Origin of the sequence: Streptomyces sp. NPDC006261, from assembly GCF_040613515.1 — a bacterium.
Taxonomy (GTDB): domain Bacteria; phylum Actinomycetota; class Actinomycetes; order Streptomycetales; family Streptomycetaceae; genus Streptomyces.
Window position 1 is genome coordinate 57,672 of the sequence record NZ_JBEXSI010000025.1, and the last position, 47,774, is coordinate 105,445.

The following is a 47,774-nucleotide window of genomic DNA, read 5'->3' on the forward strand; positions in this document are numbered from 1 at the left end:
GCCGTGCGGGTGCCGTGAACCGGCCGGGGCGTCGTCTTGTCGCTCCGGCCGGTTGCCCGACCGCCGGTGGCTTGGGGCCGACGAGGCAGGCCCCCCGGGGGTCAGGCGCGGGGCAGCCCCAGCGACCGCTTGAGGAAGTCCACCTGGAGCAGCAGCAGGTTCTCCGCCACCTGCTCCTGAGGAGTCATGTGCGTGACCCCGCTCAGCGGGAGCACCTCGTGCGGCCGCCCGGCCGCCAGCAGCGCCGAGGAGAGCCGCAGCGCGTGCGCGACCACCACGTTGTCGTCCGCGAGCCCGTGGACGATCATCATGGGCCGCACCTGCTCGGCGGCGTGGGAGAGCCCGTCCTCGGTCATCAGGGCGTTGTACGCGTACACCTCGGGCTGCGCGGCCGGGTCGCCGAGATAGCGCTCGGTGTAGTGCGTGTCGTAGAGCCGCCAGTCCGTCACCGGGGCGCCCACCACAGCCGCGTGGAAGACGTCGGGGCGGCGCAGCACCGCTAGGCCGGAGAGGTAACCCCCGTACGACCAGCCCCGGATGGCGACCCGGTCCAGATCCAGCGGGAACCGCCCGGCGAGCGCGTGCAGGGCCTCGATCTGGTCGTCCAGGGTGAGGGCGAAGTCGTCCCGTACGGCCTTCTCCCAGGCGGGCGAGCGGCCCGGCGCGCCGCGCCCGTCCGCCACGATCACCGCGAAGCCCTGGTCCGCGAACCACTGCGAGGTGAGGTACGCGTTGTGGGCGGCGACCACCCGGCGGCCGTGCGGTCCACCGTACGGATCCATCAGTACCGGAAGCGGACCGTCCGACTCCTGGTAGTCCGACGGAAGCAGCACGGCGCACGGAATCCGCCGTGCGCCCCCCTCGGTGAGCTTGACCCGTGCCGAGAGCACCGGCTCCTGGGCGTGGTTCGCGATCCGGACCAGCTGCTTGCCGTCCCGGACGACCCAGGCGGCCGATCCGGGCTCGTCCGGAGTGGCCGAGACCAGCACCGTCAGATCGCCCGAGCGGACCGCGGAGTGCACACCCGCCCCTTCGGAAATCCGCTCGATTCCCAGCTCGTTGACCCGGTACACATGGCTCTCGCCGGTCTCCGGATCCGCCGCCTCCTCGCCCGCCACGGCCGAGACCAGGATGTCCGACTCGCCGATGTCCAGCACCGCCTGGATGTGCAACTGCGCTCCGGTCAGCGGCCGGTCACCGACGGCCAGCACCCGCGCGCCGCCCTCGTCCACGATCCGCACGAGCCGCCCGTCCGGCGCCCACGCGGGCACCCCGCCGAACAGATCCAGCCACACCGGGTCCTCGTCGACGTGGACGATCCGGGTCTCACCGTTCTCCGGATCCACCGCCAGATACCGCTGACTGCGCTGGTCACGGGCCTGCACGAGCAGCAGTGGGGCGCCCGCGGAGGACCAGTGCACCTGGGCCAGGTACGGGAACGCCGCCCGGTCCCACAGCACTTCCCGGCGGCCCCCCGCCAGGTCCATCACGAAGAGCCGCACCTCGGCGTTGGGCGTCCCCGCCGCCGGATAGGCCACCTCGGCCGGCTTGCGCTCCGGATGCGCGGGATCGGCGATGAACCACCGCTGTACGGGGCTGTCGTCGGCCCGGGCGACCAGCAGCCGGTCCGAATCCGGCGACCACCAGAAGCCCCGGAAGCGGTGCATCTCCTCGGCCGCGACGAACTCGGCCAGGCCGTAGGTGACATGGGCACCCTCCGGCTCCGCCAGCGCCCGGTCGTCCTCGCCCTCGGCGCCCACGACCCGCAGCGCGCCCTTGGAGACGTAGGCGATGCGGCGCCCGTCGGGGGAGGGCCGGGGGTCGATCACCGGGCCCGGAACCGGCAGCGCCCGCGCCGTACCGGCCCGCAGCTCGGCCACGTACACCTTTCCGGACAGGGCGAACGCTGCCAGCTCGGCCGCCGCGTCCACCGCGTAGGAGACGATGCCGGCCGACCCCTCCCGGGTCCGCTCGCGCCGGGCCCGCTCCTGCGGCGACAGCCGCTCCGCCGAACCGCCCAGCAGCGCCTCGGGGTCGGCGACCAACCGCTCCTCCCCGGAGGCCGGATCGAGCACCCACAGACGGTTGGTCCGGTCGGTGCCCGAGGTGGAGCGCAGGAAGATCACCCGCGTCTCATCCGGTGAGACGGTGAAGGCGCGCGGTGCGCCGAGAGTGAACCGCTGGGTCCGTGCGTGCTGGCGGGGAAAAGACAGCTTCGGTGAGGTCATGGCCCCGAACTTAGCCTCGCGCAGCGGTCCGTGCGCCCCTCGTGCTGCTGTGCCCCGATCAATGCGTTGGCACGGATAGTTATGATCCGTAGCGCTCGGTGGGTAAGAACCCATCGGCTCTGTGTCCCCGTGTCCCGTCCCGACCGTACTGATGGAGGTGAACCGCCGTGGCGCTCTCGATTTCGGCGGTGGTGCTGCTGGCGATCATCGTCTTCCTGCTGATCCGGAAATCCGGACTGAAGGGCGGACACGCGGTGGTCTGCATGCTGCTGGGGTTCTACATCGCGAGTTCGTCCGTAGCGCCGACCATCTCGGACCTGACGTCCAATGTGGCGGGGATGATCGGGAGCATCAAGTTCTGACCGTGCGCACTCGCTTTCCGACCGCGTGTACCCGCTTTCCGGCCGGGTACGCCCGCCGTTGACGCGGTCGGCGGGGAGCGGGGGACGCCGGGGGCCGCCGGGCTCGTAGGGTGGTCCCCATGAAGGACCTCCCCGCCCGCCGTCTGCTGCTGGTGCACGCGCACCCGGACGACGAGTCGATCAACAACGGCGCCACCATGGCCAGGTACGCGGCCGAGGGCGCCCACGTCACGCTGGTGACGTGCACGCTGGGCGAGGAGGGCGAGGTCATTCCGCCCGCCCTCGCCGGCCTCGCCGCCGACCGGGACGACGCCCTCGGCCCCCACCGCGTGGGCGAACTGGCAGCGGCGATGAAGGAGCTCGGCGTCACCGACCACCGCTTCCTCGGCGGCGCGGGCCGGTTCCGGGACTCCGGGATGATGGGCACCGAGCAGAACGAGCGCCCCGGCGCCTTCTGGTCCACCCCGGTGGACGAGGCGGCCGCCGCCCTCGTGGAGGTGATCCGGGAGGTCCGCCCCCAGGTGCTGGTCACCTACGACCCCGACGGCGGCTACGGCCACCCCGACCACATCCAGGCCCACCGGGTCGCGATGCGCGCCGCAGACCTGGCCGCCGACCCGGCGTACGGCACCGGCGCCCCGCACACCGTCGCCAAGATCTACTGGAACCGGGTGGAGCGGGCCGTCCTCGAGGCCGCCTTCGACCGCCTGCGCGCCACGGCGCCGGACGCCTTCCCGGGCATCGCGGCCGTGGACGACGTCCCGGGCGTGGTGGACGGCGACGAGATCACCGCCGAGATCGACGGCTCGGCGTACGCCGGGGCGAAGACTGCGGCGATGCGCGCCCACGCGACCCAGATCGTGGTGGACGGCCCCTTCTTCGCCCTCTCCAACGGCCTGGGCCAGCCGCTGCTGACGACCGAGTGCTACCAGCTGGTGCGGGGCGTTCCGGGGGCCGTGGGGGGAGCACGGGAGGACGACCTGTTCGCGGGGGTGCCGGAGGCTGGGGCGGCTGCGGCTGCGGCTGCGGGCGCAGGTGCTGCTGCTGGTGCTGGTGCTGGTGCGCCGAAGGGTGTCGTACGGGGCGGGGTCCCCGGTTCCGCTTCGGGTGCCGGGCCGGATTCCGGTTCGGGGGTGGGGGCATGAGCCGGAACCCCGGCAAGGGCCGCGACCGCGCCCGCGCACCGCACGACGAGGCGCCGCCGACCAAGGCGGTGCGGACCAAGGCGGCGTCCGGCACACCGGGCAGCAGCGCCCCGCGGACCAACGCGCCGCCCCAGGGGCCCGAAGGCTCGGGCTTCACCGCCCGGCCGAACCCGGTCCGGATCGCGGGCTACTTCGGGCTCGCCGTGATCGGCGCCCTCGTCGCGCTCGCCGGGACGCTCGTCCAAGCGGCGTGGTTCCCCGGCGGGTTGGTCATCGCCCTGGCCGGCTCCGCCGGCCTCTTCTACGGCGGCCGGGTCCTGACCGGCACCCAGATCGGCGCACTCGCGCCGGCGGTCGGCTGGTTCATCACCGTCTTCCTCCTGCTGTCCGGCCGGCCGGAAGGCGACTACGTCTTCGGCGACGAACTCGGCCTGGTGCTCTTCATGGTCGGCGGAACCGCCGTCGCTGTGATGTGCGCCACCACCTCCAAAGTGCCGCAATCAGCCACGCGCAACGGCCGGTCCGGTATCTGAAGTGCTAAGTCCGCGCCCGGAATGCCCCCCACAGGTGTGATGCCGAGGTGGAGGTTTCCCCCGGTCGCGGAGTGTCCGGCGGCGGCGGCCAGTATGGTGGTGCGCGCGCCGAGCCGTCCCCTGGCCTGCGGCATGGGGGAAGTACGGGCGGCGGAGCCAATCGGGAGAACCTGCTTTGAGTCGTGAAACTGACAGTTCGTCCTCCGGGCCCCAGGGGCGCGGTGGAGCCGCGTACCCGTCGGGTACGCCGCCGTACGGATCCCGCCAGTATTCGTCGCCGGCCGGCTCGGACGAGACCCCGGAATCCGTCGATCCGCCCCGGCCCGAAGAGCCCAAGACCGAGACGACGCTGACGACGCGCATCCGGATCAACATCCCCGGGTCGCGTCCCATCCCCCCGGTCGTGATGCGTACGCCGATGGCCGAGAGCGACATCGCCGCCGGCCGTTCCGACGCGGACCGCACCGGATCCACCCCGCGCCCCGGCACGCCACCGTCCGCGCCCTCGGGCCTGGCCGACGGCGCGTCGGGCGGAACCGGCGCGTCCGGTGGCCCGGCCTCCCCGTCGCCCGCACAGGCCAGGGACGGCGGCAGGTCCGCCGACCCGTCCCCGGCCGACGAGCCGCCCAAGGCGAAGAGCGGGAGCGACTGGTTCGCCCCGCGCAAGAGCCCGGCACCGTCGCCCGCACCGGCTTCCGGTACGGGCGGTGCGCCTGGTTCCGGTGGTGCCCCCGGTACGGGTCCCGGGGGTCCCGGTCCTCACGGTGCGGGTGGTCCCGGGCTTCTGGGTTCCGGTGGCCCCGGTTCCGGCGGCTCGGGTGCCTTGGGCGTTCCCGGCACCTCGGGCCCCGGTGGCGGGCCCGACGACGGTGGCCGGTCGCGCCCCGACCTGCCGTACTTCTCGGACGCCGCCCCGCGCCCCGGTGACGGCCCCGGCACCCCCGGCTCCGGCTTCCCCGGCGCCGGAGGCCCGGGCAGCGCCCTGGACGGCTACAGCACGGAGCCCTCCGGCGCGGGCCCGCGCTCCACGCCCGGTCCCGGGGGCCGTACGACTGGCCCGTCCGGCCCCACGACGGGCCCGGTCACCGGCACCTCGGCGCTGACCCCCGACCTCGACGGCGTCCCGGGCCTCGGCGGGCCCGGCCCGATGGCCCCGGGAGGCCCCGGTGGCGTACCGCCCCGGCTCTCCGACGACACCGCGATCCTGACACCGCAGTCCCCGGCGCCCGATTCCGGCCCCGGCGGCCATGTCTCGGGCGACACGCTGACGAGCGGCATCCCCGTGGTGCCGAGCGAGCCCGGCTCGGCGTTCCCGCCCAGGCCGGAGGGGACCGGCGGCCCGTTCCCCGGTGGCCCGGGCGGCCCGGGAGGCCCCGGCGGCCCGTTCCCGGGCGGTCCCGGCGGTCCCGGCAGCGCCTTCCCGGGCGGCCCGGGTGCCACCGGCGGCCCGGGTGATCCGTTCGCCGACGGCCCCGGTGGCCCGGGTGCGCCCGGGCCCGGTCTCACCACCCCGCGCCCGACGCCGACGCCTCCCGCACCCGCCCCTGCGAAGGAGGGCCGTTCCAAGCTGGTCCTGCTCGGCGTGGCCGCGGTCGTGCTGCTCGGCATCGCCTACGGCGCCGGGCTCCTGCTGAACCACTCCGATGTCCCCAAGGGCACCACGGTGCTCGGCGTCGACATCGGCGGCGGCACGAAGGAGGAGGCGGTCACCAAGCTGGAGGCCGCTCTCGGCGAGCGGGCCCAGGCACCGTTGACGCTGTCCGTGGACGGCAAGGAGCAGAAGCTGGACCCGGAGAAGGCCGGCCTCGTCCTGGACAGCCAGGAGACCGTGCGCGGTGCCGCGGGCAGCGACTACAACCCCGTCTCGGTGATCGGCTCGCTGTTCGGCGGGGCGCGCACCGCCGACCCGGTGATCCCGGTCGACGAGGAGAAGCTCGGAGTCGCGCTGACCGATCTGGCGGGTGTCGCCGGGTCGTCCCAGGACGCCACGATCCGGTTCGAGCCGAACAAGGCGGTCGCGGTGCCGGGCAAGCCCGGCAAGACGCTGGACGTCGGCCAGTCGCTGATCTCCGTCCGCGACGCCTACCGCGCCCAGGTGCAGACCGGGCAGGCCCGGGTGGTCGAACTGCCCGTCGCCACCAGGGAGCCCACCATCACCCAGGCCGAACTGACCCGGGCGATGAAGGAGTTCGCCGAGCCGGCGATGTCCGACCTGATCACCATCAAGGCGGGACCGAAGCAGATCCAGTTCGGCCCGGCGCGTTCGCTGCCGCAGATCCTGTCGATGAAGGCCGTCGACGGCCGGCTGGTCGACGTCTACGACAAGGACGCGATCACCACCCTCCTGGACGGCGTCTTCGACGGCATCGAGGCGGTCAAGGCCGACGGCACGAAGCACCCGGTCGGCGCGGACGACGTGGCACAGGCGATGAAGACGGCCCTGACCGGCAAGACCCCGGAGCAGCGCACGGTCACCATCAACCTGACCGGCGAGGGCTGAGCCTCCCGGCCGCACGCAAGCTCGACGGCCCCTGCCCGGACACTCCGGGCGGGGGCCGCGCGCGTACGTGATGTCCGTACCCGAACAGGCGGACAGGCCCCTGTCGCCGAACGGGCCCCGACTCCGCCGAGCACACCCCTGGGGGAGGCTGTCCGGGCGGCTGGGACCGCCATGATGGGCTGATCGCGTGTTCAGTCGGGACGCTCGTTGACTCCATGAACTGATGTCCGGCCTGTGTGCGGTGACCCCAGCCGGCGCGGGGCCGGACGAGCGGCGGTGCGGCGCAGGGGGGACCATGGGGCCATGAGCTCGCCCGACGCCGGTCCGCCGCGCCCGCACCGCGACGAGCGCCCGCCCGATGACGCCGGCCGGCGGATCAAGGTCTGGTTCCGCTTCGTCCCGCGTGAGGACCGGCTGTCGTACGACACCGAGGGGCTGTGGGCGACCCGGCTGAGCGCCGACACCGCCCGGGTCGACAACGTGCCCTTCCTCCAGGACGGGGTCGCCGAGGGCGAGACCGTACGGTTCACGACCGACGCGGACGGGGTGCACTGGTCCACCGGGCGGGTGGCCGACTCGGGGAACTGCACCGTACGGGTGCTGCCCCTGCCAAACGGTCCGCTCGGGCGGAACGCCCGCGCCGTGCACGAGCGGCTCGCCCCGTTCGGGCTGGGCGGCGAGGTCTTCAGCGCGGACTTCCCGCTGGTCGCGTTCACCGTGCCGGGCGGCGCGGACCTCCGGGCGATCAAGGAGCTGCTCGTCAGGGGCGAGGACGAGGGGTGGTGGCACTTCGAGGTCTCGTGCGCCACGGAGGCGTGGCGGGCGGCGTAGGGGCGGGGGTGGGGCCGCCAGGGGCCCCGGCCCGGCCCACGCCCCCGGTCCACCGTTACGGGGTCGGCGGCCCCGCCTCCTCCGCCTCGCCGATCTTCCGGATCACCCGGACCGGATTGCCCACCGCGACCACGTTCCCCGGCAGGTCCTTCGTGACAACGGCCCCGGCACCGACCACCGTGTTCTCCCCGATGCTCACCCCAGGGCAGACGACCGCCCCGCCGCCCAGCCACACGTTGTCCCCGATCGTGATCGGCTGCGCGGCCTCCCACTTGGCGCGGCGTGGTTCCGGGTCGATGGGGTGGGCCGGGGTGAGGAGCTGGACGTTCGGGCCCATCTGGACGTCGGCGCCGATCGTGATGCGGGCGACGTCCAGGAACACCGCCCCGAAGTTGACGAACGTGCGCGGGCCCACCGTCGTCCGGTGCCCGTAGTCCACCCGCAGCGGCGGGCGGATCTCGGCGCCCTCGCCCAGCTCGCCCAGCAGCTCGGCCAGCGCGGCGCGGCGGGCCTCGGGGTCGCCGGCCGACGTGGCGTTGAAGCGCTCGTTCAGGAGCGCCGAGCGCAGGGCGTCCGCCGCGATCTCCGGGTCGTCGGCGAGGTAGAGCTCGCCCGCGAGCATGGCCTCCCGCTGGCTGCCCGGCGCCTTCTTCACTTCGTTCTCGGGGGAGTTGGGGGTGTCCTTGCTGGTCACGAGGCCGTCGTCTCCTTCGCTTCCTTCGTACGAGGTGATCCGTCCCCCCGCAGTCTGCCTGCCGGTTCCTGCCCGCGTCCCGCCCGCAGACCCGGCGCCAGGGCCACCGTCACCACCAGTGCGAGCGCCGCGACCGCCGCCATCCCGGTCCCGGGCGAGGTCAGCTGGGCGACGGAGCCCGCGACGGCCGCGCCCACCCCTTGCATCGCCAGCATCCCCGACGAGCTCAGCCCCAGCGCGTGCCCGCTCAGCTTCTCGGGCGTCAGGGCCATCAGCCGTTCCTGGAGCAGCAGGCTCGCGCTGAAGCCGACGCTCGCCAGCACCACCGCCACCACCGCCACCGGCAGGCCGGGACCCAGGGCGAACAGCAGGTACGGGGCGGCCAGCACCAGTCGCAGCGGGGTGCTGAGCCGGGCCCGCCACCGCCCCGGCACGAACCGGCCGACCAGCATGTCCCCGGCCAGCATCCCCACGGCCCCGCAGGCGAAGAGGAGCCCCGCGTGCCCGGGCGCGTAGGCGATGTACAGGGACTCGCACCCCACGACCAGCCCGTTGGGCACCCACAGGGCGAGGTAGACGGAGCGGCGGGGTGCGGACGACCAGAGGAGCGCGTTGGTCCGCCAGGTCTCCCGGACCGAGCCCCGGCCGGTGGCGCGGGGCGGCCGGGCGGTGAGCCCGAAGCGGGCGAGGGCGGCCGCGACGACGTACAGGCCCGCCCCCACCAGCAGCGTGCCCCGCGCCGAGAGGGCGGTCACCAGCACTCCGCCCACCGCGAACCCGAGGATCTGCATGGTGCCCACCGACATGTTCAGCACGGAGCGGCCGAGCAGGAAGCCCCGCTGCGGAAGGATCTCGTTGAGCAGCCCGTACCGCACCCCGCCGCCCAGTGAGGAGGCCACCCCGAGCCCCAGCAGGACCGCGAAGGCGGCCCAGAGCGGCAGCCCGGGGATCGCCTGTACGCCGGTGCCGAGCGCGAACAGCAGCGCCAGGCCGGTCAGTGTGGTGCGCGGTGGCAGCCGGTCCGCCGCCGACAGCAGGGTGAGCGCCCCGGCGACCTGCGCCAGGGACGGCCCGAACATCGCCAGCGCCGACAGCAGCGGTGAGCCGGTCGAGGCGTACACGAGGGTGCCGAGGGCGAGGCCGGTCGCGGTCTGCGCCGCCACCTGAACGGAGACGGTCGCGAAGAAGGGGAGGAACTCCGGGGTGCGGAAGAGTTCGCGGTAGGTGCGCATCAGCGGAGTGTGCGGGGGCGCTCTGCGGGCTCGTTACTCTTTCGCTGAGGAACGAAACATCGAGGACCTCGGGGTGGCCCATGGGCTGGTGGCAGATCAGCACCGACACCCTCGCGAACAGCCGCTTCGTCGTCTCCGCGCTGGCCGAGACGGTGGCGAGCCTGCGCACCCTGGAGCTGGCCGTCGCCGCGCATCCGCGCGAGCGCGCCTGGCTGGAGCGGTGGCTGCCCGTCCACCGGCGGTGGCAGTCCGGGGACCCGCTCTCCGCCCGGATCGTCCGCGCCGCCTTCACGCCCCGCTGGAGCGCCGACTTCCTCACTCCCGCCCCCGTCCCCCCGCCTGCCGGGCAGGAGCCGGACACCTTCGCCCAGGAGCTGGCGCGGGTCCGGGCGACGCCGCCGGACGTGGCCCGCGCCGATCTCGTCGCGTGCCTGCGCGGACCGCTGCCCGCCGCGCTGGACCGGGACGACCTGGCGCGTCGGAGCGCCGACGTCCTGGAGTGGGTGTGGACGCGTGCCGTGGAGCCGGAGTGGCCCGCCCGGCGCCGGATCCTGGAGGCCGATGTGATCGCCCGGGCCGCCCAGCTGAGCCGGGGCGGCTGGGCCCAGGCGCTCGACGGGATGCGGCCGGGGATGCGGTGGCTGGGGGAGAGCCGGCTCCAGATCAACACGTACGACAACCCGCCGCGCGACCTGGGCGGCGCCCAGCTGGTGTTCACCCCCGTCACCGCCGACGTGGGCTGGGTCTGCTGGGACATCCCGCACCGCTACGGCGTCGTCTACCCGTGCTCGGGCGCGCTCGCCGACACCGGGCGTGCCCCCGTGCCGCAGGCGCTCGGCGCGCTGATCGGCCCGGCGCGGGCGGGAGTTCTCGTCCTGCTGGCCTCGCCGCTGAGCACGACCCAGCTCACCGCGCTGACCGGGCAGGGGCTGGGGTCCGTCGGGCGTCACCTGCGGGTCCTGCTGGACGCCAGGCTGGTGCGCCGCCGCAGGGACGGACGGTCCGTGCTCTATTTCCGCACGGCTGCGGGAGACGGGCTGGTGCGCGCTGCGGGCTGAACGCGCCCCGTGCGCGCCCCCGTCCGCAGCTGGGAAGTCACCGGAAGACGATGCGGTCCGCATGGCTCGCGCGCATGTATGAGTCGTGACATCGGTGACTGTTGGGGATGCTCATCTTTGTGACAATTTCTCTCTCGCCAGCAACGACCGAGCGAGGGGAATGTCGTGAATCCGGAGTACGCCGCGTACTGCCAGGCCGACCGACACTTCTACGACGTCCCCCACCGTTCCCTCGAAGAGGGCGACGACGACCGTTCGTTCTACGCTCCGGTCCGGGGCGCGGCACCCCAGGGGTGGACCCGCTCCCGGCGCGGCGACTGGCTCTCCTTCAGCCCGGACGGGCTCCGGCTGCCGCCCCAGGGCTGGAAGATCCACATATCGGCCGCCGCCGACAACGCCGCATCGGTGCTGGAGCGGGTCGCCGCACACTGTCTGGCCCACCGGCTGCCCTTCAAGTGCGTACCGTCGCCCGGCCTGTTGAACCTGCGTAACGCCAAGTACGCGGACCGGGCGGGGAGCGGCAAGTTCATCACCGTCTACCCGCACTCCGAGGACACGTTCCCCGAGGTGTGCACCGCCCTGATGAAGCTGCTGGAGGGCGAGCACGGCCCGTACATCCTCAGCGATCTGCGGTGCGGAAACGGTCCGGTGCACACGCGGTACGGAGCGTTCGCCGCCCGCTTCTGCACGGGGCCCGACGGGCGGCCCGTGCCCGCCGTCGCCGACCCGCAGGGCCGCCTGGTCCCCGACGACCGGGGCCCGGCCTTCCGGATACCCGCCTGGGTGACCCCGCCGGACTTCCTGCAGCCGCATCTCGAAGCCCGCGCCGCCGTCGGACTCGGCGATGTGCCGTACACCGTCGAGAAGGCGCTCCACTTCTCCAACGGCGGCGGGGTCTACCTCGGCCGGGACACCCGCACCGGCGAGCAGGTCGTCCTCAAGGAGGCCCGCCCGTACGCCGGGCTCGCCGCCGACGGGGCGGATGCCGTCGCCCGGCTGGAGCGGGAGCGGGCCGCGCTGGAGCAGCTGGCCGGACTGGACTGCGTACCGGCCGTGCACGACGCGTTCGAGGTCGGCGGCCACCACTTCCTCGTCCTCCAGTACCTGCCGGGGACCACCCTCAACACCGTCTTCGCCCGCCGCTTCCCGCTCGCCCGGCAGAATCCGGCCCCGGAACTGCTCGCGGAACACGCGGCGTGGGCCGAGGAGGTGTACGGGAAGGTCGAGCGCGCCGTCGAGGCCGTACACGCCCGGGGAATCGTCATCAGCGACCTGCACATGAGCAACGTCATGGTCGACGAGGAGACCTCCCGGATCACTCTGCTCGACTTCGAGGCCGCCTCACCGGCCGGTGACCGGCGCCGCCAGATCGTCGCCAACCCGGCCTTCGTGGCCCCGCCCGACCGGCGCGGCACCGAGATCGACCGGTACGCGCTGGCCTGTCTGCGGCTCGCCCTGTACCTGCCGCTCACCACGCTCTTCGGCATCGACCGCACGAAGGCCGCCGGTCTCGCCCGCGAGATCGCGGACGTCTTCCCGGTGGGGGAGGAGAGCCTGCTGCCGGCGGTGGAGGAGATCCTGCGGGGTACGCGGACTTCCGCCTCACCGCCGCCCGCCCCCGGTGACTGGCCGGAGAGCCGCGACTCGATGGCCCGCGCCATCGCCGCCTCCTGTACGCCGGACCGCGAGGACCGGTGTTTCCCCGGTGACATCGCCCAGTTCGCCACGGCGACCGGCGGCCAGTCCTTCGCCTACGGGGCGGCGGGCGTGCTCTACGCCCTGCACGCGACCGGCGCCCCGCGCTGCGAGCCGGCCGAGGAGTGGCTGCTGCGGCAGGCCAAGGACCCGGCCTCCGGCTCCCCCCTCGGCTTCTACGACGGCCTCACCGGCATCGCCTGGACCCTGAACCGGATCGGCCGAACCGCCGAGGCCGCCGAGCTCACCCGGATCATCCTCGACCAGCCCCTGGAAGGCCTGACACCGGGCCTGCACAGCGGGTACGCCGGTATCGGGCTCGCCCTCGACGACCTGGCCCGCGCCGCCTCCGCCGCCGAAGGCCCGGCGCTCGCCGCCGCGGCGGGCCGCTGCACCGCCCTCGCCGTACGCGCCCTCGTCGACGGCCCGCCCTCACCCCGGACAGGCCTCCTGCACGGCGCGAGCGGGGTCGCCCTGCTGCTGGTCCGCCGGTACGGGACCACCGGGGACACCGCCCTCCTCGACCTCGCGGCCGGCGCCCTGCGGCGCGACCTGGACCGGTGCAGGGCGGGCGACGACGGCGAACTCCTCGTCGTCGAGGGCAAGCGGCTGATGCCCTATCTCGGAGCGGGCAGCGCCGGCATCGCGGCCGTCATCGACGCCTACCTGGCCCACCGCCCCGACCCGGAGATGGAGGCCGCGGGCCGCGCCCTGCTCCCGGCGGCGCTCTCCGCCTTCTACGTCCAGCCCGGACTGCTGCGCGGCTCGGCCGGACTCCTCATGCACCTGGCGGCCACGCCCCTGTGCGACGAGGAGGCCCGGCAGCGGGCTGTCCGCCTCCACACCCGCCTCCTGGCCGGCCACGCACTCGCGTACGAGGGCGGACTCGCCTTCCCCGGCGAACAGCTGATGCGGATGTCGATGGACCTGGCCACCGGGACCGCCGGCTGCCTGCTCGCCCTGGGCAGCGCGCTGGACACCGCGCCGGGCCCGCCCACCACGCTTCCCTTCCTCGCCGCCGCTTCCCAGGCGGCACACCCCGGCCGCGCGAGCGGCCCCACGGACCGGCTCCTTCAGGGGTCGTAGCACCACAACCGCTCAACACCCGGCCGGAGCAACAGGTTCCGGTTACCGTCCCAGAAAGGAAACACCATCATGGCGCTTCTCGACCTTCAGGCGATGGAGACCCCGGCCGAGGACTCCTTCGGTGAGCTCGCGACGGGCAGCCAGGTCTCGCTGCTGGTCTGTGAGTACAGCTCGCTGAGCGTGGTCCTCTGCACCCCGTGACGCCTCGCCGCCCGCTCCGCCGGTGATCACACCGGCGGACCGGGTGGCCCGTCCGCCGGTCCCGCGCGGTTCGTCCGCCCGGGGCCGGCGGCGTCCGTACGTCCGTACGCGATCGACGCGGTTCCGGAAAGGGAGACACGTGCGGCTGAAACCCCGCCCCCCGGCGGAAAGCGGCACCCGACGGCTCGCCCGGCGCCATCCGGCCGCCCTCCTGGCCCTGTTCCTCTGCTCCACCGGCGGCGCGCTCGCCGCCCTCGGCCTGCCGGCCGCCCTCGGCCACACGGTCGACGGGCTCATCGACGGCGGGCCCGTGCCCTGGCCGGGGCTGCTGCTCTGCGTCGTACTGACCCTCGCCGAGACCGGGTTCGACGCGGGCGCGGCCGTGCTCGGCACCAGCACCACCGCCCGGCTCACCGCCCACCTGCGCACCCGCACCACGGCCCGCGTCCTGGCCGCCGAACCGCGCGACGCCCTCGCCGTACCGACCGGCGACCTCACCGCCCGGCTCACCGCCCGCACCGCCGACGCGGCGGCCGCACCGGTCACCGCCGCCGGAGCCGTCGCGGGCGTCCTGCTCCCTGTCGGCGCGGTCACCGGCCTCTTCCTCATCGACCCCTGGACGGCGGCCGCCTTCCTCCTCGGCGCACCCCTGCTCGTCGCCCTCCTGCACACCTTCACCCGCCGCACCGCCGACGCCGGGGCCGACTACCAGCGTGCTCAGTCCGCCATCGCCCACCGCCTCACCGAGGCGCTCGACGGCGCCGACACCATCCGCGCCGCCCGCACCGGCGCCCGCGAGTACCGCCGCATCCTCGAACCCCTGGGCGCCCTGGCCGGCCACGGCCGGCGTACCTGGACCGTGTACGGGCGGGCCGCCGGCCAGAGCGCCCTCCTGCTGCCCCTCCTCATGCTGCTGGTCCTCGCGGTCGGCGGGCTCCGGCTGGGCGCGGGCGCGATCGGCGTCGGCGACCTCGTCGCCGCCTCGCGGTACGCGGCCCTCGCCGTCGGCATCGGCGCCCTCACCGGAGCGCTCGGCGCCCTGGCCCGCAGCCGCGCCGCCGCCCGCACCCTGGACCCGCTGCTCACCCTGGACCCGCTGCCGCACGAGGGGCTGGGCCCCCTCCCCGGCGGCGCGGGGCACCTCGAACTCCGGGACGTCGGCGTCGTGCAGGACGGGCAGTCGCTGCTCACGGGCGTCCGCCTGACCGTTCCCGGCGGTACGTCGCTGGCCGTCGTCGGCCGCTCGGGCGCCGGCAAGTCGGTGTTCGCGGCGGTCGCCGGACGGCTCCTCGACCCGGACGCCGGAACCGTGCTGCTCGACGGCGTACCCCTGACCGCCATGGACCCCGCCCTCCTCCGGCCCGAGGTCGCCTACGCCTTCGCCCGCCCCGCCCTGCCCGGCACCACGGTCGGGGACACCATCGCCTTCGGGCCGCGGACCGCCGGGCCCCAGGCGGTACGGGCCGCCGCCCGGGCCGCCCGCGCCGAGGGGTTCATCGGGCTCCTCCCGTACGGCTACGCCACCCCGCTCACCGAAGCCCCGCTCTCCGGCGGTGAACGGCAACGCCTGGGCCTGGCACGCGCGTTCGCCCACCCCGGCCGCCTGCTGATCCTGGACGACGCCCTCTCCGGCCTCGACACCGTCACCGAGCACCACGTCCGGCGGGCGCTGGACGAGCGGGCCGGGCGCTGCACCCGCGTGATCGTGGCCCACCGGCTCTCCTCGGCCGCCCGCGCTGACCGGGTCCTCTGGCTGGAGGACGGCCGAGTCCGGGCGACGGGACCGCACGAGGAGCTCTGGGCGGATCCGGAGTACCGGGCGGTGTTCCGTACGGAGGTGGCGGGCGTACCGGACACGCCGGACCCATCCGAGAGGCCGGCACGACCGCGCTCCGAAGCGATGCAGGGAGCGGAGACCCGGTGAAGGCACCCCGACCGGCCCGTCGCGACGGCGCCCTCGCCAGAGTCACGCGCGACGCCCGCCCTTTCCTCCGCGCCCGCACCAAAGCCGTCCTGCGCCTGGCCGGCTGGTCCCTGCTGGAGTTCGTCCAGACCTTCCTCGGCGGATTCGGCGTCGCCAGGGCCCTCGACCAGGGCTTCCTCGCCGGGCGCCCGCTCACCGGCCTCCTGTGGCTGGCCGTCGCCGCCGCGGCCGTGCTCCCCGCCCAGCTCGCCACCCGCGGGGTCTTCGGGCGCCTCGCGGACCTGGTGGAGCCGCTGCGCGACGGGCTGGTGCGGCGCGCGGTCTCCCGGGCGCTGTCCGGCGCCCTCGCGCATCCCGCCGACACCACGGCCCGCTCCCTCTCCCAGGTCACCCATCAGAGTGAGATCGCCCGGGACGGCTGGGCCGGACTCGTCCTGACGCTGCGGTCGTTCGTCTTCACGGTGGCCGGAGCCGTGGCGGGCCTGCTGGCCCTGGAGCCGAGGCTCCTGCTGATCGTGGCGCCCCCGCTGGTCCTGGGCGCCGCCCTCTTCCTGGCCACCCTGCTGCCGATGGCCGCCCGCCAGCGCGACTACCTCACCGCCGACGAGGCGTACGCGGCCCACGCGGGCCGGACCGCCGCCGACCTGCGGGACATCGCCGCCGCCGGGGCCGCCGACCGGACGGTGGCGGAGTCCGGGAGCCTGGCCGACGACCAGGTCCGCGCGGCCCGTTCGCTGGCCCGCTGGTCCGGCGTACGGGTGGTGGCGCTCGCGGTCTGCGGCCGGTTCCCGCCGCTCCTGCTGCTGCTCGGCGCCCCCTGGCTTCTGCGCAACGGCCTCACGCCCGGCGCACTGGTGGGCGCGCTCACCTACCTCACCCAGGCGCTGGCCCCGGCGGTCCAGGCGCTGATGACCATGCTCTCCACGGTCGGCGGCCGCCTGCTGGTGGTCCTGGACCGCTTCACGGACGCGCCGCCGCCGCCGGCCGACGACGAGGCCGACGACCGCGCGCCGCTCCCGGGGGGCGACGCCCCCGTGGCCGAACTCCACGCCGTCACCTTCGCGTACGGACCGGCCGCGCACCCCGTGCTGGACCGGCTCTCCCTCACCGTCGCGCCCGGCGAGCACCTGGCCGTCGTCGGGCCGAGCGGCAGCGGCAAGTCGACGCTCGCCGCCGTCCTCGCCGGGGTGGAGGCGCCGACCGGCGGCTCGGTGCGGTGGCAGGGGCGGCCGGTGCGAGCGGCCGAGGCCACCTCCGTACGCGTCCTGCTGCCCCAGCACGCCTACGTGTTCACCGGCTCGCTGCGCGACAACCTCCGCTACCTCCGCCCCGGCGCGAGCGACCGGTCCGTCGCCGCCATGATCGACGCGCTCGGCCTGGACCCCCTGGTCTCCCGGCTCGGATCGCTCGACGCGGCCCTGGAACCGGACCGGCTCTCCCAGGGCGAACGCCAGTTGGTCGCCCTGGGCCGGGCCTATCTGGTGGCCCCGCCGCTCATCGTGCTCGACGAGGCGACCAGCCGGCTCGATCCGGCCGCCGAGACCCGCGCCGAGCTCGCCTTCGCCGCGCTGCCGGGCGCCCTGGTGGTCGTCGCCCACCGCCTCAGCTCGGCCCGCCGCGCCGACCGGATCCTCGTGATGGACGGCCCCCGCACCCGCTGCGGGACCTCCGCGGAGCTGCTGCGCACCTCGGCCCTCTACCGGGACCTGGCGGGACTCTGGGAACCGGACGAGGAGCCAGGCCGCAAGAACGGCGAACCGGACAGCCGGCCCCCCGGAAACGGGCTCATATCCACCCCGCCTCCTTCGCCCGTCTGATGGCGTCGACCCGATTGCGCGCCCCGGACTTCCGAATGGCGGCGGCGAGGTAATTACGCACCGTCCCCGGGGTCAGATGCAGCCGCTGGGCGATTGTGGAGACGGTTTCCCCGCCCTCGGCAAGGGCGAGCACACTCAATTCCCTGGGCGATAAGGGCATATCGGCAACCTGCAGCAGGCTGAACGCAAGTGACTCGTCGATATGCCGCCCGCCGTCGGCCAGTTTGTGCATGACTTCGGAGAGGTCGTCCACCGGCCGGTACTTGTCGATATAGCCGCGGGCGCCCGCCTCGTACGCCCGGCGCAGCCCCCGGGGCCGGTCGCTGCGGGTGAGGACCGCCAGCGGACAGCCGCTGCCGTGCGGTTCGGCCAGTGACCTCACCTCCTCCAGGACGTCCAGCGCGTCCGGACAGTCGAGGTCGGTGAGCAGCACATCCGGCCCTGGTCCCGGCCCGGTGCCCGCGAGGGCCGAACGTATCGCGCCCCGGTCGGCGGTCGTCACGTCTATTCCCTGCCCCGCACCGAGCAGGGAGGCCAGCGAAGCGCGCCACAGGGGCACGGTGTGGACCAGCAGAACGGTTGTCATCTAGCTGCCCTCGGCATTTCTCTCCTGGCGCGCGCACTACAGGCGTATCGCAGAATGCGATGGTGTGTGCGCGTCGGGTGACGGGTCTCCAGTGGAGCGCATAAGCATTCGGGTACGCCGAAGAATTGGCGGATTCCCGTGCCTGATGGGCGCGGATGGGGGCGTTCGGAGGTACAGCGGGAGCGCACGGTGTTGCGGAGCGGCCGGGGCCGGCTCAGTTCAGCAGCGCCCGGGCCGCCTGGGCCTTGTGCCGGATCGCCTCGGCCGTGGTCGGCTCGATGGAGTCGAGCACCTCCGCGTACTCCTCCATCTCCGCCGCCCCGCGCTGGAAGTCCCCGCGCTGGACCAGGAGCTGGGCCCGCTCGTAGCGCAGCCGCGCCGGGTGAGAGGGCAGCAGCAGCGAGAGCTCCACCGCCCACAGGGCCACATCCGTGCGCTCGGGGCGGGCGGCGGCCCAGGCCCTGATGTTGTTCAGGATCCGCAGCACGATCTCCAGCGGCCGGGCGGGCGTCAGCATGGACGGCTCCAGAGCGGCCCCCGTCGCCGCGGTGACCAGGAGGTCCGCGTCCTGGCCGGTCAGCGGCGCGCCCCCGGAGAACGGATCGACGAGCACCGGCTGTGCCGGGTCCCCGAAGCCGACCACGAAGTGGCCGGGCAGCGCCACCCCGAACACCGGGGCGCCGGCCCGCCGGGCGACCTCGATCCAGACCACCGAGAGCAGGATGGGCAGCCCCCGGCGCCGCCGCAGCACCTGCTGGAGGAGCGAGGACTCCAGCCGCTGGTAGTCGGCCGACGACCCGCCGAACTCGTGCCGCTCGCCGAGCAGTTCGGCCAGCGCCGAGGCCCAGGCGACGGGGGAGCGGGTGCCGTGGGGCAACAGCCCGGCCAGCCGGTCCAGTTCGATCTGCGCCGCGTCGATCCCGTACGGGTCGGGGTAGACCTCACCCGGATCGACCGGGCGAGGTTCCTCGGGGCCGACCGGGCCCGCCTCCGCGCCCACCAGCAGACAGAGCAGCGCCAGATCCGGCCGCTCGGAGCGGGCCTCATCGGCGAACTGCCGCCGGCGGTCGGCCGTACCGGAATCCTGCGCGCTCATATGCGACCCATGCCCCTGCTCGTCCCTGCTGCTGGCTGCCCCCGCCCGGCCAGGGGGTCCGGTCCGGTCTCCGCTACGCGGGCCTGAAGTGGTGGTAGCGGTGGTGCGCCGCGAAGTCCATGCCCTCGTACAGCGCCCGTGCCCCTTCATTGTCCTCCTCCACCTGGAGCCAGGCCGCCGATGCACCCTCCTCCATGGCCCGCCGGGCCAGCGCCGCCATCACCGAGGTGGCCAGCCCGTGCCGCCGGTGCTCGGGGGCGACCTCGACGGCCATGAAACCCGCCCAGCGCCCGTCCACGACGCACCGGCCGATCGCCGCGGGTGCCTCGCCCCCGTCCTCGCCCGAGGCCGCGCCCGCCACCGTGGCGAACCAGACCGAAGGCCCGCCGCCCAGCACCCGCAGCACATGGGGGCCAGGGGTGGAGAACCGCTGGTAGCGCGAGAGCCACGCCTCGTCCGGCTCCCGGCTCAGCCGCACCGCCGACACATCCGCGTCCAGGTCACCGACCGGCGCCAGCGCGGCGATCCGCACCTCCGCGGTGACCTCGCGCCGCCAGCCGTGCCGCTCCAGCTCCGCGCAGAGGGCCTCCTGCGTCCCCTCGGCCCCGGTCGCCGTCTGGATGTACGGGGGCAGGCCCCGCTCCTCGTACCACCGCTCGACCCGCCCGAACGCCTCGCCGAGCGGCAGACCGGGATCGCCGAGCGGCAGCGCGGAGTTGGCGCGCCGGGTGAAACCTCCGGCGGCGCGCAGCCGCCAGTCGCCCAGGGGCTCGCTCTCCACCGGCTGCCAGGCGCGGGCGGTGACGGCGGCCAGCTCCGGGAAGGAGGCCGCAGGGCCCCTCCTGCGGGCCGGGGCGGCGGGGACGACCTTGCCCGCCACCAGGGAGGATTCCACGATGTGGACGGACTCTCCGCTCTTTCGTGTGATCGCCACCACACCGTCGTCCCATGATGTGAGAACACCGACCGTATCGGTGAACTCCGCGCCGGCGCCGCCCGGCTCGGAGCGGCGTCGGACGGAGACGCGTTTGCCCACGTCAGCCGGTGTGATGCGGACTTCCAGCCGTCCGCCCATGGTGAATTCCACAGCTCTGTCCGCCCCTCCTGTTCGGATCGTGCCCGAGAACGGAGATACTAGGGGCGGGCATCGACGACGCCGCGCTCCCGCGCGAGAGCCAACGCCCTACCGAGGAGGAACGACAGCGTGACCTACGTCATCGCGCAGCCTTGTGTCGACGTGAAGGACAAGGCCTGCATCGAAGAGTGCCCCGTCGACTGCATCTACGAGGGCCAGCGGTCCTTGTACATCCACCCGGACGAATGCGTCGACTGCGGAGCCTGTGAGCCGGTCTGCCCGGTCGAGGCCATCTTCTACGAGGACGACACTCCGGAGGAGTGGAAGGACTACTACAAGGCGAACGTCGAGTTCTTCGACGACCTCGGCTCCCCGGGTGGTGCTTCGAAGCTCGGTCTCATCGAGCGCGACCACGCGTTCATCGCCGCACTGCCGCCGCAGAACCAGTAAGCGGCAGCGGTACCACGTGCGCAGCCCGGTCCCGTACGGCTTGTCACCGTGCGGGACCGAGGCGTTTCCCCGTACGGCCGGGAACGGCCTGAGCAACCCGAGAAAGCAGAGCCCCGTGTCCGCAGTCTCCTCCCGCCTCCCGGTCTTCCCCTGGGACAGGCTCACGCCGTACAAGACGACGGCCCAGGCCCACCCGGACGGCATCGTGGACCTCTCCGTCGGTACGCCGGTCGACCCGGTGCCCGAGGTGGTCCGGCGGGCGCTCGTCGCCGCAGCCGACAGCCCCGGCTATCCGACGGTGTGGGGGACCGAGGCCCTGCGCGACGCGCTCACCGGCTGGGTGGGGCGACGCCTCGGCGCTGTCGGGGTGACCCACGCCAACGTGCTGCCGGTCGTCGGCTCCAAGGAGCTGGTGGCCTGGCTGCCGACGCAGCTCGGGCTCGGCGCGGGCGACAAGGTCGCCTACCCGCGGCTCGCCTACCCGACGTACGAGGTCGGCGCCCGGCTCTGCGGCGCGGAGCCCGTCGTCTACGACGACCCGACCGAGCTGGACCCGGCCGGTCTGAAGCTCCTGTGGCTCAACTCGCCCTCCAACCCGACCGGGAAGGTGCTCCCCAAGGACGAGCTGACCCGGATCGTCGCCTGGGCCCGCGAGCACGGCGTGCTGGTCTTCAGCGACGAGTGCTACCTGGAGCTGGGCTGGGACGCCGAGCCGGTCTCGGTGCTCCACCCGGACGTCTGCGGTGGTCATTACGACGGGATCGTCGCCGTCCACTCGCTCTCCAAGCGCTCCAACCTGGCCGGCTACCGGGCCGCCTTCATCGCGGGCGACGCGGCCGTCCTCGGCGAGCTCCTGCTGATCCGCAAGCACGGCGGGATGATGACGCCCGCCCCCGTCCAGGCCGCCGCCGTCGCCGCCCTCGGTGACGATGTGCACGTGGCCGAGCAGCGCGCCCGGTACGCGGACCGCCGCCTGGCCCTGCGCGCCGCCCTGGAGGCGCACGGCTTCCGCATCGAGCACAGCGAGGCGAGCCTCTACCTCTGGGCGACCCGCGACGAGCCGTGCTGGGAGACCGTGGCCTACCTCGCCCAGCTGGGCGTCCTGGTGGCTCCCGGCGACTTCTACGGCCCGGCGGGCGAGCGCTTCGTCCGGGTGGCGTTCACCGCGACCGACGAGCGGGTGGCGGCCGCGGTCAAGCGCCTGTCCTGACCCGATACGTACGAGAGGGGCCGGGGAGTGCGCACTCCCCGGCCCCTCTCGCGTGTCCGTACGGCGGTGGGTCAGCCGATCGGCAGACCGCCCAGCGGCAGACCACCGGTGGGCAGGCCGCCCGCGAGGGCGTCGGTCGGCAGGCCGCCACCGGCGGCACCGGCGATGCCGCCGACGGCCTCGCCCGCGCTGCCGGCGGTCTGGCCCGCGGTCTCCTGGACGGCCGGGGCGGCCACCTTGGCGGTCTGGCCCACGGTCCTGCCCGCGGCCGGAAGGGCGGTGCCGACGAGGCGGCCGCCGGTGTCACCGGCGGCCTGGGTGCCCTGCTGGGCGGCGCTGTCCACGGTGTTGCCGAGACCGGCGCCGTCCAGCGCGGTCAGACCGCCGAGGTCGGGGGTCTGCGGGAGCTCTGCGGCGCTCGCGGCGCCGGCCGCACCGACCACGGGGGCCGCACCCGCGGCGATCAGCAGCGCGGTACGAGCGATCCGACGGGTCAGGGGGAGGGACATGGTGCTCCTTCGACGGGATGTCAGTGATTCGGTCCGTGAGCCGGACGAACTCACAACAGGTCGGAGGGGAGGGAAAGTTGCGGCGGACAAAGGTAAAGAGTGGGTAATGCGTCCGATAATCCGCAGCGGAGGAACCCGGACAGACAGGCATTCCGGAGCCGTGTGATGAACCGTCACTTCCCTTGGGCGGCAAGGGAACCGGTGCGTGATGAACGCAGTGCGGAAGAGAGGGGTCAGGAGGCCCGGAGCGGCAGCCTCAAGGACCCGTACGAGTGAGGGGTCGCACTACTGAGCGACCCGGATTCCGACGGCGGTCGTGTCCGGTTCCTTGTCCTTCGTACGTTCCGTCCGCCAGCCCGAACCCGCCTCCCAGACCCGGTCGGCATAGCTCACGCGCTCGATCAGCAGCGCCTCGGAGTGCGCCACCGCCCAGTGCGCCAGCTCCCAGCCGCGCTGCGGCGCACCCTCCGCCTTCGCCCGGGCCGTCGCCGGTACGGGCACCGAGACGGTGGCCGCGGCAGACGCGCCCGCCGCCTTCGTGGCGGGCAGGACGTCCTTGCCGAAGGCGCGGATCAGCTCGGCCCGCACCTGCGCCGCGTCCCCCGGGCTCCCGGCGGTCCTCTTCGACGGCGTGCAGTTCAGCGAGGCGGCCTCGCGCCCGGTCAGCGCGGCGGCCAGGAGTGCGGCGTCCGGCTCGTGCTTCGCGTACGCCTGCGGGAAACCGCTGCGCTGCACGCGCTGCGCCGCCACGGTCAGCGGCAGCCGGGAGTAGCCCGGCACCTCGGCGAGGTGGTCGTAGAACTCCCCGGCCGAGTACACCGGGTCCATGATCTGCGCCACGGTGCCCCAGCCCTGGGAGGGCCGCTGCTGGAACAGGCCCACCGAGTCCCGGTCCCCGTAGTCGATGTTGCGGAGCGTGGACTCCTGGATCGCCGTCGCGATCGCGATGGTCACCGCCCGCTCCGGCATCCCGCGGGTGGTCCCCACGGCGGAGATCGTCGCCGCGTTCGCCGCCTGGTGCAGGCTCATCTCGTAGGTGTGGTCCCCGTCAGCGGCCCGGACCACACAGCGCGGCGCGGACTCCGTGGTGGAGGAGTCGTACTGAACGGCCAGATAACCGCCCAGCGCGGCGAGCACGGCGAAGGCGGCCGCGTAGCGGAGGAGACGGCTGCGGCGACGGCGGGCGGGGCTGGCTGTCCGGGGCACGGGCCCCACCGTACTGGAGGGTACGGCCGGGGGCCGATACCCCGTTCCTCCGGGGGAGCGGCCACGCCCGATCCCCCGGTCCTCCGGGGCTGAGGCCAGGCCTGGCGCACTCGGTCCTCCGGGGCTGAGGCCAGGCCTGGCGCACCCGGTCATCCAGGGTCGTGACCCCGCCCCTGCCCCCGTCCTCTAGGGTCGTGGCCATGTCCGACAGCACGCTTGACCTGACCCTGGACGGCCCGGCGCTCACCGCCCGGCTCGTCGACTTCCCCTCGGTCAGCGGGGAGGAGAAGGCGCTCGCCGACGCGATCGAGACAGCGCTGCGCGGCCTGCCCCACCTGACCGTCGACCGCCACGGCAACAACGTCGTCGCCCGCACGGACCTCGGCCTCGCCGAGCGCGTCGTCCTCGCCGGACACATCGACACCGTGCCGATCGCCGGCAACGTCCCCTCCCGCCTCGACGCGGACGGCATCCTCTGGGGCTGCGGGACCACCGACATGAAGGCCGGCGTCGCCGTCCAGCTCAGGATCGCCGCGACGGTCCCCGAGCCCAACCGCGACCTGACCTTCATCTTCTACGACAACGAAGAGGTCGCCGCCCACCTCAACGGCCTCGGCCACATCGCCGACGCCCACCCCGACTGGCTCGCCGGAGACTTCGCCGTCCTCCTGGAGCCCTCCGACGGCGAGGTCGAGGGCGGCTGCCAGGGCACGCTCAGGGTCCACCTGCGTACAGCGGGGGAGCGGGCGCACTCCGCGCGCAGCTGGATGGGGGCGAACGCCGTCCACGCCGCCGCCCCGATCCTCGCGAAGCTGGCCGCGTACGAACCCCGCCGCCCGGTCATCGACGGCCTCGAATACCACGAGGGGCTCAACGCGGTCGGCATCGAGGGCGGCGTCGCCACCAACGTCATCCCGGACGCCTGCACCGTCGTCGTCAACTACCGCTACGCCCCCGACCGCACCGAGGAGGAGGCCATCGCCCACGTCCGCGAGGTCTTCGCCGACTGCGGGGTCGCCGAGATCGTCATCGACGACCACTCCGGCGCGGCCATGCCCGGCCTCTCCCACCCCGCCGCCCGGGCCTTCATGGAAGCGGTCGGCGGGACGGCCCGGCCCAAGTTCGGCTGGACGGACGTCTCCCGCTTCGGCGGCCTCGGCGTTCCCGCGGTGAACTACGGCCCCGGCGACCCGATCTACGCCCACAAGCGCGACGAACACGTGGTGGTCGAGAAGATCACCCACTGCGAGGACCGCCTGCGCTCCTGGCTCACCGGCTGACCGCCCGACGCACGGCATTCCCCCGTACGTAACCTCCGCCGATCTACGCTGGCCGGACGCAGCACGACACAGCCCGACCCAGGACGACGCAGGTCGGTGGAGGGAGCGGAACATGGGCAACGCCGAGGACGCACGAATCCCTGAAGGTGCGGAGGTCCCCGAGGGCGCGGTGGCCCCCGAGGAACAGTGGCTGGGTCCGGTACTGCGCCGCAGGGAGCAGGTCCAGCCCGGCACGACCGATCAGCGGCTGCTGGACTCCGAGGGCGACTCCGAGTGGGTGCACACCGACCCGTGGCGGGTGATGCGCATCCAGTCGGAGTTCGTCGAGGGCTTCGGCGCCCTCGCCGAACTGCCGAGCGCGATCAGCGTCTTCGGCTCGGCCCGCACCCCGGCCGGATCGGCGGAGTACGAGGCCGGCGTCCAGATCGGCAAGGCGCTGGTCGCCGCGGGCTTCGCGGTGATCACCGGCGGCGGCCCGGGCGCGATGGAGGCCGCCAACAAGGGGGCCAGGGAGGCGAAGGGCGTCTCGGTCGGCCTCGGCATCGAGCTGCCCTTCGAGTCGGGGCTGAACCCGCACGTCGACATCGGCGTCAACTTCCGCTACTTCTTCGTCCGCAAGACGATGTTCGTGAAGTACGCGCAGGGCTTCGTGGTCCTGCCCGGCGGCCTCGGCACCCTGGACGAGCTCTTCGAGGCGCTCACCCTCGTCCAGACCGGCAAGGTCACCCGCTTCCCGATCGTCCTCTTCGGCACCGCCTACTGGGGCGGCCTGGTCGACTGGCTCCGCGAGACGGTGGTCGCCGGGGGCAAGGCCTCGGAGAAGGACCTGCTGCTGTTCCACGTGACGGACGACGTGGACGAAGCGGTGACGCTGGTGACGAAGGAGGTCGGGCGGTAGCCGATCGAGCCCGCCCGGCAGATCCAGCCCCTCCGGCGCTTGAGGAGCGGGGCTCGGGGCAGCGCCCCGGACCCCGCCCCGCCGGACAGGCGGCTTCCCCTACGCCAAACCCCGCCGCGCCACCGCCGGCTCCCGACGCCCGGCGATCGACGCCACCATGTCCAGCACCTGCCGGGTCTCCGCCACCTCATGCACCCGGTACACCCGCGCCCCCAGCCACGCCGACACCGCCGTCGTCGCCAGCGTGCCGATGACCCGCTCCTTCACCGGCCGGTCCAGCGTCTCGCCCACGAAGTCCTTGTTGGACAGCGAGACCAGCACCGGCCACCCCGTCTCGGCCATCTCCTCGAGACGCCGCGTCGCCTCAAGGGAGTGCCGGGTGTTCTTCCCGAAGTCATGACCCGGATCGATCATGATCCCGTCCGCCCGCACCCCGAGCTCCACCGCCCGCTCCGCGAGGCCCACCGTCACGCGCAGGATGTCCGCCATGACGTCGTCGTACGCGATCCGGTGCGGCCGCGTCCGTGGCTCCGCGCCCCCCGCGTGCGTGCACACAAGACCCGCCCCGTACCGCGCGGCCACCTCCGCCAGCTTCGGGTCGGCCCCGCCCCACGCGTCGTTCAACACGTCCGCCCCGGCCTCGCAGACCGCCTCGCCCACGTCGTGCCGCCAGGTGTCCACGCTGATCACCGCATCCGGGTGGCGGCGGCGGACCTCGGCGACGAACCCGACCGTGCGGCGCGCCTCCTCCTCGGCGCTCACCTCCTCGCCGGGGCCGGCCTTCACCCCGCCGATGTCGATGATCGCGGCGCCGTCGGCCACCGCCTGCTCGACGCGGGCGAGCGCCGGCTCGTCCCGGAACGTGGCGCCCTGGTCGTAGAAGGAGTCCGGGGTCCGGTTCACGATCGCCATGATCACCGGCTCGTGCGGACCGAATTCCCGCCGCCCCAGCCTGAGTGCACCGCTTCGCATCCCGTGTTTCCTCCTCGATAGCCCGCCTGCGACCCTAACGTCCCCGCCCTGACTGTCCGTGCCGCATGGCACCATCGGAGCCGGTCGAGGTTTCCGCCCCCGGGGAGATGCGCGTGTTCTGGTTCTTGCTGCTCACGATGGTCGTGGTCGTCACGGCGGTCACCCTCGCGGTGGTCGGCGGTGGCGGGAGCCCCGTGCTCCAGGACGCGGAGCCCCAGCGGTTCACCGACCCCTTGCCCACGACCCGCCCGGTCGGCAGGGCGGACGTCGAGGCGCTGCGCCTGCCGATGGCCGCCCGTGGCTACCGGATGGCCGACGTCGACGAGGCGCTGTCCCGGCTCGGCGCGGAGCTGGCCGAGCGGGACGCCCGGATCGCGGAGCTGGAGTCCGCCCTGGCCGGGGCGCAGGCGTCCGCGGTGACGACCGGGACCGACCTCTTCAAGCAGCCGGGGGACCGGCCCGCCGGGCCCGGCGACCGGCAGGCCGGCGGCCCGGCCCGCGGCGAGGACGACGGACGATGAGCGGCGGAGCCCTGCCCGCCCCCGACGGCGGGCCGCGCTGCCCCTGGGGCCTGTCCACCGAGGACTACCTCGCCTACCACGACACCGAGTGGGGCCGCCCGGTCCACGGGGACGACGCCCTTTTCGAGCGGCTCTGCCTGGAGGCGTTCCAGTCCGGGCTCTCCTGGCTGACGATCCTGCGCCGCCGTGAGACCTTCCGTACGGCCTTCTCCGGGTTCCGGATCGCCGAGGTCGCCGAGTTCACCGACGCCGACCGGGAGCGGCTCCTCGCCGACCCGGGCATCATCCGCAACCGGGCCAAGGTCGACGCGACCCTCGCCAACGCGAAGGTGCTCGCCGACTGGCCGGCCGGGGAGCTGGACGAGCTGATCTGGTCCTACGCCCCCGACCTGGCCGGCCGGCCCGCCCCGCGCGAGCTGGGCGATGTCCCGGCCGTGACCCCGGAGTCCACCGCGCTCGCCAAGGAGTTGAAGAAGCGCTCGATCCGCTTCGTCGGTCCGACCACCGCCTACGCGCTGATGCAGGCGTGCGGCCTCGTCGACGACCACCTCGCGGACTGCGTGGCCCGGGGTGGCGGCTCCACCGCCGGGTGAGCCGCTACTTCCCCAGGTAGACCGGCTTCTCCTTCGCCAGGAACGCCTCCACCGCGATGGTGTGGTCCTGTGACGCGCCCGCCCGGGTCTGGAGTTCGTCCTCCTTCTCCAGCGTCTCGGCGAGCGTGTGCCCGGCGCCGTACGCCATCGACTCCTTCAGCGCCGCGTACGCCACCGTCGGACCGTCCGCCAGCGCCCGGGCCACCGCCGCGGCCTCCCCGGCCAGCTTGTCCGCCGGGACCACACGGTTGACGAGGCCCAGCTCCAGGGCGTCCTGTGCCGAGATCGAGCGCGGGAAGAACAGCAGATCGGCGGCGCGGCTCGGACCGATCAGCCGCGGCAGGGTCCAGGACACGCCCGAGTCGGCGGTCAGCGCGACGCCCGCGAACGAGGTGTTGAACGAGGCCGTCTCGGCGACCACCCGGTAGTCGGCCGCCAGCGCGAAACCGAACCCGGCCCCGGCCGCGACGCCGTTCACCCCGGCGACGACCGGCTTGGCCATCTCCGTGATGGCCCGCACGATCGGGTTGTAGTGCTCCTGCACCGTGCTCAGCGCGTTGCCGCTGCCCGAGGCGCGGGTCGCCGTCAGCGTGGCGACATGCTCCTTGAGGTCCTGGCCGACGCAGAAGGCGCGCCCGGTGGCCGTGAGCAGAACCGCCCGTACGGCAGGGTCCGCGGCCGCCGCCCGCAGGGAGTCCCGGAGCGCGACCTTCGCCGCGGTGTTCATGGCGTTCATCGCGTCAGGTCGGTTGATCGTGATCGTCGCGAGACCCTCGCTCACGTCGTACAGCACGGTGTTCGCCGGCTCGTCGGCCATTGCGGTCCATCCCCTCACTGCTCGGGCATCGTTGCCCCTGGAGGCAAGCATGGCCGACGCGGAGCGGCGAGTAGATGTGACCTGCGTCTAACAATTGGCTCTCACCTGGGGGCCCGGGGCGGCGCAGTATCGCAGCCGGATCGCCGAATTGAGTGGTTTTGAGAGAGCGCGTTGCGCAAGCGATGCAGAGCGATGTTGGTCATCGGGGTCCCTGATGCGGGATAATGGCGAAGAAGCAATGTGTTCGATGCCGGTGAGGCAGCGCCTGTCATGGGGCCGCCGGTTGCGATGAGCTGGTTTCAGGAAGGGGAACGAGCATGGCGGCCATGAAGCCGCGGACGGGCGACGGCCCGCTCGAGGTGACAAAGGAGGGGCGGGGCATCGTCATGCGCGTTCCGCTCGAAGGCGGCGGTCGGCTTGTTGTCGAGCTGACTCCGGACGAGGCCGATGCCCTCGGCGACGCGCTGAAGAAGGTCGTCGGCTGACGCGGAACGCCCATCACCTTCACCACTGCCCGGTACGGATTTCCGTACCGGGCAGTGGTGCGTTCAACGAGCCCCGTCACGGGTTCGGGACTCAGCCGCGCCGGACCGCGCAGAGCAGCCCGTCGCCGACCGGCAGCAGCGTAGGCATCAGCTCCTGGCTCTCGCGCACCGCGCGCAGCAGCTCCCGCAGCCGCAGCACCTCGGCGGGCTGGGCGGCGGAGTCGACGGTGCGGCCGTCGGCGAAGACGCCCTCGAAGCAGACCAGCCCGCCGGGACGCAGCAGGCGCAACGATTCAGCGAGGCAGTCGAGGCTCTCCAGCCGGTCGCCGTCGCAGAAGACGAGGTCGTAACCGCCGTCCGCGAGCCGGGGCAGCACGTCCAGCGCGCGACCGGGGATGAAGCGGGACCGGTTGGAGGCGAAGCCCGCCTCGCGGAACGCCTCCCGGGCGAACTGCTGACGCTCGGGCTCCGGGTCCACCGTGGTCAGCACACCGTCGGGACGCATCCCGTGCAGCAGGTAGATGCCGGACACGCCCGTGCCCGTGCCGATTTCCGCCACCGCTTTGGCGTCCGCGGCGCCGGCCAGCAGGCGCAGCGCGGCGCCGGTGCCCGGTGACACCGAGCGGAGCCCCAGCTCACGAGCCCGTTCCCGGGCCCGGTGCAGGGCTTCGTCCTCGGCGACAAAGGCGTCGGCGAACGCCCAGCTCGTCTGCCGGTTGGCGGTAATGACCCTCTCCTGTCCCCGTAGTTGGCGCAACGGTGACTGTATCCGCTGGACCCGGGAACCCGCAGATGGGACCGGGCGTTGTGCAAGGAGTGGGGAAAGCGCAGCCCCCCGGCCCGCGGATCGGCCCGGTGAGCCTGCGCGAAGTCCCGGGTGAAGCCCGGCCCCAGCAGGAAAAAAGGCTTATCCGGAGCTAACGGGCGAGGTGGCTATGGTAGGGGCTCCACTGGACACCACCAGAGCCGATAGGGGAGGTGCGGCTGCGCCTGTGGATCGGGGCGGGGTGCTGCGGCGCCTTCTCAGGTCGGCCGGTGAGCCGAAATCCGTGACCAACATTGCTGACCGTTCTTCCGACAACTCCGCACCGACCGCGACCTTCGCCTCCGATGCGGACCAGGCGTGGACCCCGCCCTCATGGGAAGAGATCGTCAGCACGCACAGCGGTCGCGTGTACCGCCTTGCCTACCGGCTGACGGGTAACCAGCATGACGCCGAGGACCTCACCCAGGAAGTCTTCGTCAGAGTCTTCCGCTCGCTGTCGACGTACACGCCCGGCACCTTCGAGGGCTGGCTGCACCGCATCACCACCAATCTCTTCCTGGACATGGTCCGGCGCAAGCAGCGGATCCGCTTCGACTCGCTCGGCGACGACGCGGCCGAGCGGCTGCCCAGCCGGGAGCCGTCCCCGCAGCAGGTCTTCAACGACACCCATTTCGACGCCGACGTGCAGCAGGCTCTGGACACCCTCGCGCCCGAGTTCCGTGCCGCCGTCGTCCTCTGCGACATCGAGGGCCTCAGCTACGAGGAGATCGCCGCCACCCTCGGCGTGAAGCTCGGCACCGTGCGCAGCCGCATCCACCGCGGCCGCTCGCACCTGCGCAAGGCGCTCAGGCACCGTTCGCCCGAAGCCCGCGCCGAGCAGCGCTCCCTGGCGGACGCGGTCCTCGCGGGGGAGGGCGGAACGGCGTGAGCGGCACAGGTCCGACCGGTCCCACCCCCGCCGAAGCGCATCTGGGGGACCGGCTCGCCGCGCTGGTCGACGGCGAGCTCAATCACGACGCCCGCGAGCGGGTGCTGGCCCACCTGGCGACCTGCGCCCGGTGCAAGGTCGAGGCCGACGCCCAGCGGCGCCTCAAGAGCGCCTTCGCCATGTCCGCCGCGCCGTCGCCCTCCGAGGGGTTCCTGGCCCGCCTGCAGGGCCTTCCCGGCGGTCCTGGCGGCGACGACACCGGCTCCGGAAGACCGTTCGGCTCCGGCGGCCCGTTCGCCGAGGAGTTCTTCCCCCCGCTGGGGCCGTCCGGCTCCACCCGCCGCGACGCCGCCGTGCCCCCCTCCCCGCTGGACGACTTCGGGTACTTCCCCGCGCCCCACGGCCCCACCGCCGTCCTCCCGGGCGGCTCCCGCTCCGCCTTCCGTATCCACGAGGTGGCCCGGGAGGCCGAGCGTTCGCCGTGGCGCGGCAGGCGCTTCGCCTTCGCCGCGGCCGGCGCCGTGTCCCTGGCGGCCATCGCGCTCGGCGGCGCCCTGCCGCTGGACTCCGGCCCGGACCCCCTGCCGCGCGCCGAGGGCAGTGGCAACAGCGTGACGCCGCTCGACGCTGAGACGCGCGCCGCGGGCTCCGAAGCGGCGGTCAGCCGCCGCGGCGGCGCCCAGTCGGTGGGCGGTGACCGCCTGGCTGTGAACCGGTCGGCGGCCGATGCGTCCTCGACCGGCTGGCACCGGCCCTCGCCCTCGCTCACCGCTCCACCGGCATCCGCCGTCCCGGCGGTGAAGCCACCCCTGTCCCCGCGGGCGCAGACGACGGCTCCGCCGCTGTTCTCCACCTCGGCCCTGGGCGGACACCCCTTCACGTTCCCCGCGCTGAACGTGTCCGTGCCACCGCTGATACGTCCGGCCGGTGGCTCCACGCCGCTGCTCGCGGCCGTGCTGGGCGGCGGCTCGACGGCGAAGGCGTTCACACCACCGGCCTCCTCGGGGCCGGGGCAGCCCGCGCCGACCAACGACCCGGGGAGCCCGCTCTCCCTCCGGCGCTGACGGGCATCCGGCCGGACCCGGACGGGGCCTCGGCCGAACCACGACCGGACCCTGCGCGGGGATTCGCAAACCTGGTTGAATCCGGGGAGGGACGCCTCTGTGGGGCGTGCAGAGGCCAGTTGCGGGGAGAGCATGGACGACGGTAGGCCCACCGGGCCGCAGGCGAAGTGGTGGAGCCGCCCCACGACGGGGCGGCCCGGCCGCGACGAGCCGGAGAGCCGGGGCCGCGGCGAGGGCGACGCACCGTCGGCGCGGCCGGACAGCCCCGGCCCGACCGATACCGCCGCGCTCGCGGACAGCCCCGTGCCTCCCGTCGGCCAGGAGCCGCAGCCGTCCCGCCCCGCCGGGCCGCCGCTGCACGAGCCCGACGTGTACAGCACCCCGCCGTACGGCGGCCCCGGGCCGTGGGCGCCCGCGCCGCCGGTCCAGCGGCCGACCCCGGCCCACGGCACCCCCGTACCCCCGCGGGCCGCGCCCCTGCTGCCGCCGCAACCGGCCCCGGGGCCCCCGCAGGCCACACCCGTACCACCGCGGTCCTCGGACCCAGCCACCGTGCCTCCGCAGACCTCCCCCGAGCAGGCGCCGTACGCGACGACGGACGGGACCGGTGCGCCCCTGGCGGGGCCGGGGGAGCAGCGGCCCTCGCAGTGGCTCCAGTACGACCCCTGGGGGGCGCCGGGGCAGCCGCTGACCCAGGTGGGACCGCCGCCCGGCACCGAGCCGGGCCGCCGGAAGAGCCGCCGCGGCGGCGCCTTCGCCGGAATGCTCCTGCTGACCCTCGTCGCCAGCGGTATCGGCGGCGGCGTCGGCGCGTACGTCGAGCGGACCGGTGGTCTGACCACCGTCGAGCTGCCCCAGGCGAGCCACGACAACGGCGACCGGGCCCCCGAGAGCGTCGCGGGCATCGCCGCCAGCGCCCTGCCCAGCGTGGTCACCCTGCACGTCAGCGGCACCGCGGAGTCCGGCACCGGCACCGGCTTCGTCCTCGACGCCCGGGGCCACATCCTCACCAACAACCACGTCGTCGCCCCGGCCGGATCCAGCGGCGACATCACCGTGACGTTCAGCAGCGGCGAGAGCGCCGCCGCCGAACTCGTCGGCAAGGACAGCGGCTACGACCTCGCCGTCGTCCGGGTCCGCGGGGTCTCCGGCCTCAAGCCCCTGCCGCTCGGCAACTCCGACAACGTCCGGGTCGGCGACCCGGTGGTGGCCATCGGCGCCCCCTTCGACCTGTCCAACACGGTCACCTCCGGCATCATCAGTGCCAAGCAGCGCCCGATCACCGCGGGCGGCGAGAAGGGCGACGGCAGCGACATCAGCTACGTCGACGCCCTCCAGACCGACGCCCCGATCAACCCCGGCAACTCCGGCGGACCACTGGTCGACACCCAGGCCCACGTCATCGGCATCAACAGCGCCATCCGCGCCGCCGACAGCGGCAAGGGGACCGAGCGCGGCGGCCAGTCCGGCTCCATCGGCCTCGGCTTCGCGATACCGATCAACCAGGGCAAGCGCGTCGCCGAGGAGCTGATCAACACCGGCCGGGCGACCCACCCGGTGATCGGCGTCACGCTGGACATGAAGTTCACCGGCGACGGCGCCAAGATCGGCGAGAAGGGGCCCGAGGACGGCCCCGCGGTGACCAAGGACGGCCCGGCCGCCAAGGCGGGCATCAGGTCCGGCGACGTGATCACCGAGGTGCAGGGCCAGCGGGTGCACAGCGGGGAGGAGCTGATCGTGAAGATCCGCGCCCACCGGCCGGGCGACCGGCTGGAGCTGCGGCTGACCCGAGGTGGCAAGGAGCAGTCCGTCACGTTGACGCTCGGCTCGGCGAGCGGCACGTGAGCGACACGGCAAGGTACCGCCCGGACAGGTCGGACAGGTACCGTTGACGGGTCCGGGCACCTGTCCCACCTGGCCGGGACGGGCGGAGAAGCCGGGATCAGGCGGAGAACACGAGGAGCAGCTAGGTGTTCAATGACATAGGCGCACTGGAGCTGCTGACGCTCGGGGTGCTGGCCGTGCTGGTCTTCGGCCCCGAGAAGCTGCCCAAGCTCATCCAGGACGTCACGCGCACCGTCCGCAAGATCCGTGAGTTCTCGGACAGCGCCAAGGACGACATCCGCTCGGAGCTGGGCCCGCAGTTCAAGGACTTCGAGTTCGAGGACCTCAACCCCAAGACGTTCGTCCGCAAGCAGTTGATGGACGGCAACGACGACCTGGGGCTGAAGGAGATCCGCGAGAGCTTCGATCTGCGCAAGGAGATCGCCGACGTCACCGACGCGGTCAACGGACGCACGCCCGCACCGGATTCCGCCAACAGTGCGGCGAACGGGTCGGCGGGCGCGTCGGGCACCACCACGTCGCCCAGCCTCACCAAGACCGGCGACACCGCCCCTGACCTGCTGAAGAAGACCCCGCAGCAGGCACAGCCCGAGCGTCCGCCGTTCGACGCGGACGCCACCTGACGCGAGGTCAATCCCGACTCGTCCGGACGGTATGGCTATTCTCCATCTGTCCGGTTGCGAGGATGCCCACGCCCGCGGGGGGCGGGCCGCTCCGGATCAGGACTGATCGAGGAGGCGGCCGCTCAGATGGAGACGACGAGTCGGGTGGATACGGACGGTGCCCCTGGCACGGTCACGGCACAGGAGGTACCGGCGGCCCGGCGGCGTACCGTCGACGGCTACCTGGAGGCCCCCTTCCGCTGGTACGGGCTGGACGAGGCCTTCACCGGCCCGCGCTGGCTGATGCAGGTCGGCACGGCGGCGGACGGCACCGTGCAGCACGGCTCCACCGGGCACGGTGACGAGCCCTCGGTGAAGACGGACGGCTCCACCGCCGAGAAGGAACGGTTCGCGGCCGTCATCACGGTCGCCGCCAGCCCCGTGAGACGCAGCGGTGACGGTACGGGGGTCCTGGACGCCACCACGGTCTCCTCGGCCGCCTGGCTGGCCGGCTCGGGCCTGCTGGCGTACACGTGGCCGCCGCAGATGGACCACACCCTGCGCGACGACTGGCTGGACCAGCAGACCGAGACGGCGTTCACCCTCGCCGACGACCTCGGCTCCGCGCCCTGGACGACGCTCTCGCTGCCGGTGGACGGGGTCCCGGTGGAGTTCCACTACCGGGAGTCCGAGTTCGGCTGGGTGCTGGCCGGGTCCGCGCACGAGGGCGTGCACATCGGGGCGTACGGGCGGGGGATGAGCGCGTACGGGCTGGGGTTCGCCGTGATCAAGGACATCACCGCGTACGAGTGAGCCCTGGGCGTCCGGACGGGCTGGAAGAACCGGCCCGTCCGGCGCCTGAGGACGAAGAGGTCAGAACTTGTTGCGCGGGGTGATCCCCAGCGACATGCCCGACAGGCCGCGCCGGCGGCCGCCCAGCTTCTCCGCGATCGAGCGCAGGGCCTTGCCGGCCGGGGAGTCCGGGTCCGACAGGACCACCGGCTTGCCCTCGTCGCCGCCCTCACGCAGCCGCAGGTCGATCGGGATCGAGCCCAGCACCGGCACCTCGGCGCCGACCGTCCGGGTCAGGCCCTCCGCGACCCGGGCGCCACCGCCCGAGCCGAAGACGTCGACCATCTCGTCGCAGTGCGGGCACGGCATGCCCGACATGTTCTCCACGACGCCGACGATCTTCTGGTGGGTCTGTACGGCGATGGAACCGGCCCGCTCGGCCACCTCGGCCGCCGCCTGCTGCGGGGTCGTGACGACCAGGATCTCCGCGTTCGGCACGAGCTGCGCCACGGAGATCGCGATGTCACCGGTGCCCGGCGGCAGGTCCAGGAGCAGGACGTCCAGATCGCCCCAGTACACATCGGCGAGGAACTGCTGGAGCGCCCGGTGCAGCATCGGGCCGCGCCACACCACGGGCGCGTTGCCCGGGGTGAACATGCCGATGGAGATGACCTTCACGCCGTGTGCGGACGGCGGCATGATCATGTTCTCGACCTGGGTGGGCTTGCCGTCCGCGCCGAGCATCCGGGGCACGCTGTGCCCGTAGATGTCCGCGTCCACGACGCCCACCTTCAGCCCGTCGGCCGCCATCGCCGCCGCGAGGTTCACCGTCACCGAGGACTTGCCGACGCCGCCCTTTCCGGAGGCGACCGCGTACACCCGGGTCAGCGAGCCGGGCTTGGCGAAGGGCACCTCCCGTTCGGCGGTGCCGCCGCGCAAGGAGCTCGCGAGCTCCTTGCGCTGCTCGTCGCTCATGACGTCGAGGGTGACCTCCACGCCGGAGACGCCCTCCACGCGGGAGACCGCCTCCGTCACGTTCCTGGTGATCGTCTCGCGCATCGGACAGCCGGAGACCGTGAGATACACCGTGACAGCGACTACACCGTCAGGATCGATCTCGACCGATTTCACCATGCCCAGCTCGGTGATCGGGCGGTGGATCTCCGGGTCGTTCACTGTCGCCAGTGCTTCACGCACCGCGTCTTCCGTAGCCATACCGACGATGTTACGGCGCCGAGCCCTGCGGGCGGGTGGCCCGTCAGCGGTCGCCTTCGTCACTCTCGGGTCCGAGGACGATCCGGCGGTCCTCCATGTCCCTCACCACGTCCTGGAGCTCCGAGCGGATCCAGTCGCGGGTGGCGACCTCGCCGAGGCCCATCCGCAGCGCCGCGATCTCCCGGCTGAGGTACTCGGTGTCGGCGATGGAGCGCTCGTTCTGCTTGCGGTCCTGCTCGTGGGTGACCCGGTCCCGGTCGTCCTGCCGGTTCTGCGCCAGGAGGATCAGCGGAGCGGCGTACGACGCCTGGAGCGAGAGCATCAGGGTCAGGAAGATGAACGGGTACTCGTCCCACCGCATGTCCTTGGGCGCGAAGATGTTCCACACCACCCAGACGATGATGATCAGCGTCATCCAGACGATGAACCGCCCGGTCCCCAGGAACCGCGCGATCCGCTCGGAGAACCGGCCGAACGCCTCCGGGTCGTACTCCGGCAGCAGCCGCCGCCGCGGCGACTTCGGCTGGTCGAGCCGGGTGCGCGGCGGGCGCATCAGACCCGAGGCGCCGGTGGAAGCGGCCTTCGACCGTTCCTCACGTTCGGCCATGGCGGATGCCCCCCTCGCCGTGGAAGTCGGTCTCGCGCCAGTCCTCGGGGAGCAGGTGGTCCAGGACGTCGTCCACGGTCACCGCGCCCAGCAGGGACCCGCTCTCGTCCACCACGGGCGCCGAGACCAGGTTGTACGCGGCCAGATAGCTGGTCACGGTCGGCAGCGGGGTGTCCGGGGGCAACGGCACCAGGTCGCTGTCGACGATGGAGCTGACCAGCGTGAACGGCGGATCGCGCAGCAGCCGCTGGAAGTGCACGGTGCCCAGGTACTTGCCGGTCGGCGTCTCGTCGGGCGAGCGGCACACGTACACCTGTGCGGCGAGCGCCGGCGACAGGTCCGACTGACGGACCCGGGCGAGGGCGTCGGCCACCGTGGCGTCCGGGCGCAGCACGATCGGCTCGGTCGTCATCAGACCGCCCGCCGTCCGCTCCTCGTACGCCATCAGACGCCGTACGTCGGCCGCGTCGTCCGGCCGCATCAGGGTCAGCAGCCGCTCCTTGTCCTCCTCGGGCAGCTCCGAGAGCAGGTCGGCCGCGTCGTCCGGGTCCATCGCCTCCAGGACGTCGGCGGCCCGCTCCTCCTTGAGCTTGCCGAGGATCTCCACCTGGTCGTCCTCGGGCAGCTCCTCCAGGACGTCGGCGAGCCGGTCGTCGTCGAGTGCGGCGGCCACCTCGACCCGGCGCTTGGGGGAGAGGTGGTGCAGGGCGTTGGCCACATCGGCGGGGCGCAGCCGTTCGAAGGTGGCGACCAGGTTCTCGGCCCCCTGCCCGTGCTCCTCCAGCGAGAAGCCGCTGACCGCCGACCACTCCACCGTCAACGTCTCGCCCTTGCGGCGCAGCGCACCGCCGCGCCCCTTGCGGACGAAGTACTTGTCGATCTCCCAGTCCCGGCGGGCGGGCAGCTGCTGGATGGCGACGTCCAGGACGGTGACCTCCTCGTCGGTCTCCACCAGCCGCACGCGCCGGTCGAGGAACTCGCCGAGGACGAGCCGTTCGGTGGGCCGCTGCTCGAAGCGCCGCATGTTGACCACGCCGGTGGTGATGACCTGGCCGGACTCGACGCCCGTCACCCGGGTCATCGGCAGGAAGATCCGCCGCCGGCTGACCACCTCGACGACCAGACCCAGGATGCGCGGCGGCCGCCCGCCGACCCGCAACATCGCCACCAGGTCACGGACCCGGCCGACCTGGTCCCCGTTCGGATCGAACACCGGCACCCCGGAGAGGTGCGAGACGAAGACCCTGGGGGCTCCTGCCGCCATGCTCCGCCTCCTTCTCCGTGCCGGCCTCTGTCGCTGATGCCTCGCATCTCGCGCTTCATGCCTCGGTGGCCCGTGCCGACCAGCGCGTTCCGCCGTACGCGGACAGCCGTACGCCGTGATCAGGCTAGCCCCTGCTGTGGTGGCGCGCCCCGGCGGACCTGTCCGTACGGCTGGCTGCCGGACGGTGCGCGGGGCCCGGGTACGCTGCGCTCTGCCCCCCGATCGCAGTTGAGAGGCAGTACGCCCGTGACGTCTTTTGCCCCGGCCGTCCGGAATCATCGCCGGACCGCGCTCGCCGTCGTGCTCTGCGGGGGGCTCATCGCCGCCCTCACCGCCTGCGCGGGCGAGGACCCGGACAAGGGGACCAACGGGATCGGGAAGCTCTCGGCCGAGCAGATCGACACGAAGGCCAGAGCGGCGGCCGACAGCGCCGACGGCGTACGGCTGGCGGGCACCCTGGTCAGCAAGGGCGGCACCTACATGCTGAACATGAAGCTCAGTGACAAGGGCGGCATGGGGTCGGTCTCCTCCCAGAAGCGCAGCTTCGTGCTCCTGCGGATCGAGGACGAGCTCTTCATCAAGGCCGACGCCGACTTCTGGCTGCAGGAGGAGGACGGCAAGGCGGGCCGCTCCGACCAGGAGGCCGCCGAGAAGCTGGGCGGCAAGTACGTGAAGGTCCCCGAGGACGACCCCAGCTACCGCCAGCTGCGCGGCTTCACCGACAAGAAGGTCCTCCTCGACGGCCTGCTGACGCTCCACGGCACCCTGAACAAGGGCGCCCGGAACACCGTCACCGGGCACCGGACCATCCAGCTCCTGGGCGGCAAGGGAGAGGGCGGGGCGCTCGACGTCTCCCTGGAGGGCAAGCCGTACCCGGTGCGGGTGGCCCGCGGCGGCGGCGGGGGCACCGTCACCCTGGCCGACTGGGGGCGCACCGTCCCGCTGGAGGCCCCGGAGGACGACGACACCGTCGACTACGGCGGCAAGCTCCCCAAGTCCTCCGGCTGAGCGGCGCCCTCAGCCCTTGCGCCGCCGCTTCAGCAGCAGCCGGGGCAGCGCTGCCGGTGCGGGCTGCCGCGTGGTCGCCCCGGTCGGCAGCGGGGCGGCGGCCAGCGAGGTGTCCGGCAGCTCCGTGCTGACCGCCTCCGGCGTCAGCCGCACCACCGCGCATTCCCGCGCCCACCGCTCCGTCATCACCTCGGCGTCCGGCGCGTTCAGCCGCTTGCCCTTGAGCTCGGCGACGGCCGCGTCCCACTCCTCGGAGTGCGGCGCCAGTACCCGTACCGCCGCCGTCCAGGCGACGAGCCGGCCGCCCTTGTCCTTGCTGCGTACGGTGACCTCGGCGCGGCCGCCGCCGGTCAGGCCCTCGGGCAGCGGCTGCTCGCCCGGGCCGTCCCCGACGAGGTGGGCCGCGCCCTCGTGCCAGACGTGCCACACCGCGCGGGCGGGCCCGGCGGCCCTGACCCAGATGAGGCCGGACTTCTTCGTGGCCTCCTCGACGAGGGCCTTCTCCAGCAGGGCGGCGGCAGCATCAGTCATGGGCGGGAGCTTAGGGGGTGCCCGGCGAGCTCACAGCCAGCCGTTGCGCTTCAGGATGCGGTGGATGGAGAAACAGACCGCCCCGATGAGGCCGAGGACCAGCGGATAGCCGTACTTCCACTCCAGCTCCGGCATGTGGTCGAAGTTCATGCCGTAGACCCCGCAGATCATCGTGGGTACGGCGATGATCGCCGCCCAGGAGGTGATCTTGCGCATGTCCTCGTTCTGGGTGACGGTCGCCTGCGCCAGATTGGCCTGGAGGATCGAGTTCAGCAGCTCGTCGAAGCCGATGACCTCCTCCTGGACCCGGGCGAGGTGGTCGGCGACGTCCCGGAAGTACTTCTGGATGTCCGGGTCGATCAGCCGCATCGGCCGCTCGCTGAGCAGCTGCATCGGGCGCAGCAGCGGCGAGACGGCCCGCTTGAACTCCAGCACCTCACGCTTGAGCTGGTAGATCCGCCCCGCGTCCGAACCGCGCCGGCCGCCCTTGGCCGGGGTGGAGAAGACATCGATCTCCACCTCGTCGATGTCGTCCTGCACCGCCTCCGCCACCGCGATGTACCCGTCGACCACATGGTCGGCGATGGCGTGCAGGACGGCGGACGGGCCCTTGGCGAGAAGCTCCGGATCGTCCTGGAGGCGGTGGCGCAGGGCGCGCAGGGAGCCCTGGCCGCCGTGCCGGACGGTGATGACGAAGTCCCGGCCGGTGAAGCACATCACCTCGCCGGTCTCCACGACCTCGCTGGTCGCGGTCAGCTCGGCGTGTTCCACGTAGTGGATCGTCTTGAAGACGGTGAACAGCGTGTCGTCGTACCGCTCCAGCTTCGGCCGCTGGTGGGCGTGGACGGCGTCCTCCACGGCGAGCGGATGGAGCCCGAACTCCCGGGCGATACCCGCGAATTCCTCCTCCGTCGGCTCGTGCAGGCCGATCCAGGCGAAGCCGCCCTCCTCACGGACCTGGAGCATCGCCTCGTGCGGGGTGGGGGCGGTGGGGCCTTCCAGGCGGCTGCCGTCGCGGTAGACCGCGCAGTCGACGACGGCGCTGGAGGCGGACGGGTCGCGGGTGGTGTCGTACCCGCTGTGCGGGGCGCTGTTCTTACGGAAGGAGGGACGCAGGGAGGGGCGCACGGCAGCGCGCAGGTCACGGATCATCGACATGGCTGGCTCCTTCACGGAGGGCCGTCGGCGAGGGCGTGGAACAGCCCGGAATGGGGACGTGTGCTCACGTCCGCAAAGCGGGCTCCACCGCGCGGGCGCGATGACGGCGTTCGCAACAGACAGGCAAAAGAACGGGAAACTCTTCCGCGGATTCCTGGTGCTCTTCCGGGGGCGAACGACCGTCAGGGGACCATCGGCGATGGCCGACGAGGCGTCAGTTCAGCGGGAAGTTCAATGGGAACGACGGTGCGCGGAAGGGTGATCGGTACTGCACGGTCGACTTGGATCCATAGCAGTCCCCACCTCCTCCGGCCGGTCCCCCGTGGGGGACGACGTGTCGTCGGGACAAAGAGAGCGCCGCTTCTGCGCGCTGTCCCGACCGGCGGCCAGGCTATCAGCCGCCCCGGACCGAATCCCTTACTTTGCCCACTCCACGCGCACTCTATGCTCGCCGGATGGCAGAAATTCTCGCTCTGGTCGAAGCCCGGCTCCGCTCGGCCCTCGGGGAACCGGACGCCCGCGCCGATGTGACCTTCCTCGGCACGGACCGTATCGAGGTGCTCCGCTTCCTCGACGGCGATGTGGTGCGCTACGCCACGCTCGGCATGTCCGTACAGCCGATGGCCGACCCCACGTCCCCGCTCGCCGACCCGGTGAAGGGCCCCCGCGCCGAGCTGGTCCTCTCGGTACGGGTGGGGCTCGCCGACACCGACCAGGTGCTGCGCCCCCTCGCCGTCCTGGCCGCCTCCCCGCAGGTCGAGGGGCTCGTCGTGGCGCCGGGCGCCTCGCTGGACCTGGGCGATCCGCTCTGGCCCGGCGCGCCGTTCACCTCGGTGCTGGTGGCGGAGTCCGGCGGGCTTGTGGAGGACCTGGAGCTGGAGGAGCCGATGGACCCGGTCTGCTTCCTGCCGCTCCTGCCGATGACCCCCAACGAGGCCGCCTGGAAGCGGGTGCACGGGGCGCAGGAGCTCCAGGAGCGGTGGCTCACGCACGGTACGGACCTGCGCGACCCGCTGCGCACGTCCGTACCGCTGGACTGAGCTCCTGGTCCCGCCCCACCGGTAGGCGAAGACCGACACGCTGTCCTCCAGCGCGTGGGCCGGCTCCAGCTCCTCGGCCTCGTGGGTCAGCGCCGTGCGCCGCACGCCCACGACGGCTGCTCCGACGGGGGCGGCCGGCGAGCGCGGCCACCCCGAACGGGATGTGGACGTCGCTCCACTAGAAGGCCGAGGCCGCCACCGAGGCCAGTCCGCCGTGGCCCAGCGCCTTCACCGGGTCGAGCAGTGAGGTCTTACGGGCGGGTTTCGGCTGCTCCTTGAGGAACGCGGCGAATTTTCCGGGTCGCAGCCACGCTGCGGACGGGTGACCGTCCTTGACGCGGCGACCGGCGGGGAGGACCGTTGGGCCCTATGAGGGGCGAACCCAGTTGCCCGAAGTGCGGTGGCCGGGTCAGGGCGCCCGGTCTGTTCGCCGATGCCTGGCAGTGCTCCGTGCACGGCCAGGTGCACCCGATGCAGCCGGTCGTTCCGCCGAGCGTCGAGGCGCTCGGTGTCGTGGTGCACCGCTCGCGGGTGCCCGTATGGATGCCCTGGCCACTCCCCGTGGGCTGGCTGTTCACCGGCGTGGCAGGCGCGGGAGACGACCGCAGCGGCGGCCGCGCGACCGTCGTCGCCTGCTCGGGTCCCGGACCGCTGGGCGGCATGGGTGAGCTGCTGCTCGTCGCCGAGGAGCTCGGCGTCGGACTCGGCGCCCGGTACGCCGGGATCGACGGCCTCGACCCCGGCCCCCACCTGAACGTCGACTCCGCCCCCGACGCCAAGGTGCACGCCGCGGGGCGCCCCACCCCGCTCTGGCACGTCAGGAACGCCCCGGAGGACCGGGCCGTCTTCGCGGGTGAGGCGCGTGGCCTGTGGCTGTGGGCGATCCTGTGGCCCGAGCAGTCGGGGCTGCTGATGTACGACGAACTGGTGCTGACCGATCTGCGCGACGCCGGGGGAGAGGTGGACCTCGTCCCGTGCGGCGCGCTCACCCCGCGCCTGCTCGCCGTCCCGGAGGCGCCGCCCCGGCAGGGGACGGGCGAGCGGTAGATCACGCCGGACCGGGGGCCGCCTCGGCCGGGAGCCTGGTGTGCGGCGGTTATCCTTGAGCGGTCCTCCGTCCGCCCGCGAGCCCTGGAGCCGAGCGTCGTGCGCATCGACCTGCACACCCACTCCACCGCTTCCGACGGTACGGACACCCCCGCCGAGCTGGTCGCGAACGCCGCCGCCGCGGGCCTGGACGTCGTCGCGCTCACCGACCACGACACCGTCGGCGGCCACAAGCAGGCCATCGACGCGCTGCCCGAGGGGCTCACCCTCGTCACCGGCGCCGAGCTCTCCTGCCGGGTCGACGGCGTGAGCATGCACATGCTGGCGTACCTCTTCGACCCCGCCGACGCAGAGTTGGAGCGCGCCCGGGAACTGGTCCGCGACGACCGGGTGCCCCGCGCCCAGGAGATGGTCCGCAAGCTCCGCGCCCTCGACGTACCCGTCACCTGGGAGCAGGTCGCCCGGATCGCCGGGGACGGTTCGGTCGGCCGCCCGCACGTCGCCGCCGCCCTCGTCGAACTGGGCGTCGTGCCCACGGTCTCCGACGCCTTCACGCCCGACTGGCTGGGCAACGGCGGCCGGGCGTACGCCTCGAAGCACGAGTTCGACCCCTTCGATGCGGTCCGGCTCGTCAAGGCGGCGGGCGGCGTCACCGTCTTCGCCCACCCGGCCGCCTCGAAACGCGGTGAGACGGTCCCCGAGACGACGATCGCCGCGCTCGCCTCCGCCGGCCTGGACGGTATCGAGGTCGACCACATGGACCACGACGAGCCCACCCGGGCCAGGCTGCGCGGTCTCGCCCGGGAGCTGGGGCTCCTGCCCACCGGCTCCAGCGACTACCACGGCAGCCGAAAGACCGTCGGGCTCGGCGAGTACACCACCGACCCCGAGATCTACGGCGAGATCACCCGGCGCGCCACGGGAGCCTTCCCGGTGCCGGGCGCCGGCGGAGCCCGCCGCCTCTAGGCCCCTGTCGGGGGATCTCCTTCACCGCACGCACCACGTCCCACTCCTCGCGCGCCCCTCACCCCTGCCGTCGTACGCCGACGGCCGCCGGCCGGGCCCGCGTGCCCTCGTACCGCCCGCTCATCTCTCGCAAGGCTCACTGTGTTCGACGTCGCTGTCTTCGGATCCCTTTTTCTCACCCTTTTTGTCATTATGGATCCGCCCGGGATCACCCCGATCTTCCTGGCCCTCACTGCGGGCCGCCCTGCCAAGGTGCAGCGCAGGATGGCCCTCCAGGCCGTCGCGGTCGCCTTCGGCGTGATCGCCGTCTTCGGTCTGCTCGGCCAGCAGATCCTCGACTACCTGCATGTCTCCGTGCCCGCCCTGATGATCGCGGGCGGTCTCCTGCTGCTGCTCATCGCGCTGGACCTGCTGACCGGAAAGACGGACGAGCCGACGCAGACCAAGGACGTCAACGTGGCGCTCGTACCGCTGGGTATGCCGCTGCTGGCCGGTCCCGGCGCGATCGTCTCGGTCATCCTGGCCGTGCAGCACGCCGACGGCTTCGGCGGCCAGCTCTCCGTGTGGTCGGCGATCGCGGCCATGCACGTGGTGCTCTGGCTGACGATGCGCTACTCGCTGGTGATCATCCGCATCATCAAGGACGGCGGCGTGGTCCTGGTGACCCGGCTCGCCGGAATGATGCTCTCCGCCATCGCCGTACAGCAGATCATCAACGGTGTCACCCAGGTCATCCAGACCTCCTGATCCGCTCGTCCCGCACCCCGGACACCACAGCGCCCCCGCACGGTCCTTCCATGCGGGGGCGCTTCGTCTTTAGCGGCGCAATGCGTGATCAGGCGTCAGATGGCAGAAGCCCATGACCCGTGAAGCGTTACGAAGCCGAGCTGTCGGCCGGCCGGATGTAGATGCGCTGGCCTATGGCTGCGGCCTGCTGCACGATCCGGTTGACGGAGGCGGCGTCCACGACGGTGCTGTCCACGGCGGTACCGTCGACGTCGTCGAGTCGCATGATCTCGAAGCGCATATGGCTTCCCTTCGTCTGATCCTCCTGCTGGAGAACTGCTGGCGCGGGCGATGTGGTCTACCCGCGAGGATAGGAACGCGAGGCTTCCCTCGCGTTCCACGAGTGTTACAACGGCTTGCCCGGTACAAACATTCCCTACGCTAAGGAAATTTTTTGGATGTCTAAGTACCCGCCAGTAGTCATCTGTACACAGAGCTGTACGCGGACCTGTTCACAGACCATGAGGTCGGCATGAGCACGGCGGACCCGCGGCTTCCCCGCCAGTCCGAGATCACCGAGCGCCTGGACCGCACCAACGAGCTGCTCCAGCGCATGCTCGTCGAGGTCTCCAAGACCCCCTCGACGCACGCCATCTTCGTGGACGCGGGCTATGTGTACGCCGCGGCCGGACTGCTCGTCACCGGCACCGAGGACCGCCGCTCGTTCGACCTCGACGCCGAAGGGCTGATCGAGGCCTTCATCGACCGGGCCCGCACGATCTTCGCCGACAGCCGGCTGCTGCGTGTGTACTGGTACGACGGGGCCAGGCGCCGCATCCACACCACCGAGCAGCAGGCCATCGCCGAACTCCCCGACGTCAAGGTGCGGCTCGGCAACCTCAACGCCAACAACCAGCAGAAGGGCGTCGACTCCCTCATCCGCACCGACCTCGAATCGCTCGCCCGGCACCGCGCCATCAGCGACGCGGCCCTCGTCGGCGGCGACGAGGATCTGGTCTCGGCGGTCGAGGCGGCGCAAGGCTACGGGGCGCGGGTCCACCTCTGGGGCATCGAGGCCGGCGAAGGGCGCAACCAGGCCGAACCGCTGCTCTGGGAGGTCGACAGCCAGCGCACCTTCGACCTCGACTTCTGCCGCCCCTACGTCACCCGCCGCCCGGTCACCACGTACGAGGACGACGCCCCGGCCCCCTCGCGGGACGACGTCCGCTTCGTCGGCGCCCAGATCGCCGCCGCCTGGCTCGCCGCCCGTGGCCGCGAATCCCTCGCCGACCTGCTGCCCGGGCACCCCTATCTGCCGGGCTCGGTCGACCAGGACTTGCTGGTGGAGGCCGAGCGCCTGCTCCAGCACTCGCTGCGCGGCCACGCGCACCTGCGCCGGGCGCTGCGTGACGGATTCTGGCAGCACCTGCAGTCGCAGTACTGACCCTCAGGCGGCCGGAACGCCGTCCCAGAAGGCGGCGAGCGCCTCGGCGCTCTCGTGCGGGCGGGCGGTGTTGGGGGAGTGCTCGGCCCCGGCGACCGTGGTGCGGTGGGCGCCCAGGCGCCGGGCCATCGCGTCGAACTGCTCCACCGGCCATACGTCGTCGCGCTCGCCGGACACGACGTGGACGGGCAGCCCGAGGGCGGCCAGCTCGTCCACCCGGTCCGGTTCGGCGGACAGCTGGGCGCCGGTGGCGATCAGCTGCGCCGGGTGGTGGCGCAGCCAGCGGCGGCGCATGTCCTCGCCGTCGCCGGTGTCCGCGTCCTGCGGCGGGTCCAGGGCCCGCATCGCTTCCCACACCTCGTCCATGGTGAGCACGCAGAGCGCGTCGCTCAGCATCTTCACCTTGTCCCGCTGGGCGGCGACGACCTCGGCGGGCCCGGAGGACATCAGCGTCAGGGAGCGGAACGGGGTGGGGTCCAGCAGGACGGCGGCGCGGGCGATCTGGCCGCCGAGCGAGTGCCCGAGCAGGTGCAGCGTCCCCTCGCCCCCGGTCAGGGCCGCCGCCTGGACGAGCACGTCGCGGGCCAACTCGCTTTGTGCGTAAGTCTCCTGGCGGTCCGTCCCCTCCGACTCGTACTGCCCCCGGCCGTCGACGGCGACGACCCGGTACCCGGCTGCGCACAGCGGTTCGAGCAGCGCGATGAAGTCCTCCTTGCTGCCGGTGTACCCAGGCAGCAGGAGGGCGGTGGCGCGTGCGGGAGAGTTTGCCGGTACGGCGTCCAGGACGGCGAAGTCGCCGCGCTCGGTGCGCAGGACGCGGGAAGTGGCGCAGGCGGGCGGGCTGAAGGTGGGCGGGCGGCTCATGGGGCGAGGCTATCGCCGCGACCGGACCGGGGCACCCCCGGGCGTGCCGGGCCCGCCACCGGGGCGCCACCGGGCATGCAGGCCTTGTGCCGGGCACCCAGGGCAGCGAAAAGGCCCCGGCCCCCGCATCTGCGGGGGCCGGGGCCTCAAGGGGTCCGCCGGGACCGTCAGCTCTCGGTCGTCGCCGTCGCCTGGCCCGCGGCGCGGGTGGCGCGGCGGCGGCGGGGCTTCGCCTCGGCGGCGGCCTCGCTCACCACGGCCTCGGCCTCGGAGACCACAGCGGCCTCCTGGCTCGGGGTCGAGGTGACGCTGCGGGTCGCCCGGCGGCGGCGCGGCTTGGCCTCGGCCTCGACGGCGGCGGCCGGAGCCTCCGGCGCGACGGCTTCGGCGGAGGCCGCGGCCTTCGCCCTCGACGCCCTCTTCGGCTTCGATTCGGCCTTGGGGGCCGACTCGGCCTCCGTACCGGCTTCGGCCTTCGGCCTGGTCACCGTCTTCGGCTTGGTCTCGGCCTTGGGCTTCGACTCCGCCTTCGGCCGGCTCGTGGCGCGGGCCGGGCGGCGGCGGGACTTCGCATCGCTCTCCGGCTCGGAGGCCGGGGCGATCTGGAAGTCCACCTCGTCGGCGGGCTTGACGATCCGGGTGCGGCGGCGCGGCCTGGTCGCGACCGGCTCGGCGACCGGTTCCGCGATGCCCGCGGCGACGGCCACGGTCTGGAACCCGGCCTCGACCGGGGCTGCGGGAACCCGCGCCACGGTCTCGGCCACCGGCTTCGCGGCGGCGCGGCTGCGACGGCGGCGCTGCTTGGTCTCCACGACCGGCTCGGCCTCCACGACCGGCTCGGCCTCCACGACCGGCTCGGCCTCCACGACCGGCTCGGCCTCCACGACGGCTTCAGATAGGACG

The 47,774-nt window shown here is 73.2% G+C and carries 46 protein-coding genes and 2 pseudogenes; 28 read left to right on the forward strand and 20 right to left on the reverse strand.

What is annotated here, in order from left to right; translation table 11 throughout:
• Positions 1-101: 101 nt before the first annotated feature.
• A complete protein-coding gene (locus tag ABZ154_RS18290; protein ID WP_356833766.1) occupies positions 102-2,228 on the reverse strand; it encodes a prolyl oligopeptidase family serine peptidase in 2,127 nt (708 codons plus the stop codon).
• Between the two features lie 167 nt (positions 2,229-2,395).
• Between ABZ154_RS18290 and ABZ154_RS18295 the strand changes: the two genes are divergently transcribed.
• The 5 genes from ABZ154_RS18295 (at position 2,396) to ABZ154_RS18315 (ending at position 7,599) form a co-directional block, all read left to right on the forward strand.
• A complete protein-coding gene (locus tag ABZ154_RS18295; protein WP_015611142.1) occupies positions 2,396-2,590 on the forward strand; it encodes a hypothetical protein in 195 nt (64 codons plus the stop codon).
• A gap of 119 nt (positions 2,591-2,709) precedes the next feature.
• On the forward strand, positions 2,710-3,735 hold the full coding sequence (mshB, locus tag ABZ154_RS18300; RefSeq protein ID WP_356833769.1) for an N-acetyl-1-D-myo-inositol-2-amino-2-deoxy-alpha-D-glucopyranoside deacetylase: 1,026 nt from the start codon (positions 2,710-2,712) through the stop codon (positions 3,733-3,735).
• On the forward strand, positions 3,732-4,268 hold the full coding sequence (locus ABZ154_RS18305) for a DUF6113 family protein (protein WP_356833771.1): 537 nt from the start codon (positions 3,732-3,734) through the stop codon (positions 4,266-4,268). Before mshB ends, ABZ154_RS18305 begins: the two co-directional genes overlap by 4 nt.
• 175 nt (positions 4,269-4,443) lie before the next feature.
• Positions 4,444-6,768, forward strand: a complete 2,325-nt coding sequence (locus ABZ154_RS18310) for a hypothetical protein (protein ID WP_356833773.1) — start codon at positions 4,444-4,446, stop codon at positions 6,766-6,768.
• 303 nt (positions 6,769-7,071) lie between these two features.
• Positions 7,072-7,599, forward strand: a complete 528-nt coding sequence (locus ABZ154_RS18315) for a DUF4265 domain-containing protein (protein ID WP_356833776.1) — start codon at positions 7,072-7,074, stop codon at positions 7,597-7,599.
• A 55-nt stretch (positions 7,600-7,654) separates the two neighbouring features.
• Here the strand turns inward: ABZ154_RS18315 and ABZ154_RS18320 are convergent, their stop codons facing one another.
• Positions 7,655-8,221: a sugar O-acetyltransferase gene (locus tag ABZ154_RS18320; protein ID WP_356833854.1), complete on the reverse strand. Its 567-nt coding sequence runs from the start codon at positions 8,219-8,221 to the stop codon at positions 7,655-7,657.
• A gap of 68 nt (positions 8,222-8,289) precedes the next feature.
• Positions 8,290-9,525 carry an MFS transporter gene (locus ABZ154_RS18325; RefSeq protein ID WP_356833778.1) on the reverse strand — a complete coding sequence of 412 codons (1,236 nt, stop codon included), beginning with the start codon at positions 9,523-9,525 and terminating at the stop codon, positions 8,290-8,292.
• An 80-nt stretch (positions 9,526-9,605) separates the two neighbouring features.
• Here ABZ154_RS18325 and ABZ154_RS18330 point away from each other — a divergent pair, with 80 nt between their 5' ends.
• The 5 genes from ABZ154_RS18330 to ABZ154_RS18350 all read left to right on the forward strand — a co-directional run bounded on the left by ABZ154_RS18330 (position 9,606) and on the right by ABZ154_RS18350 (position 17,306).
• The gene (locus ABZ154_RS18330; protein ID WP_356833780.1) at positions 9,606-10,583 is read left to right on the forward strand and encodes a transcriptional regulator; all 978 of its coding nucleotides are present in this window, start codon (positions 9,606-9,608) and stop codon (positions 10,581-10,583) included.
• A gap of 165 nt (positions 10,584-10,748) precedes the next feature.
• Complete coding sequence (gene lanKC, locus ABZ154_RS18335) at positions 10,749-13,364, forward strand: class III lanthionine synthetase LanKC (RefSeq protein ID WP_356833782.1); 2,616 nt, start codon at positions 10,749-10,751, stop codon at positions 13,362-13,364.
• Positions 13,365-13,433: 69 nt separating this feature from the next.
• A complete protein-coding gene (locus tag ABZ154_RS18340; RefSeq protein WP_018956281.1) occupies positions 13,434-13,565 on the forward strand; it encodes a SapB/AmfS family lanthipeptide in 132 nt (43 codons plus the stop codon).
• Positions 13,566-13,704: 139 nt separating this feature from the next.
• Positions 13,705-15,489, forward strand: a complete 1,785-nt coding sequence (locus ABZ154_RS18345) for an ABC transporter ATP-binding protein (RefSeq protein WP_356833784.1) — start codon at positions 13,705-13,707, stop codon at positions 15,487-15,489.
• Positions 15,486-17,306 carry an ABC transporter ATP-binding protein gene (locus ABZ154_RS18350; RefSeq protein WP_356833786.1) on the forward strand — a complete coding sequence of 607 codons (1,821 nt, stop codon included), beginning with the start codon at positions 15,486-15,488 and terminating at the stop codon, positions 17,304-17,306. Before ABZ154_RS18345 ends, ABZ154_RS18350 begins: the two co-directional genes overlap by 4 nt.
• On the opposite strand, the gene ABZ154_RS18355 is transcribed toward ABZ154_RS18350, so the two are convergent.
• The 3 genes from ABZ154_RS18355 to ABZ154_RS18365 form a co-directional block, all read right to left on the reverse strand.
• Positions 17,275-17,892, reverse strand: coding sequence for a response regulator transcription factor (locus ABZ154_RS18355; protein ID WP_356833788.1), 618 nt, complete (start codon positions 17,890-17,892; stop codon positions 17,275-17,277). The two genes, ABZ154_RS18350 and ABZ154_RS18355, sit on opposite strands and share 32 nt — an antisense overlap.
• Before the next feature lie 214 nt (positions 17,893-18,106).
• Complete coding sequence (locus tag ABZ154_RS18360) at positions 18,107-18,988, reverse strand: transglutaminase-like domain-containing protein (RefSeq protein ID WP_356833790.1); 882 nt, start codon at positions 18,986-18,988, stop codon at positions 18,107-18,109.
• Between the two features lie 73 nt (positions 18,989-19,061).
• A complete protein-coding gene (locus ABZ154_RS18365; protein ID WP_356833792.1) occupies positions 19,062-20,075 on the reverse strand; it encodes a GNAT family N-acetyltransferase in 1,014 nt (337 codons plus the stop codon).
• Positions 20,076-20,192: 117 nt separating this feature from the next.
• Here ABZ154_RS18365 and fdxA point away from each other — a divergent pair, with 117 nt between their 5' ends.
• Together fdxA and dapC are read left to right on the forward strand one after the other, a co-directional pair.
• Complete coding sequence (gene fdxA / locus ABZ154_RS18370; RefSeq protein WP_018956287.1) at positions 20,193-20,513, forward strand: ferredoxin; 321 nt, start codon at positions 20,193-20,195, stop codon at positions 20,511-20,513.
• A gap of 115 nt (positions 20,514-20,628) precedes the next feature.
• Positions 20,629-21,723 carry a succinyldiaminopimelate transaminase gene (gene dapC / locus ABZ154_RS18375; protein ID WP_356833794.1) on the forward strand — a complete coding sequence of 365 codons (1,095 nt, stop codon included), beginning with the start codon at positions 20,629-20,631 and terminating at the stop codon, positions 21,721-21,723.
• 71 nt (positions 21,724-21,794) lie between these two features.
• On the opposite strand, the gene ABZ154_RS18380 is transcribed toward dapC, so the two are convergent.
• Together ABZ154_RS18380 and ABZ154_RS18385 are read right to left on the reverse strand one after the other, a co-directional pair.
• Positions 21,795-22,232, reverse strand: a complete 438-nt coding sequence (locus tag ABZ154_RS18380) for an ATP-binding protein (protein ID WP_356833796.1) — start codon at positions 22,230-22,232, stop codon at positions 21,795-21,797.
• 285 nt (positions 22,233-22,517) lie between these two features.
• The gene (locus ABZ154_RS18385; RefSeq protein ID WP_356833798.1) at positions 22,518-23,438 is read right to left on the reverse strand and encodes a hypothetical protein; all 921 of its coding nucleotides are present in this window, start codon (positions 23,436-23,438) and stop codon (positions 22,518-22,520) included.
• A gap of 200 nt (positions 23,439-23,638) precedes the next feature.
• Between ABZ154_RS18385 and dapE the strand changes: the two genes are divergently transcribed.
• Entirely contained in the window at positions 23,639-24,718 is a 1,080-nt protein-coding gene (gene dapE, locus ABZ154_RS18390; protein ID WP_356833800.1) for a succinyl-diaminopimelate desuccinylase, read from the forward strand.
• Between the two features lie 112 nt (positions 24,719-24,830).
• Positions 24,831-25,616: a TIGR00730 family Rossman fold protein gene (locus ABZ154_RS18395; protein ID WP_356833802.1), complete on the forward strand. Its 786-nt coding sequence runs from the start codon at positions 24,831-24,833 to the stop codon at positions 25,614-25,616.
• A 99-nt stretch (positions 25,617-25,715) separates the two neighbouring features.
• Here the strand turns inward: ABZ154_RS18395 and folP are convergent, their stop codons facing one another.
• Positions 25,716-26,588 (reverse strand): dihydropteroate synthase, encoded by an 873-nt coding sequence (gene folP, locus ABZ154_RS18400; protein WP_356833804.1) that lies wholly within the window; start codon positions 26,586-26,588, stop codon positions 25,716-25,718.
• Between the two features lie 65 nt (positions 26,589-26,653).
• On the opposite strand from folP, the gene ABZ154_RS18405 reads away from it, so the two are divergent.
• Both ABZ154_RS18405 and ABZ154_RS18410 read left to right on the forward strand, forming a co-directional pair.
• Positions 26,654-27,109 carry a cell division protein DivIVA gene (locus tag ABZ154_RS18405; RefSeq protein WP_356833806.1) on the forward strand — a complete coding sequence of 152 codons (456 nt, stop codon included), beginning with the start codon at positions 26,654-26,656 and terminating at the stop codon, positions 27,107-27,109.
• Positions 27,106-27,702: a DNA-3-methyladenine glycosylase I gene (locus tag ABZ154_RS18410; RefSeq protein ID WP_356833808.1), complete on the forward strand. Its 597-nt coding sequence runs from the start codon at positions 27,106-27,108 to the stop codon at positions 27,700-27,702. The genes ABZ154_RS18405 and ABZ154_RS18410 overlap by 4 nt, the downstream gene beginning before the upstream one ends.
• 4 nt (positions 27,703-27,706) lie before the next feature.
• On the opposite strand, the gene ABZ154_RS18415 is transcribed toward ABZ154_RS18410, so the two are convergent.
• A complete protein-coding gene (locus ABZ154_RS18415) occupies positions 27,707-28,519 on the reverse strand; it encodes an enoyl-CoA hydratase-related protein (RefSeq protein ID WP_356833810.1) in 813 nt (270 codons plus the stop codon).
• A 317-nt stretch (positions 28,520-28,836) separates the two neighbouring features.
• Here ABZ154_RS18415 and ABZ154_RS18420 point away from each other — a divergent pair, with 317 nt between their 5' ends.
• Positions 28,837-29,004, forward strand: a complete 168-nt coding sequence (locus ABZ154_RS18420; RefSeq protein WP_003966491.1) for a DUF3117 domain-containing protein — start codon at positions 28,837-28,839, stop codon at positions 29,002-29,004.
• Between the two features lie 91 nt (positions 29,005-29,095).
• On the opposite strand, the gene ABZ154_RS18425 is transcribed toward ABZ154_RS18420, so the two are convergent.
• The gene (locus tag ABZ154_RS18425; protein WP_093692458.1) at positions 29,096-29,761 is read right to left on the reverse strand and encodes an O-methyltransferase; all 666 of its coding nucleotides are present in this window, start codon (positions 29,759-29,761) and stop codon (positions 29,096-29,098) included.
• A gap of 178 nt (positions 29,762-29,939) precedes the next feature.
• Between ABZ154_RS18425 and sigE the strand changes: the two genes are divergently transcribed.
• The 5 genes from sigE to ABZ154_RS18450 all read left to right on the forward strand — a co-directional run bounded on the left by sigE (position 29,940) and on the right by ABZ154_RS18450 (position 35,022).
• A complete protein-coding gene (gene sigE / locus ABZ154_RS18430; RefSeq protein WP_356833812.1) occupies positions 29,940-30,698 on the forward strand; it encodes an RNA polymerase sigma factor SigE in 759 nt (252 codons plus the stop codon).
• Positions 30,695-31,762 (forward strand): zf-HC2 domain-containing protein, encoded by a 1,068-nt coding sequence (locus ABZ154_RS18435; RefSeq protein WP_356833814.1) that lies wholly within the window; start codon positions 30,695-30,697, stop codon positions 31,760-31,762. The genes sigE and ABZ154_RS18435 overlap by 4 nt, the downstream gene beginning before the upstream one ends.
• A 132-nt stretch (positions 31,763-31,894) precedes the next feature.
• A complete protein-coding gene (locus ABZ154_RS18440; RefSeq protein ID WP_356833816.1) occupies positions 31,895-33,607 on the forward strand; it encodes a trypsin-like peptidase domain-containing protein in 1,713 nt (570 codons plus the stop codon).
• A gap of 125 nt (positions 33,608-33,732) precedes the next feature.
• Entirely contained in the window at positions 33,733-34,230 is a 498-nt protein-coding gene (locus ABZ154_RS18445; protein WP_356833818.1) for a sec-independent translocase, read from the forward strand.
• A 126-nt stretch (positions 34,231-34,356) separates the two neighbouring features.
• Positions 34,357-35,022 carry a hypothetical protein gene (locus ABZ154_RS18450; protein ID WP_356833820.1) on the forward strand — a complete coding sequence of 222 codons (666 nt, stop codon included), beginning with the start codon at positions 34,357-34,359 and terminating at the stop codon, positions 35,020-35,022.
• A 60-nt stretch (positions 35,023-35,082) separates the two neighbouring features.
• Here the strand turns inward: ABZ154_RS18450 and ABZ154_RS18455 are convergent, their stop codons facing one another.
• Genes ABZ154_RS18455 through ABZ154_RS18465 form a run of 3 tightly spaced genes read right to left on the reverse strand, consistent with a single transcriptional unit; the run spans position 35,083 to position 38,087 of the window.
• Positions 35,083-36,216 carry an Mrp/NBP35 family ATP-binding protein gene (locus ABZ154_RS18455; RefSeq protein WP_356833822.1) on the reverse strand — a complete coding sequence of 378 codons (1,134 nt, stop codon included), beginning with the start codon at positions 36,214-36,216 and terminating at the stop codon, positions 35,083-35,085.
• A gap of 43 nt (positions 36,217-36,259) precedes the next feature.
• A complete protein-coding gene (locus ABZ154_RS18460) occupies positions 36,260-36,823 on the reverse strand; it encodes a DUF1003 domain-containing protein (protein WP_356833824.1) in 564 nt (187 codons plus the stop codon).
• Positions 36,810-38,087 (reverse strand): CBS domain-containing protein, encoded by a 1,278-nt coding sequence (locus ABZ154_RS18465; RefSeq protein ID WP_128851620.1) that lies wholly within the window; start codon positions 38,085-38,087, stop codon positions 36,810-36,812. Before ABZ154_RS18465 ends, ABZ154_RS18460 begins: the two co-directional genes overlap by 14 nt.
• Before the next feature lie 246 nt (positions 38,088-38,333).
• Here ABZ154_RS18465 and ABZ154_RS18470 point away from each other — a divergent pair, with 246 nt between their 5' ends.
• Positions 38,334-39,095 (forward strand): hypothetical protein, encoded by a 762-nt coding sequence (locus ABZ154_RS18470; protein ID WP_356833826.1) that lies wholly within the window; start codon positions 38,334-38,336, stop codon positions 39,093-39,095.
• A 9-nt stretch (positions 39,096-39,104) separates the two neighbouring features.
• On the opposite strand, the gene ABZ154_RS18475 is transcribed toward ABZ154_RS18470, so the two are convergent.
• Both ABZ154_RS18475 and ABZ154_RS18480 read right to left on the reverse strand, forming a co-directional pair.
• Complete coding sequence (locus ABZ154_RS18475; RefSeq protein WP_356833828.1) at positions 39,105-39,626, reverse strand: hypothetical protein; 522 nt, start codon at positions 39,624-39,626, stop codon at positions 39,105-39,107.
• A 30-nt stretch (positions 39,627-39,656) separates the two neighbouring features.
• The gene (locus ABZ154_RS18480) at positions 39,657-40,784 is read right to left on the reverse strand and encodes a magnesium and cobalt transport protein CorA (protein ID WP_356833830.1); all 1,128 of its coding nucleotides are present in this window, start codon (positions 40,782-40,784) and stop codon (positions 39,657-39,659) included.
• Between the two features lie 455 nt (positions 40,785-41,239).
• Between ABZ154_RS18480 and ABZ154_RS18485 the strand changes: the two genes are divergently transcribed.
• Entirely contained in the window at positions 41,240-41,824 is a 585-nt protein-coding gene (locus tag ABZ154_RS18485; protein ID WP_356833832.1) for a suppressor of fused domain protein, read from the forward strand.
• A gap of 24 nt (positions 41,825-41,848) precedes the next feature.
• On the opposite strand, the pseudogene ABZ154_RS18490 reads toward ABZ154_RS18485, so the two are convergent.
• Positions 41,849-42,110, reverse strand: a pseudogene (locus ABZ154_RS18490) (hypothetical protein); the annotation flags it as partial.
• Positions 42,111-42,193: 83 nt separating this feature from the next.
• Between ABZ154_RS18490 and ABZ154_RS18495 the strand changes: the two are divergent.
• From ABZ154_RS18495 to ABZ154_RS18505, 3 genes are all read left to right on the forward strand, one after another.
• Positions 42,194-42,871, forward strand: a complete 678-nt coding sequence (locus ABZ154_RS18495; RefSeq protein WP_356833834.1) for a DUF6758 family protein — start codon at positions 42,194-42,196, stop codon at positions 42,869-42,871.
• Between the two features lie 99 nt (positions 42,872-42,970).
• The gene (locus ABZ154_RS18500) at positions 42,971-43,837 is read left to right on the forward strand and encodes a PHP domain-containing protein (protein WP_356833836.1); all 867 of its coding nucleotides are present in this window, start codon (positions 42,971-42,973) and stop codon (positions 43,835-43,837) included.
• Positions 43,838-43,978: 141 nt separating this feature from the next.
• Positions 43,979-44,584, forward strand: a complete 606-nt coding sequence (locus ABZ154_RS18505) for a MarC family protein (protein WP_356833838.1) — start codon at positions 43,979-43,981, stop codon at positions 44,582-44,584.
• 127 nt (positions 44,585-44,711) lie between these two features.
• Here the strand turns inward: ABZ154_RS18505 and ABZ154_RS18510 are convergent, their stop codons facing one another.
• On the reverse strand, positions 44,712-44,864 hold the full coding sequence (locus tag ABZ154_RS18510) for a hypothetical protein (RefSeq protein WP_093692475.1): 153 nt from the start codon (positions 44,862-44,864) through the stop codon (positions 44,712-44,714).
• A 231-nt stretch (positions 44,865-45,095) separates the two neighbouring features.
• Between ABZ154_RS18510 and ABZ154_RS18515 the strand changes: the two genes are divergently transcribed.
• Positions 45,096-46,007, forward strand: a complete 912-nt coding sequence (locus ABZ154_RS18515) for an NYN domain-containing protein (protein ID WP_356833840.1) — start codon at positions 45,096-45,098, stop codon at positions 46,005-46,007.
• 3 nt (positions 46,008-46,010) lie between these two features.
• Here ABZ154_RS18515 and ABZ154_RS18520 read toward each other — a convergent pair whose 3' ends face one another.
• Complete coding sequence (locus tag ABZ154_RS18520) at positions 46,011-46,871, reverse strand: alpha/beta fold hydrolase (RefSeq protein ID WP_356833842.1); 861 nt, start codon at positions 46,869-46,871, stop codon at positions 46,011-46,013.
• 167 nt (positions 46,872-47,038) lie between these two features.
• Positions 47,039-47,774, reverse strand: a pseudogene (locus ABZ154_RS18525) (ATP-dependent helicase); the annotation flags it as partial.

Excerpts from the sequence above, each read along its gene's own strand:
- ABZ154_RS18290 (WP_356833766.1), bottom strand. The coding sequence starts at position 2,228 with ATGACCTCACCGAAGCTGTCTTTTCCCCGCCAGCACGCACGGACCCAG.
- mshB (WP_356833769.1), top strand. The coding sequence starts at position 2,710 with ATGAAGGACCTCCCCGCCCGCCGTCTGCTGCTGGTGCACGCGCACCCG.
- ABZ154_RS18305 (WP_356833771.1), top strand. The coding sequence starts at position 3,732 with ATGAGCCGGAACCCCGGCAAGGGCCGCGACCGCGCCCGCGCACCGCAC.
- ABZ154_RS18315 (WP_356833776.1), top strand. The coding sequence starts at position 7,072 with ATGAGCTCGCCCGACGCCGGTCCGCCGCGCCCGCACCGCGACGAGCGC.
- ABZ154_RS18320 (WP_356833854.1), bottom strand. The coding sequence starts at position 8,221 with ATGCTCGCGGGCGAGCTCTACCTCGCCGACGACCCGGAGATCGCGGCG.
- ABZ154_RS18325 (WP_356833778.1), bottom strand. The coding sequence starts at position 9,525 with ATGCGCACCTACCGCGAACTCTTCCGCACCCCGGAGTTCCTCCCCTTC.
- ABZ154_RS18330 (WP_356833780.1), top strand. The coding sequence starts at position 9,606 with ATGGGCTGGTGGCAGATCAGCACCGACACCCTCGCGAACAGCCGCTTC.
- ABZ154_RS18340 (WP_018956281.1), top strand. The coding sequence starts at position 13,434 with ATGGCGCTTCTCGACCTTCAGGCGATGGAGACCCCGGCCGAGGACTCC.
- ABZ154_RS18355 (WP_356833788.1), bottom strand. The coding sequence starts at position 17,892 with ATGACAACCGTTCTGCTGGTCCACACCGTGCCCCTGTGGCGCGCTTCG.
- ABZ154_RS18360 (WP_356833790.1), bottom strand. The coding sequence starts at position 18,988 with ATGAGCGCGCAGGATTCCGGTACGGCCGACCGCCGGCGGCAGTTCGCC.
- ABZ154_RS18380 (WP_356833796.1), bottom strand. The coding sequence starts at position 22,232 with ATGTCCCTCCCCCTGACCCGTCGGATCGCTCGTACCGCGCTGCTGATC.
- dapE (WP_356833800.1), top strand. The coding sequence starts at position 23,639 with ATGTCCGACAGCACGCTTGACCTGACCCTGGACGGCCCGGCGCTCACC.
- ABZ154_RS18395 (WP_356833802.1), top strand. The coding sequence starts at position 24,831 with ATGGGCAACGCCGAGGACGCACGAATCCCTGAAGGTGCGGAGGTCCCC.
- folP (WP_356833804.1), bottom strand. The coding sequence starts at position 26,588 with ATGCGAAGCGGTGCACTCAGGCTGGGGCGGCGGGAATTCGGTCCGCAC.
- ABZ154_RS18405 (WP_356833806.1), top strand. The coding sequence starts at position 26,654 with ATGGCACCATCGGAGCCGGTCGAGGTTTCCGCCCCCGGGGAGATGCGC.
- ABZ154_RS18410 (WP_356833808.1), top strand. The coding sequence starts at position 27,106 with ATGAGCGGCGGAGCCCTGCCCGCCCCCGACGGCGGGCCGCGCTGCCCC.
- ABZ154_RS18415 (WP_356833810.1), bottom strand. The coding sequence starts at position 28,519 with ATGGCCGACGAGCCGGCGAACACCGTGCTGTACGACGTGAGCGAGGGT.
- ABZ154_RS18420 (WP_003966491.1), top strand. The coding sequence starts at position 28,837 with ATGGCGGCCATGAAGCCGCGGACGGGCGACGGCCCGCTCGAGGTGACA.
- sigE (WP_356833812.1), top strand. The coding sequence starts at position 29,940 with ATGGTAGGGGCTCCACTGGACACCACCAGAGCCGATAGGGGAGGTGCG.
- ABZ154_RS18440 (WP_356833816.1), top strand. The coding sequence starts at position 31,895 with ATGGACGACGGTAGGCCCACCGGGCCGCAGGCGAAGTGGTGGAGCCGC.
- ABZ154_RS18450 (WP_356833820.1), top strand. The coding sequence starts at position 34,357 with ATGGAGACGACGAGTCGGGTGGATACGGACGGTGCCCCTGGCACGGTC.
- ABZ154_RS18455 (WP_356833822.1), bottom strand. The coding sequence starts at position 36,216 with ATGGCTACGGAAGACGCGGTGCGTGAAGCACTGGCGACAGTGAACGAC.
- ABZ154_RS18460 (WP_356833824.1), bottom strand. The coding sequence starts at position 36,823 with ATGGCCGAACGTGAGGAACGGTCGAAGGCCGCTTCCACCGGCGCCTCG.
- ABZ154_RS18465 (WP_128851620.1), bottom strand. The coding sequence starts at position 38,087 with ATGGCGGCAGGAGCCCCCAGGGTCTTCGTCTCGCACCTCTCCGGGGTG.
- ABZ154_RS18475 (WP_356833828.1), bottom strand. The coding sequence starts at position 39,626 with ATGACTGATGCTGCCGCCGCCCTGCTGGAGAAGGCCCTCGTCGAGGAG.
- ABZ154_RS18480 (WP_356833830.1), bottom strand. The coding sequence starts at position 40,784 with ATGTCGATGATCCGTGACCTGCGCGCTGCCGTGCGCCCCTCCCTGCGT.
- ABZ154_RS18485 (WP_356833832.1), top strand. The coding sequence starts at position 41,240 with ATGGCAGAAATTCTCGCTCTGGTCGAAGCCCGGCTCCGCTCGGCCCTC.
- ABZ154_RS18495 (WP_356833834.1), top strand. The coding sequence starts at position 42,194 with ATGAGGGGCGAACCCAGTTGCCCGAAGTGCGGTGGCCGGGTCAGGGCG.
- ABZ154_RS18510 (WP_093692475.1), bottom strand. The coding sequence starts at position 44,864 with ATGCGCTTCGAGATCATGCGACTCGACGACGTCGACGGTACCGCCGTG.
- ABZ154_RS18515 (WP_356833840.1), top strand. The coding sequence starts at position 45,096 with ATGAGCACGGCGGACCCGCGGCTTCCCCGCCAGTCCGAGATCACCGAG.
- ABZ154_RS18520 (WP_356833842.1), bottom strand. The coding sequence starts at position 46,871 with ATGAGCCGCCCGCCCACCTTCAGCCCGCCCGCCTGCGCCACTTCCCGC.